The 57,315-nt window shown below is 71.3% G+C and carries 46 protein-coding genes and 7 pseudogenes (1 of these 53 only partly in view); 28 read left to right on the plus strand and 25 right to left on the minus strand.

The genetic code is table 11. The annotated features are described in order from the left end of the window. Positions 1-257 (minus strand): annotated as a pseudogene (locus ACF061_RS35620) (hydrolase); the annotation flags it as partial. Between the two features lie 401 nt (positions 258-658). Further along, positions 659-1,900 carry an extracellular solute-binding protein gene (locus ACF061_RS35625; RefSeq protein ID WP_392271156.1) on the minus strand — a complete coding sequence of 414 codons (1,242 nt, stop codon included), beginning with the start codon at positions 1,898-1,900 and terminating at the stop codon, positions 659-661. Between the two features lie 588 nt (positions 1,901-2,488). Here ACF061_RS35625 and ACF061_RS35630 point away from each other — a divergent pair. The 4 genes from ACF061_RS35630 to ACF061_RS35645 all read left to right on the plus strand — a co-directional run bounded on the left by ACF061_RS35630 (position 2,489) and on the right by ACF061_RS35645 (position 8,094). Continuing rightward, positions 2,489-3,025 carry a hypothetical protein gene (locus ACF061_RS35630; protein ID WP_392271157.1) on the plus strand — a complete coding sequence of 179 codons (537 nt, stop codon included), beginning with the start codon at positions 2,489-2,491 and terminating at the stop codon, positions 3,023-3,025. Between the two features lie 52 nt (positions 3,026-3,077). Continuing rightward, positions 3,078-5,987, plus strand: coding sequence for a M48 family metallopeptidase (locus tag ACF061_RS35635; RefSeq protein ID WP_392271158.1), 2,910 nt, complete (start codon positions 3,078-3,080; stop codon positions 5,985-5,987). 248 nt (positions 5,988-6,235) lie between these two features. Next, positions 6,236-7,819, plus strand: a complete 1,584-nt coding sequence (locus ACF061_RS35640) for a serine/threonine-protein kinase (protein WP_392271159.1) — start codon at positions 6,236-6,238, stop codon at positions 7,817-7,819. A gap of 77 nt (positions 7,820-7,896) precedes the next feature. Further along, positions 7,897-8,094, plus strand: a complete 198-nt coding sequence (locus ACF061_RS35645; protein ID WP_392271160.1) for a hypothetical protein — start codon at positions 7,897-7,899, stop codon at positions 8,092-8,094. A gap of 364 nt (positions 8,095-8,458) precedes the next feature. Here the strand turns inward: ACF061_RS35645 and ACF061_RS35650 are convergent, their stop codons facing one another. Together ACF061_RS35650 and ACF061_RS35655 are read right to left on the minus strand one after the other, a co-directional pair. After that, the gene (locus tag ACF061_RS35650; protein WP_392271161.1) at positions 8,459-9,991 is read right to left on the minus strand and encodes a carboxylesterase/lipase family protein; all 1,533 of its coding nucleotides are present in this window, start codon (positions 9,989-9,991) and stop codon (positions 8,459-8,461) included. A gap of 400 nt (positions 9,992-10,391) precedes the next feature. Further along, the gene (locus tag ACF061_RS35655) at positions 10,392-11,078 is read right to left on the minus strand and encodes a cysteine hydrolase family protein (RefSeq protein WP_392271162.1); all 687 of its coding nucleotides are present in this window, start codon (positions 11,076-11,078) and stop codon (positions 10,392-10,394) included. 55 nt (positions 11,079-11,133) lie between these two features. On the opposite strand from ACF061_RS35655, the gene ACF061_RS35660 reads away from it, so the two are divergent. Further along, positions 11,134-11,646: a PadR family transcriptional regulator gene (locus tag ACF061_RS35660; protein WP_392271163.1), complete on the plus strand. Its 513-nt coding sequence runs from the start codon at positions 11,134-11,136 to the stop codon at positions 11,644-11,646. Positions 11,647-11,951: 305 nt separating this feature from the next. Here ACF061_RS35660 and ACF061_RS35665 read toward each other — a convergent pair whose 3' ends face one another. After that, complete coding sequence (locus tag ACF061_RS35665) at positions 11,952-12,677, minus strand: alpha/beta fold hydrolase (RefSeq protein ID WP_392271164.1); 726 nt, start codon at positions 12,675-12,677, stop codon at positions 11,952-11,954. Between the two features lie 178 nt (positions 12,678-12,855). Between ACF061_RS35665 and ACF061_RS35670 the strand changes: the two genes are divergently transcribed. After that, positions 12,856-13,254, plus strand: a complete 399-nt coding sequence (locus tag ACF061_RS35670; RefSeq protein WP_392271165.1) for a winged helix-turn-helix transcriptional regulator — start codon at positions 12,856-12,858, stop codon at positions 13,252-13,254. Positions 13,255-13,736: 482 nt separating this feature from the next. Here the strand turns inward: ACF061_RS35670 and ACF061_RS35675 are convergent, their stop codons facing one another. The 5 genes and pseudogenes from ACF061_RS35675 to ACF061_RS35695 form a co-directional block, all read right to left on the minus strand. Then, positions 13,737-14,849 (minus strand): hypothetical protein, encoded by a 1,113-nt coding sequence (locus tag ACF061_RS35675; RefSeq protein ID WP_392271166.1) that lies wholly within the window; start codon positions 14,847-14,849, stop codon positions 13,737-13,739. Between the two features lie 69 nt (positions 14,850-14,918). Further along, positions 14,919-15,347: pseudogene (locus ACF061_RS35680) on the minus strand (TetR/AcrR family transcriptional regulator); the annotation flags it as partial. Between the two features lie 96 nt (positions 15,348-15,443). Continuing rightward, positions 15,444-15,863: an SRPBCC family protein gene (locus ACF061_RS35685; protein WP_392271167.1), complete on the minus strand. Its 420-nt coding sequence runs from the start codon at positions 15,861-15,863 to the stop codon at positions 15,444-15,446. Positions 15,864-15,922: 59 nt separating this feature from the next. Beyond that, entirely contained in the window at positions 15,923-16,933 is a 1,011-nt protein-coding gene (locus ACF061_RS35690) for an aldo/keto reductase (protein ID WP_392271168.1), read from the minus strand. Positions 16,934-17,248: 315 nt separating this feature from the next. After that, a complete protein-coding gene (locus ACF061_RS35695) occupies positions 17,249-18,022 on the minus strand; it encodes an SDR family NAD(P)-dependent oxidoreductase (protein ID WP_392271169.1) in 774 nt (257 codons plus the stop codon). A gap of 365 nt (positions 18,023-18,387) precedes the next feature. Here ACF061_RS35695 and ACF061_RS35700 point away from each other — a divergent pair. The 6 genes and pseudogenes from ACF061_RS35700 to ACF061_RS35725 all read left to right on the plus strand — a co-directional run. Next, positions 18,388-18,843 (plus strand): annotated as a pseudogene (locus ACF061_RS35700) (MarR family winged helix-turn-helix transcriptional regulator); the annotation flags it as partial. A gap of 301 nt (positions 18,844-19,144) precedes the next feature. Next, on the plus strand, positions 19,145-19,561 hold the full coding sequence (locus ACF061_RS35705; protein ID WP_392271213.1) for a hypothetical protein: 417 nt from the start codon (positions 19,145-19,147) through the stop codon (positions 19,559-19,561). Positions 19,562-19,725: 164 nt separating this feature from the next. Continuing rightward, a complete protein-coding gene (locus ACF061_RS35710) occupies positions 19,726-20,223 on the plus strand; it encodes a nuclear transport factor 2 family protein (RefSeq protein WP_392271170.1) in 498 nt (165 codons plus the stop codon). 644 nt (positions 20,224-20,867) lie between these two features. Continuing rightward, on the plus strand, positions 20,868-21,095 hold the full coding sequence (locus tag ACF061_RS35715) for a ferredoxin (RefSeq protein ID WP_392271171.1): 228 nt from the start codon (positions 20,868-20,870) through the stop codon (positions 21,093-21,095). After that, positions 21,085-22,479, plus strand: coding sequence for an NAD(P)/FAD-dependent oxidoreductase (locus ACF061_RS35720; RefSeq protein WP_392271172.1), 1,395 nt, complete (start codon positions 21,085-21,087; stop codon positions 22,477-22,479). The genes ACF061_RS35715 and ACF061_RS35720 overlap by 11 nt, the downstream gene beginning before the upstream one ends. Positions 22,480-22,518: 39 nt before the next feature. Beyond that, complete coding sequence (locus ACF061_RS35725) at positions 22,519-23,727, plus strand: cytochrome P450 (RefSeq protein ID WP_392271173.1); 1,209 nt, start codon at positions 22,519-22,521, stop codon at positions 23,725-23,727. A 298-nt stretch (positions 23,728-24,025) separates the two neighbouring features. On the opposite strand, the gene ACF061_RS35730 is transcribed toward ACF061_RS35725, so the two are convergent. The 4 genes from ACF061_RS35730 to ACF061_RS35745 all read right to left on the minus strand — a co-directional run bounded on the left by ACF061_RS35730 (position 24,026) and on the right by ACF061_RS35745 (position 27,553). Further along, positions 24,026-24,685 carry a response regulator gene (locus ACF061_RS35730; RefSeq protein ID WP_392271174.1) on the minus strand — a complete coding sequence of 220 codons (660 nt, stop codon included), beginning with the start codon at positions 24,683-24,685 and terminating at the stop codon, positions 24,026-24,028. Further along, complete coding sequence (locus tag ACF061_RS35735; RefSeq protein WP_392271175.1) at positions 24,682-25,857, minus strand: sensor histidine kinase; 1,176 nt, start codon at positions 25,855-25,857, stop codon at positions 24,682-24,684. The genes ACF061_RS35730 and ACF061_RS35735 overlap by 4 nt, the downstream gene beginning before the upstream one ends. Next, on the minus strand, positions 25,854-26,687 hold the full coding sequence (locus tag ACF061_RS35740; protein WP_392271176.1) for a CPBP family intramembrane glutamic endopeptidase: 834 nt from the start codon (positions 26,685-26,687) through the stop codon (positions 25,854-25,856). The genes ACF061_RS35735 and ACF061_RS35740 overlap by 4 nt, the downstream gene beginning before the upstream one ends. A gap of 359 nt (positions 26,688-27,046) precedes the next feature. Next, positions 27,047-27,553, minus strand: a complete 507-nt coding sequence (locus tag ACF061_RS35745) for a MarR family winged helix-turn-helix transcriptional regulator (protein ID WP_392271177.1) — start codon at positions 27,551-27,553, stop codon at positions 27,047-27,049. A gap of 603 nt (positions 27,554-28,156) precedes the next feature. Here ACF061_RS35745 and ACF061_RS35750 point away from each other — a divergent pair. Both ACF061_RS35750 and ACF061_RS35755 read left to right on the plus strand, forming a co-directional pair. Then, complete coding sequence (locus ACF061_RS35750) at positions 28,157-28,963, plus strand: SDR family oxidoreductase (RefSeq protein ID WP_392271178.1); 807 nt, start codon at positions 28,157-28,159, stop codon at positions 28,961-28,963. A 381-nt stretch (positions 28,964-29,344) separates the two neighbouring features. Continuing rightward, the gene (locus ACF061_RS35755; protein WP_392271179.1) at positions 29,345-30,112 is read left to right on the plus strand and encodes an SDR family NAD(P)-dependent oxidoreductase; all 768 of its coding nucleotides are present in this window, start codon (positions 29,345-29,347) and stop codon (positions 30,110-30,112) included. 375 nt (positions 30,113-30,487) lie between these two features. Here ACF061_RS35755 and ACF061_RS35760 read toward each other — a convergent pair whose 3' ends face one another. Beyond that, positions 30,488-30,619 (minus strand): hypothetical protein, encoded by a 132-nt coding sequence (locus tag ACF061_RS35760; protein WP_392271180.1) that lies wholly within the window; start codon positions 30,617-30,619, stop codon positions 30,488-30,490. Positions 30,620-30,806: 187 nt separating this feature from the next. Here ACF061_RS35760 and ACF061_RS35765 point away from each other — a divergent pair, with 187 nt between their 5' ends. Together ACF061_RS35765 and ACF061_RS35770 are read left to right on the plus strand one after the other, a co-directional pair. After that, positions 30,807-32,849, plus strand: coding sequence for a hypothetical protein (locus ACF061_RS35765; protein ID WP_392271181.1), 2,043 nt, complete (start codon positions 30,807-30,809; stop codon positions 32,847-32,849). A 373-nt stretch (positions 32,850-33,222) separates the two neighbouring features. Next, a pseudogene (locus ACF061_RS35770) lies at positions 33,223-33,486 on the plus strand (cupin domain-containing protein); the annotation flags it as partial. Positions 33,487-33,534: 48 nt separating this feature from the next. Here ACF061_RS35770 and ACF061_RS35775 read toward each other — a convergent pair. Continuing rightward, positions 33,535-34,545, minus strand: a complete 1,011-nt coding sequence (locus tag ACF061_RS35775; RefSeq protein ID WP_392271182.1) for a methyltransferase — start codon at positions 34,543-34,545, stop codon at positions 33,535-33,537. 383 nt (positions 34,546-34,928) lie between these two features. On the opposite strand from ACF061_RS35775, the gene ACF061_RS35780 reads away from it, so the two are divergent. Continuing rightward, positions 34,929-35,315, plus strand: coding sequence for a LysR substrate-binding domain-containing protein (locus ACF061_RS35780; protein ID WP_392271183.1), 387 nt, complete (start codon positions 34,929-34,931; stop codon positions 35,313-35,315). Between the two features lie 144 nt (positions 35,316-35,459). Here the strand turns inward: ACF061_RS35780 and ACF061_RS35785 are convergent, their stop codons facing one another. Continuing rightward, positions 35,460-37,799, minus strand: coding sequence for a M4 family metallopeptidase (locus tag ACF061_RS35785; RefSeq protein ID WP_392271214.1), 2,340 nt, complete (start codon positions 37,797-37,799; stop codon positions 35,460-35,462). 220 nt (positions 37,800-38,019) lie between these two features. Here ACF061_RS35785 and ACF061_RS35790 point away from each other — a divergent pair, with 220 nt between their 5' ends. From ACF061_RS35790 to ACF061_RS35805, 4 genes and pseudogenes are all read left to right on the plus strand, one after another. Next, a complete protein-coding gene (locus tag ACF061_RS35790; RefSeq protein WP_392271184.1) occupies positions 38,020-38,979 on the plus strand; it encodes a LysR family transcriptional regulator in 960 nt (319 codons plus the stop codon). A gap of 31 nt (positions 38,980-39,010) precedes the next feature. Beyond that, a pseudogene (locus tag ACF061_RS35795) lies at positions 39,011-39,133 on the plus strand (SDR family oxidoreductase); the annotation flags it as partial. A 167-nt stretch (positions 39,134-39,300) separates the two neighbouring features. Next, on the plus strand, positions 39,301-40,107 hold the full coding sequence (locus ACF061_RS35800; RefSeq protein WP_392271185.1) for a GyrI-like domain-containing protein: 807 nt from the start codon (positions 39,301-39,303) through the stop codon (positions 40,105-40,107). Next, on the plus strand, positions 40,104-41,117 hold the full coding sequence (locus tag ACF061_RS35805; RefSeq protein ID WP_392271186.1) for a BtrH N-terminal domain-containing protein: 1,014 nt from the start codon (positions 40,104-40,106) through the stop codon (positions 41,115-41,117). Before ACF061_RS35800 ends, ACF061_RS35805 begins: the two co-directional genes overlap by 4 nt. A 239-nt stretch (positions 41,118-41,356) precedes the next feature. Here ACF061_RS35805 and ACF061_RS35810 read toward each other — a convergent pair whose 3' ends face one another. After that, a complete protein-coding gene (locus tag ACF061_RS35810) occupies positions 41,357-42,826 on the minus strand; it encodes an MFS transporter (protein ID WP_392271187.1) in 1,470 nt (489 codons plus the stop codon). 81 nt (positions 42,827-42,907) lie between these two features. On the opposite strand from ACF061_RS35810, the gene ACF061_RS35815 reads away from it, so the two are divergent. After that, positions 42,908-43,330 (plus strand): winged helix-turn-helix transcriptional regulator, encoded by a 423-nt coding sequence (locus ACF061_RS35815; protein WP_392271188.1) that lies wholly within the window; start codon positions 42,908-42,910, stop codon positions 43,328-43,330. Positions 43,331-43,667: 337 nt separating this feature from the next. On the opposite strand, the gene ACF061_RS35820 is transcribed toward ACF061_RS35815, so the two are convergent. Continuing rightward, entirely contained in the window at positions 43,668-44,891 is a 1,224-nt protein-coding gene (locus tag ACF061_RS35820; protein ID WP_392271189.1) for an MFS transporter, read from the minus strand. 72 nt (positions 44,892-44,963) lie between these two features. On the opposite strand from ACF061_RS35820, the gene ACF061_RS35825 reads away from it, so the two are divergent. Continuing rightward, on the plus strand, positions 44,964-45,806 hold the full coding sequence (locus ACF061_RS35825) for a LysR family transcriptional regulator (protein WP_392271190.1): 843 nt from the start codon (positions 44,964-44,966) through the stop codon (positions 45,804-45,806). Positions 45,807-46,073: 267 nt separating this feature from the next. Here the strand turns inward: ACF061_RS35825 and ACF061_RS35830 are convergent, their stop codons facing one another. The 3 genes from ACF061_RS35830 to ACF061_RS35840 form a co-directional block, all read right to left on the minus strand. Beyond that, entirely contained in the window at positions 46,074-46,418 is a 345-nt protein-coding gene (locus ACF061_RS35830) for a hypothetical protein (RefSeq protein WP_392271191.1), read from the minus strand. Further along, positions 46,357-46,803 (minus strand): MFS transporter, encoded by a 447-nt coding sequence (locus ACF061_RS35835; RefSeq protein ID WP_392271192.1) that lies wholly within the window; start codon positions 46,801-46,803, stop codon positions 46,357-46,359. Before ACF061_RS35835 ends, ACF061_RS35830 begins: the two co-directional genes overlap by 62 nt. A gap of 105 nt (positions 46,804-46,908) precedes the next feature. Further along, on the minus strand, positions 46,909-48,003 hold the full coding sequence (locus ACF061_RS35840; RefSeq protein WP_392271193.1) for a hypothetical protein: 1,095 nt from the start codon (positions 48,001-48,003) through the stop codon (positions 46,909-46,911). 598 nt (positions 48,004-48,601) lie between these two features. Between ACF061_RS35840 and ACF061_RS35845 the strand changes: the two genes are divergently transcribed. Continuing rightward, on the plus strand, positions 48,602-49,075 hold the full coding sequence (locus ACF061_RS35845; protein ID WP_392271194.1) for a hypothetical protein: 474 nt from the start codon (positions 48,602-48,604) through the stop codon (positions 49,073-49,075). 51 nt (positions 49,076-49,126) lie between these two features. Here the strand turns inward: ACF061_RS35845 and ACF061_RS35850 are convergent, their stop codons facing one another. After that, positions 49,127-50,158 carry a hypothetical protein gene (locus tag ACF061_RS35850; protein ID WP_392271195.1) on the minus strand — a complete coding sequence of 344 codons (1,032 nt, stop codon included), beginning with the start codon at positions 50,156-50,158 and terminating at the stop codon, positions 49,127-49,129. A 278-nt stretch (positions 50,159-50,436) separates the two neighbouring features. Here ACF061_RS35850 and ACF061_RS35855 point away from each other — a divergent pair. After that, positions 50,437-50,663 (plus strand): annotated as a pseudogene (locus tag ACF061_RS35855) (Tn3 family transposase); the annotation flags it as partial. A gap of 95 nt (positions 50,664-50,758) precedes the next feature. On the opposite strand, the pseudogene ACF061_RS35860 reads toward ACF061_RS35855, so the two are convergent. Continuing rightward, a pseudogene (locus ACF061_RS35860) lies at positions 50,759-51,144 on the minus strand (TetR family transcriptional regulator); the annotation flags it as partial. A 277-nt stretch (positions 51,145-51,421) separates the two neighbouring features. Continuing rightward, on the minus strand, positions 51,422-54,205 hold the full coding sequence (locus ACF061_RS35865; protein WP_392271196.1) for an AAA family ATPase: 2,784 nt from the start codon (positions 54,203-54,205) through the stop codon (positions 51,422-51,424). Between the two features lie 426 nt (positions 54,206-54,631). Between ACF061_RS35865 and ACF061_RS35870 the strand changes: the two genes are divergently transcribed. The 3 genes from ACF061_RS35870 to ACF061_RS35880 form a co-directional block, all read left to right on the plus strand. Next, on the plus strand, positions 54,632-55,546 hold the full coding sequence (locus ACF061_RS35870; RefSeq protein WP_392271197.1) for an MBL fold metallo-hydrolase: 915 nt from the start codon (positions 54,632-54,634) through the stop codon (positions 55,544-55,546). 22 nt (positions 55,547-55,568) lie between these two features. Continuing rightward, entirely contained in the window at positions 55,569-57,062 is a 1,494-nt protein-coding gene (locus ACF061_RS35875; RefSeq protein WP_392271198.1) for a carboxylesterase/lipase family protein, read from the plus strand. A 62-nt stretch (positions 57,063-57,124) separates the two neighbouring features. Beyond that, on the plus strand, positions 57,125-57,315 hold the start of the coding sequence (locus ACF061_RS35880; RefSeq protein WP_392271199.1) for a RidA family protein. It continues 193 nt past the right edge of the window; the window shows 191 of its 384 coding nt (coding positions 1-191); it begins with the start codon at positions 57,125-57,127; its stop codon lies off the right edge, out of view.

The following is a 57,315-nucleotide window of genomic DNA, read 5'->3' on the forward strand; positions in this document are numbered from 1 at the left end:
ACCGCGTACGTATTCGGCCCCGCCGTCGCGTCCGGCGTACGCGGCGGAGCGAACGTCAGATCCACCGAGCCCGTCGTCCCCGGATACAACCGCAGCGACTGCGGCTCCACGACGGCCCAGGGCGCGAGAGGGCCCACCGCCTCGAAACGGTACTCGTCCACCACGTCACCGGTGTTCCGCAGGCGCAGCCGCACAGTCGTACTACCACCCGGGTCCACGGTCGTGGAGGCGGGTTCGAGGGAAGTCCAGAGGCTCACTCCCGGACTTTAAACGTGACGATGGCGCCGAGTCAGGAAGCCATGGGACACGATGAATGCCTGAAGAGGCGGGGCCGGTTGCCCCTGAAGCCTCCCCGCCGCCCGCCCCGACAGAGCTGACCCGGGACACCGGCGATGTCTCCCGGGCCTCATCGCGCCAGGACCGCGCCGCCGGCCGGGTCCGGGTCCGCCCACACCGGCGAGGACCCGCCGCCGCCCCGCGCGCCTTGTGGGCGCTTCGCGAGCGACGACGCGGGCGTCGGGTTGACACCGCATGGTCCGGTTGCCGCGTCCGAGCAGGACGGCGACGGGAAGCGAAGAAGGCCGGAGAAAGGGGAGAGCCGGCGGTAGGGAGAAGGCTGCCGTCGCCGCGGTCGCGGGAGGCCGCCGTCTTCGTCGTACTACGACCCGGCCTGCTGGGCGATGTCCTCCAGCACGGTCTTCGGGTCGGCGGACGGTGCGACGGCCTTGCCGATGTTCTGCTTGATGGTGTTGCTGACCTTCAGCCACGACGGTTCGTTGACCGGGTAGAGCCGGGACGTGCGCAGTGCGGTCAGGAACTGCTCGGTGCTGGGGTCCGCCGCCGTCCGCTGGGTGGCCCGGGCGGCGGTCACGGTCGAGGGCAGCAGGTGGTAGCGCTCGGCGAACTCGCTGAGGTTCTTGTCCTGGTAGACGAAGTCCAGGAAGGAACTGACCAGTTCACGATTGCCGTCGTGCTTGAAGGCCATCATCCAGTCGGCGACGCCCACCGAGGGCGGGGTCTGCTCTTTGCTCAGCGCGTCCGACACCGGCATGGTCAGCGTGCCGACCCGCATGCCCTTCTCCCTCGCCTCGTGGAGGAGTGAGGGGTAGCCGTTGACCATACCGACGTCGCCGTGCAGGAAGGCGGTGAAGGCGTCCTGCCGGTTGAGCTCGGCCGGCGGTGTCGGGCCGGTCAGGCCGGGTGTGACCAGGTTGTCCTTGATCCAGCGGAACGTCTGCGTGTTCTGCTGCGATGCGATGCTGTATCCGCCGCCGCTGTCGGTGTACCCGCCGCCGTTGCTCAGTTCCCAGATCAGGGCTTCGGCGTGCGCCTCCTCGGGACCGAGTGGCAGGGCGTACGGGTAGAGCACGCCGGCCGTCTTCAGCGCCTGGGCCGCGTCCTTCAGGTCCGACCAGGTCTTCGGCGGCTTGGCCCCGGCCTTGTTGAACAGTTCCTCGTTGTAGAAGAGCAGCCGACTGCTGGCCACGAAGGGCAAGCCGTAAAGGGTGTCGTCGACCGAGCCCGCCTCCGCGAGCGGCGGCAGGAAGTTGGCCTCCGCCCTGATCGGCAGCAGGTCCCGGGCGGCGTAAAGGCGGTGCTGTGCGGCGAAGTCGGAGTACGCGCCCATGAGAGCCACGTCCGGGGCCTTGTTCTCCTGGACCATGCGGGTGACCTTGCGGTCGACGTCGGCCCACGGGTAGAGCGTCACCTCCACCTTCTTGCCGGGGTGGGCGGCGGTGAAGGCAGCGGTCAGCTTGTCCCAGTAGGCCTTGGAGCTGTTCGCCTGGTTGTTGCCGTACTCGGGGGCTACCAGGCGCAGTGTCGTCCCGCTGCTTTCGGACGAGCCGCAGGCGGTGGTGAGGCAGCCCAGTAGTCCGAATGCGGCCACGGAAGCGGTCATGCCGGAGAGTCTTGGTGGCACGGATCTTTCCTTTTGATTCTTTCCAACGGTGCATCCGGAATCCTCTCTTGTCCCGGGACGATATGCGCCCCCTGCCGGACAGTTGTGGCGATAGCTCCAACCGGGCCGGTGCGGATTGGTGTCTTTCGATATGCCGAAGCCGACGCTGATACCGGCACGCGCCGAACGCTGCACGAGGCATTGCATCGGCACCGCCGTCGTCGGCGGCTGTGCCGTCGGGCAGGCCGTCGTGGCCTCGGGGACGGGCCGGCCGTCTGCTCGGTCCCCGTGCCGACGGGAGGCCCGTCACTCGCGGCGACGAGCGCACCTCGGGCGTAGCCCCGTGCCTCACCGCATTCATGCTGAAATGATCAGTCGGTAGGACTCCGTTGGTTGTCGCGGGTCGGATCCGACCGGGCCAGAGCCGGAGCACGTCCGCACGCGACTGCCACAGCACCTGTGATCGTGAATGTCTCATTCGTGCTGGTAGCGATCGTGTGAATCAGTGTTGGCCCTTCGCATTTCATGTCAGAGTTTGCATTCGCGCGCCGGCTTGGCCGGCGTGATGGGCGGCGAGCTTTCGGGGGGATGGACATGGGTTCCGGGATGGGTACGCCTGTCGGCAGGCGTGTGCGCGACGTCGTCCGCGAGGTGGTGGGCGATGTGGCGTCGGACGAACTTCCGCTCGTGGACGGGTTGTTCAGATTCGACGATGTCACGGTCGTGCGGCGGCTGAGCGGACGGAGCCGTCGACGGGAACCGCTGGGGTTCGGCTGGGGTGAGGTCGCGGTCCTGGTGACACCAGTCGTCTGGCTGACAGTGGACCAAACGGCCAAGCGCGTCAGCGATGTGATCGCGGAGGGCACGGTGCGGCGAACGATGGATGCTCTGCGCGGTGTTCTCCGCCGTCGCCCGGCTCCCGTCACCGTCCCGCCGCTCACCCGCGAGCAAATGTGGCAGGTGCGCGAGCAGGTGTTGCAGGCCGCCGACGAACGGGGGCTCTCCGAAAGGCGCGCGAGGGAGATCGCCGACGCTGTGGTGGCCCGGCTGGTGCTGGCAGAGGCAGGTGACCCTCCGCGGGGGCCGGACGCCTCGGACGACGGCAGCGCCCCGGGCGAGGGCTGAGCCGATGGGTGTGCCTGATCCGCGGGCTGAGCTCGCCGAGCGGGCAATTGGCGTGGGCACGACCGCTCGCTTCGCGATGTTGATGATCCTGCTGCTGGCGGCCAGCGGGGCGATGATCCTGCCCGTGCTCCAGGCGCTGCGCGACCCGGATTTCCTGCACTGCAATCTCGCTGCCGGGGTGGATCCCGAGAACGTCGGTAACGCGCCCGCTCTGGTCAGCGCCCTCAGTCAGGCCGTCCCCTATATGGCCTGTATGGCCAAGTACGCTCCGCCGCCGCCGTGGTGGGGGCTCGCCGGGTGGCCGGCCCTGCTGTCCGGCGCGGCCGGACTGCTCTTTCTCGTTCTCCCGGCCTGGAAGGCCAGAGGCGGCCGGGTCGTGCCGCTGGCGTCAGTCGACCATGACGGCGACCTCCGCGGCTTGTTCGATGACTTGGCGGCCACGGCCGGCCTGACCCGGACACCACGGGTGGTCATCGACCCGGCGGCGGCTTCGAACGGTGCGGTGGTGTTCGGGCGCAACGGCCGCCCGACCGTGTGTCTGCATGGCGGTCTCCTCGCCGAAAGGAGCAGCAAGCCCGAGCGCTTCCGGGCGGTGCTGCTGCACGAACTCGCGCACATCGCCAACCGGGACGTGACCACCACCTACGTCACCATCGCGCTGTGGCGGGTGTTCCTCGCCACGGTGCTCGTGCCCTACCTGATCTGGGAGGGCACCGTGATCTACGGGAATTACATCGAGCACGGGTTGTCGAACTGGCAGAGCAACCTGCCGACGACGACGCGTGGCGTGCTGCTGCCCATCGTCATGGTCGCGCTGGTGTACCTCGCGCGATCGGACGTGCTGCACAGCCGGGAGGTCTACGCCGACCTGACGGCGGTGCGCTGGGGCGCGGACCCCCGCGGCTGGGTCGTGACGGGACCGGCTCCGGACGGCAGTGCCTTGCGGCGGGCCTTCGCGCCGTTCTGGGACGTGTGGCGCACCCACCCGCGACGGGAAGTGCGCCGGGACGTCTTGGCCGATCCCACGCCGCTGTTCGGCATCCGCGCGCTGTCGATGCTCCTGACCGGGGCCGCGGCGACATTGATCCACTCCTCTGTGCTCAGCTACCTCGCGCCGTACTACCTGGCCGGCGGGTGGCTGAACCAGGCGGTCTTCCTGGCGTCGGCGGTCCTGGTCACCGGGGTGGCCGGGATCGCCCTGTGGCGGGCGACGGCGCACGCCGTCCTCACGTCGGGCCGGGTGCCCTCGGGGGTGCGGACGGGGCTGTGGCTCGGCGTCGGGATGGCTGCCGGCAACCTGATCACCGGCTTCGGCTCGGGTGCCGAGTGGTTTCCGAGCCGGCCACAGTTGCTGCTGCTCGTCGTGTGCGCCGGCGTGGGATACGCCTGGTGGGTCGCCCAGTGCGCCCGCCTGTGGACCAGGACGTGGCGGGGACGGAGCCTACGCCCGGTGCTGCTGTTCAACCTGGCGGCCGCCGCCGTGGTGATGTCCTGCTGGCTCCTCTGGTGGGGTCAGGCAGGGGCGCCGTACGCGGACGGTTTCTGGTTCTCCACTGCCGGGGTGCACAGGGCCCTGCTGATCGACTTCCCCGGTCCGATCACAGGCCACCCGGACATGTTGTCCGCGATCACCGCGCTGCTGCCGCCGGTAGTGAACACGCTCAACCTGCCCCTGGCCCCTGTCACGGTCGCGGTGCTCTGGGCGGTGCCACTGCTGGCCTGGGCGATCGGCCCGCCTGCGGCCACGCCCCGCTGGGCCGGCGGCGCCCCGCGCGACACCAGGACTCTCGTCGAGCCACGAAGAGATGAGATTCCGCCACTGGGCCGTGTGCTGCTGCCGGGACTGCTGGGCGGGGCCGTGGGCTGGATCGCCGTCGCGGGTGTGCAGGCATACATGCACACCTGGCAGCCCGACCCACAGCAGCGCGGGGGCATTTTCGCGTGGAGCTATGTGGCGTGGCTGTACGTGGCCCTGGTGTCCGCGACGGCGGTCGCGGCCATCATGGCCGTCGCGAGGAGCGGCCCCTACCGACTGCTCGGCACTCTGATCGCAGCCCAGACGGCGGCGCTGGTGGGCCTTGCGGGGATGCTCCTGCTCGTGTCTTCGGACGGATGTATTCCGCCGCTGAGCACCCTTGAGTCGAGTTGCACCTGGACACCTCCCTGGCAGTCGCTGCGAGCGGCGTTCCGGAACCTGGTGAACGGCACTCTGGTACTCGGTGCCGTCACGGCCGTCGGCGTCGCCGCGGGCGAGGCGATCTTCCGGCGCGCCTGGCCGTCCGGGGCACGGCGGTCGACCCGGACGACTTCTCCCTCTGAGAGTCCGCGGGCGATTCGGGCCCGGCGTATCAGCGGGAGCGTGCTCTGTCTGGTCGCTGTTGGGATCGCCGCGACGGAAACAGCCGGCCAGATGGGCAAGATGGTCCGGATCACCACCCCGCTGGCCGCCCAGAACGCCATGCGGCAGTGGGGCGGCGGCGCCGACGCGCCGGTATCCGCCGATACGAAGGCCTGGCAGGTGCACGCCTGGTACCGCCTCGGCGGCCACTACCTGATCTGGCACGCCAATGCCCAATCCGCTCATTTCGTCACCCAGCTGCGCGCGATCGTGGCTGCCAAGGACTTGAGTATTCGCTCCCTGAGCCGGACCCGCCCCGACTGCACCAACCTGAGCAACGTGGCGCGGTGGGCGAACGGCGCCTACTTCCGGATCCCCGATCCGCAGGCCCGGCTGCTCTGGCAGCAGTTCGGCGCCCAGGCGTGGAAGGGCAGCCAGGACTGTCTGAGGGCCCTGGACCAGCAGAACCGTGATCTCTTCGTCACCGCCGCACACGAACTCGCCGACGCGGGGAAGAGTGCCACGGCGGTCAAGAACAGGGTCGACAAGGTGCTGCTGGACGCCGGCTACTCCGCTCCCAAGCACCCCAACCGGTATTTCACGGTCCCGCCCGGCGCTCGATGACACCCGCTCGGCGCGATGGCCCAGCCGGTGACAGCAGGCCTGCCCATGTGACAAGTGATGCGCCTCGGCTCGATCATCCACCACCGTGAAACGCGGAACGGGACACGCTGCGGGTCGAATACCGAATAATCGATGTCGGTGAATTCCATCGGGTATCCATGACATTGCGTGTGACGCTCTGCGCCGAGTGCCATGATCGAGGGGCTCGGGGCGCAGACGCACCGGATGAGTCCACGACGGGGGGCGCGGTGGAGGACCAACTTCTGGGAAGCCGGTACCGCCTGGTCCGGCAGCTCGGCGAGGGCGGCATGGGCGAGGTCTGGGAGGCGCGGGACGAGACGCTGGACCGGCAGGTGGCTGTGAAAGTCATCTCCCTGCTCGCCGGCGGCGGAAGCCGGGGGGATGAGGCTCGCGCGCGCTTCCTGCGCGAAGCGCGGATCACGGCCCGGCTGCAGCATGCGCACGTCGTGACCGTCCACGATCTCGGCGAGAGCAGTACGCACAGAGGCACGGCGCCCTTCCTGGTCATGGAGTTGGTGCGCGGCGAAGGACTCGACGCCAAGATCCGCGAAGGGTCCGTCGATCTGACTGAGGCAGCCCGTTGGGGTGCTCAGATCTGTGACGCTTTGGGTGACGCGCACGCCCACGGCATCATGCACCGGGACATCAAGCCGTCCAACATCCTCGTCACACCTGCCGGAACGGTTAAAGTGCTCGACTTCGGTGTCGCACGCGCCGCCGATCCCCACGCGACCGCGGACCGGGTCACCCAGACCGGGTTCATCGTGGGCACGCCCCCTTACATGGCGCCGGAGCAGGCGCGCGGCTACCCGGAACCGAGGAGCGATCTGTACGCGCTGGGCTGCCTGCTCTTCGAACTGGTCACCGGCAGGCTGCCGTTCCAGGCCCCGGACAGCCTCGGCTATCTGACGGCGCACCTGATCCAACAGCCGCCCGTGCCCAGTTCCGTGGCCGCGGGTGTGCCGGAGGCATGGGATGCTCTCCTGCTCAAGCTGTTGCGCAAGGATCCCGCAGAGCGGTACTCGGACGCCGCCGACGCCGCCCGGGCCCTGCGCAGGCTCGCGGACGCGCCCGATCCCGTGCCGGCGGCCACCGCGCCGCTGCCGGAGGCCCTGCCGTCGCCGCCTCCAGCCGGCTCGACTCCCGGGAAGGCCGCCGTGGCGCGCTCCTGGATCGCGGTTGCGGTCTGGTTCCTCATCACGCTGGTGGCCGCCACGGTGACCGCGGTCAACATCAACGGAGTGGACGACAGTCGCGACGTAGCCAGCGGCGTCGGTACGGTCGCCGTCGCCACCGGGGGGCTGATCGCGTGGTCCGCCGTGCGGGCACGACCCCATTGGCAGGCACACGTGGCCCTGCCGCTCCGGTTCCTCCCTCCGATGCTCCTCTTCTGCGTCTACGCCGTGGTGGTCGCGGTCGCCCTCGCCGACGACGCATCCATCGGCGGGATCGGCTGGGGTCACTGGCTGCGCGTCGGCGGGATGTCCACGCTCGCGTTGACGGGCCTCCTGGCCACGACCGCGGCCCTCGCCCCCCGGGCGAAGCGCCTGACGCGTGGAATCGGCTACGGCCTCGTCGGCGTCAACGCCGTCGCGGTACTCGGCACGTTCACCGAGATGGTGTCAGGTCGTCGATCCTGGTTCCAGTACGTCTGGTTCGTCTCACCGTCATGGGTCCCCCTCGCCGTGGGCATGTCGGCCATCGCGCTGTACTGCACGCGCGAGATCACGACGCGACGGGCGGGTTCGGCATCGGCGCCCGCCCGGACCGTGACTCACACACCGGGCGACGACCGCCCACGCCACCCCTGACGGGAACGTCCCAGCACACCGACCGACCACGATGCCGGGATCATCGCCCCGCTCAGGCACGACCGTCCATCCACCCCGTGATCGGCTACGCCTGCGGTGACGCCATCATGCACAACCCCGACTTCACGGGATACGGCACTACCGCGAGCGCCGATCGCGCCGTCCTGGACGGCGGGCTCGCCATGGCGTGGACGGCGGTGGGCCTCGCGACCGACGAGGAGCAGCGGGGCCGGCTGCTCACGCGGCTGGCGGAGCGCGGGAGCCTGGACGGATGAACGGCGATGAGCCGTTGCCGTCCGGCCGGGTCCGCGGCCGCTGCCCCTGCCCCTGCCCCTGCCCCTGCCGCGACGAGCCCGAGGGATCCGGAGCGGCACGAACGCCGTGACCCGGCCGGCGGAGATGCACCACCCGGGAGGGCGAGGATGCCATCGTCGCCGCGTTCACCGGCTCTCCGGCGGCCCCCCGCACGCTCCTGGGCCGGTACGACCCCGGCAGACGTCCGCGGTACACCGGGCGCGGAACGACGCTCCCGCAGACCGTGGGCCGGACGGTCGCCGGGCTCCTCACCCCGGCCGGACTGGGCGACGGGCACGGGCTGCTCCCAGCCCGACCGGAGTCGTCGGCAGCGGACGGCGTCGGTCAGGCGCCACCTGGCACGGCCTCGCGCAGGCCGTGCCACAGCCTGCGTCCGTCCGCGGCAGGGTCTTCGAGCACGATGGGTGCGGCACCGCCGTCCAGACGCATGACGGACCGCCGTCCGGCGTAGGCCGGCCAGTGCGGCAGCCCGCCGCCAGGAGTGCCGGTGCCGGTGGGACGGCCGGTGCGGGCGAAGGAAGTCCAGGCCGCCCGTATGCGATCGGAGAGTTCTCGCGGTGCGTCGGGACCGGCGAGCGGGTTGGCGAGAGTGCCGAAGACGAAGCCGATCTCCGCCGTGTGGCAGGCGCCGAGAGCACCGCCGAGAGCCGGCGAGGGCCAGGCGAACTCGTACACGAAGGTCTCCGTACCGTGCGCGGCGCGCGCCTCGGCCACCCGAAGAGCGGGGATCCGGTAAGCATGATCGCTCATGGCCGCGGACAGCAGGTCGCCCGGCGTGGCCCCGGGGTGTGCGTAGACCTTGCGAGCCTCGGCGGGGTCGAGGCCGAGGCCGGCGAGGAAACTCCGCAGCACCTCGTCCGTGATGCGCGGGCCGATCCCCAACGGGACGAGGAAGAGGCGGAACTCGTCGCTCGTCGTCCCGGTGAGCAGATCGATGTCCCGGCCCGCTCCGCCGGCGATCGCGTCGATCGGCCGCTGTGGCAAGGTGGCTCCGTCCACGACGGGCAGCACGGTGGTGCCCCCGCCTGCCGACTCGCCCCACTGCTCGGGATCGGCCGCTCGCGCGATCTCCTGGCCCAGGGCGGCGTCGGCGGCGATGAGCCGCTCGGGCGGCACCGCGGCCAGACCCTCACGAGTCGGCTCGGCGCCGGCGAGGGCGGCCAGCCGCTCGGTGACGCGGCGGGCGATGTGCTCGGGGTGGCTGTGGTGGCCGGCGCCGCTCTGCGTGATCGCCCGGCGGAACAGGCCCCGCGCCCGCGGCATGGTCATGAGCGCGGTGATGCTCATGGCGCCCGCGGACTGGCCGAAGACGGTGACGTTGTCCGGGTCGCCGCCGAAGTCGGCGATGTTGTCGCGGACCCATCCCAGCGCGGCGATCTGGTCGAGAAGGCCGAGGTTGGAGGTGCCGTCGGGCAGCAGGAGGAAACCTTCCGCGCCGAGCCGGTAGTTCAGGGTGACGCAGACGACGCCGTCGGCGGCGAGCCGCGCGCCGTCGTAGGAGGGCAGGGAACCGGACCCGTTGCGGAACGCGCCGCCGTGGATCCACACCATGACCGGAAGCCGTCCTCCGGAGCGACCCGGGGCCGGCGTCCACACGTTGAGGTTCAGACAGTCCTCGCCCGGCGCCGCCGCCTCTTCCAGCAGTCCGGCCATCGCGGGGAGATAACCGGGTTGGGGCGCGGTGGGTCCCGGGACGAACGCGTCGCGCACCCCGGTCCACGGCTGCGGCGGCTCGGGAGGCCGCAGGCGCCGCGGACCGAACGGCGGTGCCGCGTAGGAGACGCCCATGAACGCCGCCACTTCCCCCTTCCACTGTCCGCGTATCCGGCCTGCCGAGGTGGGGACGGTGACGTGCATGGTGCCTCTCGATGTCGCGCGCTGTCCCGGACATCCTCACCAGGTCTTCGGAGAGCGGACAACTCAATTTACGAGCCGCCCCTCACAGTCGGCGGTGTACGGAACGGCCCCCTTCACAGCCCACGGCCGACGGATGACGTGTGCTTCGATCCCCGCAGCTTGGTCTCCTGCGCGGCCCCTCCCCCAGCGCCTGGTCATCGGGGCATGCGGGGTGCGCCGTACCAGCGGGAGCCGCCGCTCGCCCTCCGGGTGCGGCGCGCGCTTCGGGGCGACGCGGGCCGGGGCCCAGCACTCCGCGGGCGCGCAGCGCGTCGAGGGTGGGGAGGGTGTCGAGGAGGTCGGTCCGGGCGGGGGCGGATGCCGTGCGCGGGGGTCTCTGGGCCGGCGCCCAGTGCCCGTATCAGCCGACGCTCGCCCCTTCCTCGTCCGACGACGGGGCGGCTGCGGTGAGTCGATCGGCGATCTCCTCGGCGGTCAGTACGAGCGCGAAACCCTTACGCAGAACGGCGAGTTCTGGTTCCTGCCGGGACTCGTCGTCGGTGGCCGTGACATCGGATCCGAAGACGACCTTGTAGCCGCGTTCATAGGCCTGCCTGGCCGTGGTGCCACAACAGTAGTTGGTGAGCGTTCCCGTGACGATGACTGTGTCGCGGTCGAGGTTGCGCAAGATCGTGTCGAGCGGGGTGTCGTAGAACGCCCCGTAGGAGGGCTTGCGGATCAGGACTTCGTCGGGACGGCGGCCCATCCGGCCCCATACCTCGGCGGGCCCCGGACGGCGCCAGTCGCTGTCGGCGTGCGGGAGGAAACGCAGGGCGTGCGGCCGGTCCAGTCCGAGATGGGTGTCGTCGAAGATGGTCCAGATAACCGGGACCGACGCGCTTCGGCAGTCTTCGACCAGTCGCTGCAGCCGGGGCGCCATCCGGGTCGCCGCAGGGACCCAGTAGGGACTCCAGCCGGGCTCCACGAACTCGTCCTGCATGTCGATGACCAGCAGCGCCGCCTCTTCGGGCCGTATGTCGAACGATGCCCGGCCGCTCTCGTAGGCGTCGCGCGCCCGCGTGGTCACCCATTCCTCGGTGTACGCCATCCCAGCCCCTTACATCGATTCGAGATACCTCGTTTCGATGTGCGAGGGTAGCAGCATGCTCGAACTCGCGATCCTGGGATTCCTGGCCGAGGGACCACTGCACGGCTATCAACTGCGTCGCCGTATAGCGCACTTGTCCGGCCATGCCCGGCCGGTCAGCGACGGCAGCCTCTATCCGGCGATCAATCGGCTGGTCCACGCCGGGCTGCTGGACCGGACGGCCGAGCCAGGCGCCTCGGCCGCTCAGCGGCACACCTTGAACCTGACCGACGCCGGCCGCTGCGAGCTGCTGCGCCGACTGCGCGATGCCAACGGTCTGGACATCAGCGACAGCACCCGGTTCTTCACGGTCCTGGCCTTTCTCTCCCACCTGCCCGACACCGCTGACCAGCACGCGGTGCTGCGCCGCCGGCTGGAGTTCCTGGAAGAGCCCGCGAGCTTCTTCCACGACGGTGACCGCCCCCTGGGCGCCGACGACACCGACGATCCCTACCGACGCGGCATGCTCACCATCGCCCGTGCCACCAGCCGCGCGGAAAGGTCCTGGCTGCGGGACGTGTTGACCTGATACGGCGCCGGCGGGCATCCCGTCGGTGCGGTCCGTGCCGGCCGCGCGAGTGGACGCCCTGCGCCCTGGCGGGCGACCGGTCACCACCCTCACCGGCACCGGGCCGCTCCGCATCGCCGACAGGACCGAGAACGGCGGCGCACACGGCCACTTCACCTACGACGGCGCCTCGTTCACGACCGCCCGCCCGCCACAGCCTCGACCAGGAGGACACGGCGCCGGCGGCCGCCGTGCGGGAGGCGGCGGACGGCGACGGCGGGGCCGTGTCCACCAGCCGCTGTCCGCTGCTGTACCGGCAGCCCCCGTCAGGAGAGCTTGAGAAGCAGTTCGCTGAGTTCGCTCGGCATGGTGATCATGCAGTCGTGGCCGGTGGGCAGCTCCCACACTTGCGCAGCGGTGCCATTGGGCTGGATCGGGGGGACGGGGCGACGGGTGATGCCCGCCGGCGTGGCGCCGACATTGTGAATGTGCGTGCGCGGGATCGCGTCGGCGGCTGGGTTGCCCAGTCGCACCGGCTGCTGCAGACAGCGCACCGGCTGGTCCGAGAGCATCCCGCGCAGCCAGGCGACGTCGGCCGGGTCTGTGACGCCGAACAGGCCGAAGGGCGCGGGCTGCTCAGGCATCGGCGGCACGCGCCAGCCGTTCTCGGACCTCTCAGCGAGCTCGATCAGTTGCCGTGTCACAGGTAGGACGTCGACCGCGGACTCGCCGTCCTCCGGGACCATCGCGTCGAGGTAGACCAGGTGCGCGATGCGCTCCGGAATCCGGTCGGCCACGGAGGAGATCACCAGTCCCGCGTAGCTGTGGCCGACGAGTACGACGTCGCTGAGGTCCTCCTCGGTGATCAGCCCGACCATGTCGTCGACGTGCGTGTCGAGGCCCACCTCCGGACCGAGCAGGTGCGCCTTGTCGCCATAGCCGGTCAGGGACGGCGCGAACACCCGTTGCCCAGCGGCCTCCAGCAGCGGCGCCACCCGCTCCCAGCACCGTCCGCTGTGCCAAGCACCGTGTACCAGCAGGAATGTGGACATGAGTGAATCGACCTTCCTTCGCAGGAGCGGAAGGGCACGGCCAGGCGCATGCCGCCGGCTCGCGGCGTGGTTACCTTTCGTGCCTCAGTACTGTTTGAGTACCATGAGCATGCTGGTGCGCACGGCACGCCGAAGGCAATAAGGCACTTTTCGGTGACCCGGTTCTCTGGAGGTAACCATGGACGCGGTGGAAGGCGCTCGGCAGCCGGCGGCGCGGCCCGGCGACGAGTGCCGGACCCGGGTGGTGCTCGACATCGTCGGTGACAAATGGTCGCTGCTGGTCGTGCGCAATCTCAGGGACGGACCGCGCCGTTTCACCGAGCTCAAGAGGGCCATCGACGGCATCAGCCAGCGCATGCTCACCGTGACGCTGCGCAGCCTGGAGCGGGACGGAATCCTGACCCGCACCGTCCACGATGTGATGCCGCCGCATGTCAGCTATGAACTCACCGAGATGGGCGTCACCCTGCGCGAGGCCACCGCACCCCTGCTCGAATGGAGCGTCGCGCACCTCGTCCGGATCGACGACGCCCGCGCCGCCTACGACGCCCGCACGGCCCCACCTATGACCTCATAGCGGGAAGACAGGTCGATCGCCTCCCGGCAAGCCCGCTTCGAAGACACGGCCAGGTGTTCCCATGGCCTGGCCGCCGGCCCGTCCCCGCTTCCTCCCGCACTTCACACCCACCGGGTCGACCCGACTCCACCTGGTGGAACGCTGTCCGGGGGTGCGGGCCCGCGTCCTCACATGCGTCGAGGTCCTCCAGCCGTCGTGCGAGCAGGCCGAGGACCTGCGGCGCCAACAGGCGCAACAGGTCCGCCCCTGGTCCGCTTCATCTGGATCGGCGGCCGCAGCAGCAAGGACGCAAGGGCAGCCTCGACGCCTCCCGTACGGCCGCCGGGGCCCCGCCCGTAACTGTGGTCGCGACCGCGGAGCAGGTCAGGACCGCGGCACACCACCTCCTCGGCACGGGTGGCTACGGCAACCACTTCATCGGCGCGCCGGCACACCGCGACGATCACATGTCGCCGGCTCCCAGCGACATCACGCCGGCGAGCTCACTGGAAGAGGCGGGCGCGTACGTCCTGCGTGAGGTTGTCGAGGATGTCGCGCAGCCACTGGCTGCGGACGGCAGGCAGCCGGACCACGGTGTGCCGGAAAACTCCCGGATCGGGTCGGAAGAGGCTGTAGGGGTTCGGTGCGGGCGGATCGTCGCGCAGGACGCCGTCGGGCATGACGCCCGACGCGGGGGCGGGCAGGTGCGGCTCGGGGAAGGCCAGCCACAGCCACACATCGAACGGCAGCGGCACCCGATACGCCGAGGCGGCTGGGTCGGGCGGGCTCCAGGTGTCCCCCGTCTGCGGATGGACCGGCACGAGGAGGATGCCGGCGTCCGCGTCGGAGGCGGGCAGCCCAGGTCCGCCCAGGACGGCGCGCCACGCCGACGGACCTGTGGGCAGCAGGGTGTCGAGGGCGCGTTGGAACACCTTCTCGCTCAGGCCGTCCGGGACGGTGACCGGCCGGCCCTCCGAGGCCGCCAGTAGATGGGCGAGCGCCCGGCCGGCTGCCGCCTCCCATCGCGGGCTCCAGGACCACCAGTGATGCGACCCCAGTCGCGGCCCTCCCCACCCGGTGATCGGTTCGAACGGCGGTGTGCTCCTCCCCTCCGCCATCAGCTCCGCCCAGGACAGCGGCACGGCGTCGGTGTCATCGACGGGTATGCGGTGCACGGCGTCCGGGGCGAGCCAGACCGCCTGCCAGAGTGAGCAGTCGTCGATCCTGCTCGCCACGGGCAGGCCGCACGCCTCGCAGGCCAGGTTGGGGCCTTCGGCTCCGTCGAGGCCGCAGCAGTAGCCGCCGCACTTCTCCGGGATCAGCACGGTGGCGCGGATGTCCCCGGGCGCGATGACCACCGCGCCGGGCGCGCCGTCGGACAGCGCGTGGACCGGCCCGTAGACGCCGCGAGCGGCCGCCTCGTCCGGATCGATCTCCTCCCACCTCCGCCACGGCGGTCCCGAGGGCTCCGGCTCCACGGCGAATGTGCCCGACTCCATGAGAACCGGGAGCTGAATCCCGTTCCCGTACTTCTGATGGGCGTGGACCGGCAGGGCGACCTGGGACAGCGGGGCGGTCAGCTCGGCGCCGCAGCCCGCACACACGAAGACGAACAAGTGCCCTCCACTTGGGAGACAGCATTGTCGCAGCTCGCCGGCGGCCAAGCCATGCAGTTGATGCCGAGGTCAGCGTGGTTGGCGCAGTCCCGCGACGAGAGGTGCGGCCAGTGCGCGCGCGTCGTAGCGGGGGTCGCTGTCGGCGCCTATGCCGAGGTTTCCGACCCCGCGCATGAGTCGGTAGGCGTCGAGGCCGGAGCGGATCTCACCGGAGGCGGCAGCGACGTCGAGGAGCTGGGTGCACCCCGGCGGGAGGCGGTCGAGGAAGTAGGCGTGCAGCGTCTCGAAGCCGGCGTTGTCGCTCTGCAGTGCAGCCGCGAGGCCGTGTTCGGTGGCCAGGAAGTCGACGAAGAGGTCGCCCCATCGTTCGAGGGCGGCGTGCGGGGTCGGGCTGGTCGTGAGCAACGTCGGCCCGGCTTCGGCGCAGGCGTCGACCTGGTGGCGGTGGACGGCGACGATGAGGTCCGCCCTGGTGGGGAAGTGATGGTAGATCGTGCCCGGGGAAGCTGCAGAGCCGGGCGCACCGCGGCCCGGGTACGCGGGGTGCGCACCCGAGCCGTGCGGTCCGGCGCCCTGGGCGGGCCGGTGCCGGTGTCAGGCCGCGAGGGTCGGGTGGAGGGCGTCGAGGCCGTCGCGGTAGATGCCGGTGAACAGGTCGACGACTTCGTCCTCGGTGGCGCCGTTCGGATTGAAGCGGCCGGACCACTGGACCTCGGCGGTGTTCTCCTGTCCGGGGACCGCGTGGACGCGGATGGTGGAGACGTAGCCGTTGACGGGGAAGGGGGCCTGGAGGATGGCGTAGCTGTAGTGGCGTTCGGTCTCGTTGAAGTCGACGAGGCGCTCGATGATGACCTCGCCCTCGGGGTTCTTCAGCCGGCGGACCCGGCCGCCTTCGAGCGGAGTGCTCTCGGGGATGTAGGGGAGCCAGTCGGGCAGGGCGTCGAAGCCGCCGATGAGGCTCCAGACCTTGTCGGGCGAGGCGGGGACGATACGGCTGACGGACGTCGAGGCCATGGCGTTTCTCCGGATGGTGGTGCCGGCGTGGGGGGTTTCGGGGGTGGGGGTGGTGGGGGTCAGGCGCCGTTGGGCAGCGGGGCGGCCGGGCTGACCAGGCCCGCGGCACGCAGTTCCGTCCAGAACGCGGCCGGGATGCTCTCGTCGAGGGCGGCGATGTCCTCGGCGATCCGGCTGGGGCGGGTGGCGCCGGGGACGACCGCGGCGGACACCGGGTGGGCGAGGGAGAACTGCAGGGCGGCGGCCTTGATGCTGATGCCGTGCTTGTCGGCCAGGCCCTTGAGGTGCTTGACCTTCTCGATGATCTCCGGCGGGGCCTGCTGGTACTCGAAGTGGGTGCCGCCGGCGAGGATGCCGGAGCTGTAGGGGCCGCCGACGACCATGCTGACGTCTCGCTCCTGGGCCATCGGCAGCAGCCGCTGGAGGGCGTGCTCGTGGTCGAGGAGGGTGTAGCGGCCGGCGAGGAGGAACCCGTCGGGCTGCGGCTCGTCCAGTGCCAGGGTCAGCTCGATGGGCTCGGTCTTGTTGACGCCCAGGCCCCAGGCCTTGATGACGCCCTCCTCCCGCAGGCGGGACAGGACGCGGAAGGCGCCGGTGCGGGCCTCCTCGAACTTCTGGATCCAGGCGTCGCCGTGGAAGTCCTGGGCGATGTCGTGGACCCAGACGATGTCGAGCCGGTCGACGCCGAGGCGCTTCAGGCTGCCCTCGATCGAGCGCTCGGTGGCGTCGGCGGTCCACTCGTGGAGGACCTTGTTGGGGTTGCCGTGCTCGAACAGTCCGCCCTTCTCGCCGAAGTCCGGGACGTCGGTCTCCATCTCGTCGAGGATGACCCGGCCGACCTTGGTGGACAGTACGTAGGAGTCGCGGGGCTTGGTGGAGAGCACCTGGCCCAGTCGCTGCTCGGCGAGGCCGGCGCCGTAGAAGGGGGCGGTGTCGTAATAGCGGATGCCCTGGTCCCAGGCCGCCTCGACGGTGGCGCGGGCGTCCTCGTCGGGGATCGCGCGGAACATGTTGCCCAGCGGGGCGGTGCCGAAACCGAGCCGGCCGGGGAGACTTTCCTTCAGTGACATGGATGGTGCCTTTTCGATCGATGCCTCGGTGTGTGTGGGGCGAGGCCGGGGGTAGCGGATCCCTCTTGGTGCGCGGCTCGTCCGAAGGAGCCGGGCACGGGAGTGAGAGGACACCCGCCGGGGCGGTTGCAGGCGATCCCCGCTTAATTGCAGAAGCGCCTTACGAGTGAATACAATAATTGCAGACGCGGGCTAATGCAAGTGCGGGTGGTCCGTCGCGCCGAAGAGGGCGGACACCGCTCGGCGGACAGACCGTGGAAACCACCCCATGGACGCGACGGGCCCGAGCCGCCGTGCACGACTGCCGGGCATCCGTCAGGGGACGATCGTGGTGACGAGGCCGCCGTCGGCGCCGAGTGCCCTGCCGGTGGTCGCCGAAGCCTGCTCCGAGGCCACATAAGTGATCATGCCGGCCACCTCGTGGGGCCGGATCAGGCGTTTGAGCAGGGATGCGGCCGCACGGTTCTCGGCCAGACAGCGCCGCTCCTGCTCGACCGGGTCGAGCCCCGGATAGAGCTCGTCCAACATGGCCAGCGCACCGTCACTCATCGTCGGCCCGGGCAGCACACAGTTCACCGTGGCCCCGGCGCCGGCGACCTCCTGGGCCATCCCGCGCGACACCGCCAACTGCGCCGTCTTCGTCACCCCGTAGTGGACCATGTCCGCCGGCGTCTGGACGCCCGCCTCGCTGCTGACGAAGATCACGCGGCCCCACCCGCGCCGGGCCATCCGCGGTGCGTAATGGCGCGCCAGGCGCACCCCGGAGAGCACGTTGATCTCGAAGAACCGCAGCCAGTCGCCGTCGGGGATCTCGAAGACGGGTCCGGTGGCGAAGATGCCGGCGTTGTTGACCAGGATGTCGACGTCGGGCAGTCGCCGGATCAGGTCGGCCGTCCCTTCGGCCGTCCCGACGTCGGCCGTGACGCCGCGCGCTCCTATCCGCTCCGCCGCCTCGGCGCCACGGTCGGCGTTGCGGCCGTTGACCACGACGTCGGCGCCGGCGGAGGCCAGAGCCCGCGCGGTCGCCTCGCCGATTCCCGCCGTCGACCCGGTGACCAGCGCGGTACGTCCACTGAGATCGATCTGCATCGGGCGAGCACCTTTCCATAAGTGGTGGCGGCCCACCCGGCAGCGCGCTGCGTCCATTCGCGCCTCCGCCCTCCCGGCGTCCGGCCGGACCCGGGACGGCCCCGAGCGCAGGGAAGCCGCCCGCGGCGGCGGAAGCGGCCATGACGCACCACCGCTTCGGGCGGCCCGTCACACCGGCGACACCCTCGCGGACGCAAGGCGCCCCATGAGGAACCACGACGGAACAGATTCTTCGGCAGGGCGGCGGAACCCGCACCTCGGCGACGGTCGCATTTACTTGCACAAGCCTGATGTATGTCTTAGCGGGTATTTTCAGAGAGGGCTTATCCTGGACCCAAGTGTCATCCGGAAGGAGACCCGGACCCATGACCGCCACGGATCCCGCGTTGACCGCCCTCGCCAACGGATGGGCAGCCCTCTACCTCCTGTACGGCAGGATCGAGCACCACGTCGAGCGCGCCCTGCAGACCGAGCACGACCTGAGCGTGCGGGAGTACTCGCTGCTCGACGTGCTCAGCCGCCAGCACCACGGCGAGGGCGGACACCTGCAGATGAAGCAGGTCGCCGACGCGGTGGTGCTCAGCCAGAGCGCCACCACCCGCCTGGTCGCCCGCCTCGAGGACCGCGGCCTGCTCTCCCGCTACCTGTGCCCGACCGACCGCCGCGGCATCTACACCGATGTCAGCGAAGCGGGCCTGAAGCTCCTGGAGGAGGCCAGGCCGACCAACGACGCCGCCCTCAGACAGGCGCTGGACGAGGCCGCCATCAACCCCGACCTCGCCCCCCTGGTCACGGCGGTCGAGGCGATGAACCCGACGCCCCGGTCCCCCGCCCCCCCTCCGGGCACGGTGAGACGAAGCGGGAGCGGCCTGATCGCGGCGGCGCAGCGGGCCACCGCGGTGAGGGCGAAGATCTCGCGGGCGCCGCGTCGGAGAGGGGCCGCACCCGGCGGTCGCGTCGGGAAAGCGACTGAGGTTCATCCTCCGCCCAGGGCGGCCGCTCCTGGCGGTGAGCCGCTGTCCCGTCGGAGTGGAGCTTCCCTAGGATCACGTCATGACTGACGATGCCCCGCTCACCCGAGAGTCGTTCCGGCGCCTCCATCCGATCAACACGCCCCGGCCGGTGTCTCCGTTGCCGGATCGAGTCTGGACCGACGAGGACTGGGACCGGATCCGGCGCGGCTATCGAGCCCGGGACATGGATGAGAAGTGGAACGTCTTCGTTGAAGGCGATGTCCTCTTCATGCACCGGAGTTGGACCGGTCACGGCGTCTATGAGGCGTCCTTCGCCCCTGTGCCTGGTGGTGGGAGGAAGATCACCTCTGCTGTTGTGGAGGCCGATCGCGAGCGCTACCGGAGCAGGGGGGACGAGTACGACTGCCTGATGGTGGAGCTGGTCGTCAGCGCGATCGTCCTTGGTGAGCCTGCCACCGAACTTCGTTCGCATCTTGTGGAGTTGACTGCTCGAGCTACGGGAAGGAGCGATCTTCCCTCCGGTGTGGTGCAGCACAGTGTGCTGGGACTGCGCTCTGGATCGTGAACCCTGGGGCCCAGCGAGTGCCGTCATGATGTCGGGCCAGGTGACCGGATCACCCGTTGCGAGCGCGGGATCTCGCCGTGTGCGGCGGCCAGTCGTCGTCCCGGGGACAGGCGGCCCGGGGACGGGCGACCCGGGGACGGGGGGCTTGACCTCAAGTGCGCTTGATGAACGAGTCTTCCGGCATGGACACCGAAGAGACGCGACGACAGTTGCGGGCCCTGACCGACCGCGCCGAGATCACCGACCTGCTGGACCGCTACCTGCGTTCCCTGGACGACGGGGTCTTCGACGAGGAGTGGGCCCGCGCCTTCCACACCGAGGACGTCACCGCGGACATGCCCATCGGCACCGCTCACGGCCGTGCCGCCCTGCTGGCCCATGTCCGGCGGGGAATGGCCCTGTTCGACCGAACCGTGCACCTGGGCACCAACGCCGTCATCGAGGTCGACGGCGACCGGGCCACCACCCGTGGCGCCCAGTTGAGCACCCATGTACTGGCGGACGGTTCGGGCGGTGTCTTCGTCTCCGCCGGCCACGCCGACACGGAACTGGTCAGAACGGCTGACGGCTGGCGGATCGCCGCCTTCGCACTGCGAGTGGTGTGGACCCAGGGCCCCGCCCCACGCTCGCCGGCCTCCAGCTCCGCGGCCCAGATGCGGTGACCCGGGACGCCGGTGACAGGCGTGCGGGCTCCGTCCACGGGACGGCGGGGGGAGACAGCGCTGCAACGGCCCTCCACCTGCGGCTGGGTGAAGTGGGCCACGGCCTCACGCCAATTCGTGGCGGCTTCCGTCGGCCCCGCACCCGTCCGCGAGTCGACGCGCATCGAAGCAGACTTCCACGCCCGCCACCTCCGTCTTTCCGATCGCCCGCCCCGACGCCGTCGCCGGCCTGATCTTCCGGGCCGCGACCGCACCCGCGCCGACCGCCGCGGCAGACCCCGCGGTCGCGGCCGGTCAGGTCGCCCAGCCGGGCCGCGCCCGGCTGCCGCGTCCCGGTGGCCGTGTCCCGGTGGCCGTGTCCCGGTGGCCGTGTCCCGGTGGAAGGCGTCGGGCAGGGCATGGGCGGTGCGGCCCGGCCGTGGTGGAGCGGAAGCGTGTCCGGCCGGCAGGAACACACCGTTCCGGTCTTCCGCGAGACGGCCTCCCTGGCCCGCGCTCCCGGTTTGCGGGCCGCTACGAAGGAGTCGATCCTGGGAAGAGGCATGCCGACCGGTCGTGTGGACCGAGCGCAAGGGCTGCGGAGCCAGCGGCGTGGCCGCCGACGCGCCGGGGGGACCGCGGCCTGATCAGGGAACGGGTTCCAGATGAGGCTTGTCGTCGATCTCAACCGGTGCCAGGGATTCGCGCAGTGCGTGTTCCTCGCCCCGGACGTCTTCTCCCTGCACGGGGACGAGGCCCTGCTGTTCTCCCCGCGCTTCGACGAGGCACAGCGTGACCGGGTGGAGAAGGCCGCCGCCGCCTGCCCGGTCCAGGCCATCCTCGTCGACTATTGCGACGAGCCGACGAAGGGTGTGAAGCCCCATGTCGGCTGACACGGATGTCGAACTCCTGCGGCGCCAGGGCCGGATCGCCGTCGTCGGCGCCTCGCTGGCCGGTCTGCGCGCGGCGGAGACCTTGCGCGACCAGGGCTTCACCGGATCGCTGACCATGATCGGTGATGAGCCCTACGAACCCTACGACCGGCCGCCGCTGTCGAAACAGGCGCTGCTCGGACGTGCCCGGGCCGAGGACACGGCGCTGCCGCGGCGGCGCGAGATCGATGCCGAATGGCGTCTGGGCGTCGCGGCCGAAGGCCTGGACCGGGATGCCAAGCGGGTGCGCCTGGCGGACGGCGACACCGTGGCCTACGACCGGCTGCTGATCACCACCGGGACCAGAGCACGGCCCTGGATCCACCCGGAGGAGGCCGCGCTGGACGGGGTGTTCGTGCTGCGGACCCGCGACGACTCCGCACGCCTGCACCGGAAGCTGACCGGGGGTGTGTCCCGGGTGCTGGTGATCGGCGCCGGTTTCACGGGCTCCGAGGTCGCCTCGGCCTGCCGGGAGTCGGGCCTTGAGGTCACGGTCGCCGAACGCGGCCCGGCACCGCTGGTGGGCGCCCTCGGCGGGGTGATCGGCGCGGTCGCGGACCGGCTGCAGCGCCGGCACGGCGTCGACCTGCGCTGCGGCATCAGCGTCACCGCCCTGGAGGGCGACTACGTCGGACGGCTCAGGCGCGCGCATCTGTCGGACGGTTCGGCGATCGACGCGGAGGTGGCGGTCGTCTCGCTCGGTGCCGTGCGGAACACCGAATGGCTCGCCGGCTCGGGGCTGGCCGCGGGCCCCCGGGGGATCGCCTGCGACGCCGGGTGCCGGGTGTTCGACGTCAACGGCATCGTCACCGACGACATCTACGCCGCCGGTGACGTCGCACGCAGCCCCCATCCGCTGTTCGACTACCAGTTCCTGTCGCTGGAGCACTGGGGCAACGCGGTCGAGCAGGCCGGGATCGCCGCGCACAACATGATCTGTGCGGGTCCCGAGCGCCGTCCGCACCTGTGGCTGCCGATGTTCTGGTCCTCCCAGTTCGGCGTCAACATCAAGTCGGTGGGCGTGCCGTCGCTGGGCGACCGGATGGTCGTGGCCCAGGGGGCGCTCGACGAGGAGAAGTTCGTCGCGGTGTACGGCTACCGCGGCCGGGTCATCGCCGCGGCCTCCTTCGACGGAGCCAAGTGGCTGGGGTTCTACGAGCAGCAGATCGCGGGCGGCGCGCCGTTCCCGCCGGAGTACCGCACGGTCGACCGCCGCACCGAAACGCTGCAGCCGGTCGACCCGGCCTTCCCGGACCCCCACCTGCCCACCCATGGGGCCACGGTCACGCTGACGGGCCACTCACCGAGCGAACGGCGCGTCGAGTTCGTTCCGTCGCACGCCTGATCAACGGCCCCGCACCGCCAGGAGCCCCCAGGAGGCACCATGACGCCCGGCAGCATCACCGCGCGGATCACCGACTACGCCAATCGGGCCGACCCGTACCCGCTCTACGCGGAACTGCGCAAGACACCGGTGCTGCGGGAGGACGACGGCACCTATCTGGTCAGCACCTACTACGAGGTGCGGGGCCTGGCCAACGACCCGCGGCTGAGCAACGACACGCGCAACCGTCCCCCCGGCTACGCCCGCGTCGGGCAACCGGCGGAGGAGTCCGGCCTGCCCCCGGGCTTCATCTTCACCGACCCACCCGTGCACGACCGGCTGCGCGACACCATCAACCGGCCGTTCGGCCCCCCGCACAGCCCCAGGTTCCTCGACGGACTGCGTGGAGAACTGGCCAAGGTCGTCACCGAGTTGCTCGACGCCTTCGAAGGCAAGGACCAGGTCGACATCGTCGAGGACTTCTCCTACCCCCTCCCCGTCACCGCCATCTGCAAGGTCCTCGGCGTGCCGCGCGAGGACGAGCCGCGCTTCCACGGCTGGGCCGACGCCCTGGCGTCCGCGATCGATCCCCAAGCCGACGGCGACGACGGCCGGGAGAAGGCGCAGCGGGCGCGCCAGGACCTTGGCGCCTACCTGTCCGACCTGATCGAGACCAGACGCCGCCGCCCCGGCCCCGGGATGCTCAGCGCGCTCGCCCCCGACATGACGCCGGCGGACCTGGAGGCCACCGCGGTGCTGCTCCTGGTCGCCGGCCACGAGACCACCGTCAACGCGATCACCAACACGACCCTCATCCTGCTGCGCCACCCCGACCTTCTCGACCGGTTCCGGGAGGAGCCGGGCCTGGCCGTCCCGCTCATCGAGGAGGTGCTGCGGTACGAGCCCCCGGTCCAGTTCGTCCCGTGGACCACCGCCCTGGCCGACATCGACATCGCCGGCACCACCATCCCCAAGGGCTCGCCGGTCTGGCTCATGCTGGCCGCCGCCAACCGCGACCCCAAACGCTTCGACGACCCCGACCGGTTCGATCCCGGCCGCGAGGACAACGAGCACCTGGGTTTCCACACCGGCATCCACTACTGCTTCGGCGCCCCTCTCGCCCGTATGGAACTGCATGTGGCCGTGCCCGAGCTGTTCCGCCGGGTCACGTTCTCCGGACTGCTCGAGGACCCTCCGCCGTACCGTGCCAACGCCGTGCTGCGCGGCCCGCGCCACCTTCCCGTGGCGCTGGAGGGCCTCACGGCCTGAGCGCCGCGGAAGCCGCCGACGACAGGTGTGGCGGTGCCGGCGTCCAGCGGCTGCCGAGAGGCGCGGGCCCGGTCAGGGCGCCCGCCCGTCCGGCAGCCGGCATCGAGCCGAGGGGTACGGCCGCCGTGTGCGTACGTGAGGGCGTGCAGCCGGAGCCGGCCGTCCACGGCGGCGGCCGGGAGCGCGGCCTTCGCGCGGACGCCGGGAAAGGCCGCCCGGGGTGAGTGATCGGCGCTCCGGCCGAGGGGCACGCGCCGGACGTGGCGACCCCGCAGTGCCGCCGCCCGCACGGCGGTGGTCAGGCCGCCAGGCCGTGGCGGTAGGCGTAGACGACGGCCTGGACGCGGTCGCGCAGCTGGAGTTTGGCGAGGATGCGGGAGACGAAGGTCTTGACGGTCTCCTGGCTGATGACGAGGGCCGCGGCTATCTCGCTGTTGGAGAGGCCGTCCGCGATGAGGCGCAGGACTTCCAGCTCACGTGGGGTGAGAGGGGTGTCGCGGACCGTGTCCGCGGCGGGGCGGATGCGGGCTGCGTACCGGCCGACGAGTCGGCGTGTCACGTCCGGGTCGAGGAGGGCCGCGCCGGTCGCCACGGTCCGGATGCCGTGGAGCAGCCGGTCCGGGGGCGCGTCCTTGAGGAGGAAGCCGCTGGCTCCGGCGCGCAGTGCCTCGTAGACGTACTCGTCCAGGTTGAACGTGGTCACCACGAGGATCTTCACCGGATGGGGTACTCCGGCTCCGGCCAGCAGGCGGGTGGCTTCGAGGCCGTCGAGGACCGGCATCCGGATGTCCATCACGACGACGTCGGGCTCCAGCTCGTGGGCGAGTTCGACCCCGGTTCGCCCGTCACCGCATTCGCCCGCCACTTCCATGTCGGGCTGGGCGTCGATGATGGTGACCAGGCCGGTGCGGACGAGCATCTGGTCGTCGCAGACCAGGACCCGGATCGGTGCGCTCACGAGGTGCTGCCGGCGGGGATGCGGGCCCGTACGGTGAAGCCGCCGTCGGTGCCGCTGGCGACGCTGAAGTCGCCGCCCAGGACGTCGACGCGGTCGCGCAGCCCGGCCAGGCCCCGTCCGCCGCTGACGGCGGCGGCGGTGCGCGAGCCCGTCCCGTCCGTGCTGACCTCCACGGTGATCTCCCTTTCGCCGTGCCGTACCTGGACGGAAGTCCGGCTGCCGTGAGCGTACTTGAGGGCGTTGGTCAGTGCTTCCTGCACCACCCGGTAGGCGACGAGGTCGGCGCTGCCGGTCGATGCCGACGGTGTGCCCTGTTCGGTGAAGTCCACCGGCTGTCCGGCCCGGCGGGTCTGCTCGACGAGGGTGAGGACCTCGCCGATGACCGGTGTCCCCCGCTCCCCGGCCTGAGCCGTCCTGGTGCCGTGGTCGGGGGTGAGCAGGTCGAGCAGATGGCGCAGGTCGTTGATGGCGCGGCGGCCGGTGTCGCTGACGGCGGTCAGGGACTGCTCGAGACGCTCGGGTGCGGCGGTCAGGTAGCGGGCGGCTTCGGCCTGCACGACCATCGCGGTCACGTGGTGGGTCACCACGTCGTGCAGTTCGCGGGCGATCCGGGTGCGTTCAGCGGTACGGATCAGCGCGGCGGCGTGCTCGCGGCGTTCGGCCTCCGCGAGCCGGGTGGAACGCAGCCACCCGCCGGCCCCCCAGGCCAGGGCCAGCACCAGGTAGAACGTCACGAACCCCGCGAGCGTCTCGCCGCCGGAACCGAGCCGGGAGAGCGCGATCGCCAGCGGCACGTACGCCACGGAGAGGCAGACCACGGTGGTGCGCCGGCGGTGTTCCAGATGGGACCCCGCACTGATCAGCACGATGGGCAGTGTGGTGCCGGCGGTCGAGTGGTAGCCGCGCAGTTGGTCGAGGGCGAAGCCGCACGTCACCAGGGCGAGACAGACGGCCGGCCACCGTCGGCGCACCGAGAGGGGAAGGCATTCGAGGCCGAGGGCGACAGCGGCGAGCACGTCGAAAGGGCGGGTCGGCAGGTCTCCGATCTCTGTCCCGTGGCCGCGCATTCCCGGCAGGAACGACCCGGCCAGGAACAGTACCGCGAGCGGAAGGTCGCGGACGGTGACGTCGAGTCGGCGCCACATCCGGGCCGCCCCCTGAGGGTTGATCACCGGGCGAGTGTAGCCAGGGTGTTGACGCGCTCCGCACGCCGCCGGGGGACGATGTTGCCGCGCCGGCCGGCCGGCCACAGGAAGGCGACCGTCAGCAGCGCGCCGAACAGCATCGAGTACACGCTGGCCTCCGGGCCGAACTCGCCGCCCGTGATGAGCGTGGCGCCCGACGTCGAGGCGTCCAGCAGTCCGTGGGTGTCGCCGTTGCCCGAGACCTCGGTGCCGAAGATGCCGGACTCCGCGAAGTTCCAGCCGAAGTGCAGGCCGATCGGCAGCCACAGGGAGCGGGTGGCGGCGTACGCGGCGGCGAGCATGCCGCCCGCTTCGATCGCGATGGCGACGGCGCCCAGCACGGTGGCGTCCTCGTTGAGCAGATGCGCCGCGCCGAACAGCACACCGGACAGCGCCGGCGCGATGTACGTGCCCAGACCTCGCTCCACGAGCCGGAAGAGCAGGCCGCGGAACATCAGTTCCTCGGTGACGGCGGCGCCGGCCATGAAGCCGGCCAGCCCGATCGCTCCGGTCGGCGCGTCGAAGCCGTGCACCTCGTAGTCCCCGAGGGCGTAGATGTTCGCGATGACGCACCCGAACATCACGAGCCCGATGACCAGGCCCCGCAGGAGCGACCCCCGCGCTCCCTCCCACGCCAGCTCCGTGACCTGGCGCCGCTCGGTGCGCCCCACGACCCACCGGTAGACGAGCACCGAGAGCACGACCGTCAGGCCGCCCAGGGCGAGCGACAGCCACGGGTCGTCCCGCACCGCGGTGACACCCTGACCGCCGACCGCGCCGACCGCGACCACGGCCAGGACCTGCCACACCAGCTTCATGACGACTCTTCTCCCAAGTTCCGTTACCGGTTCGCGGCCGGGCGCCGCGGTGAACCGAACGCTGTGGAAACGGGGATCGGGAATCGTCACCTCGCAGTGGACACCTGCGCGTAGCTCTCACGGGGGACGGGCCCTCACGTCCCCGGAAGACGCCCCCGCCTCCCGGGGACGTGAGGGCCCGTCCACCCGGCCGGCGGGCGACGTCGGTGGTCCGACGCATGCCACGGGCGCCGCGCGCTCCGCTCCGGCACGGCTGTCCCGGCCGCGGCGCGCAGACGGCTGCCGGGGAGGGCGCGGGCCGGGTGCCGGCGCGCCGGTGGCCGGGACCGGTGGCCGTGGCCGGTGGCCGTGGCCGCGCGCTACCGCTTGCGCGAGGGCGGGGTGTCCGCCCGGCCGGAGTCCGCCCGGGCGAGCCCTTCGAGCCGCTCGATGCCATGGTTGAACTCGATCATCAGGGTGAGGAACTGCTGGGTCCGTTCGGCGCTCCATCCCGCCGCCTCGATCAGCCGGGCGGCCCCGGCTCGGCTGATGGCCCTGTCCGCCTCCAGCCGTTCCAGGCCGAGCGGGGTGGGTCGGAACGTTCGCGCGCCCCCTCTGGTGGCGGCCTCCAGACGCTCGACGAGGCCCTGCCGGAGCATGGCGCTGACCTGCCGGTTGATGGTGGATACGTCGGCGTGGAAGGTCTGTGCCAGTTCCTTGAGCGTGAGCGGCTCGCCGGTTTCGAGTCGTGTGAGCAGAACGTAGGCCGAGCGGTCGAGGCTCTGCCCGATGCGCGGGCCGCGCGAGGCGATGAAATGCCGGGACAGCAGGGTCAGCTCTCGTTCCAGGTCGCCCAGCCGGACTTCCTGCTCGTTCGGCTCCGTCATGTGTGCCGTTCCCTTCCTCTGGTTCCGCTTCACCCGTGACCATGGCCGGGCTCCGCCCCAACGGTCTCGTCAAGGGATCATTGCATCCGCCACCTTGTGTATGTAACATACACAACGCTGTGAGGCTCTTCGAGTGCCGTGGGGCACCTGAGAAGGAATACCCCGGGGCAAGGAGAGCGGGACGAGCACACAGCAGCACGAGGAGGGTGTCCCGGACGAACGTCCGGCCGCTCCGGTCCGCTGTGCCACGGGCACCTGCGGGGCCGGTCCGGCTCCGGGACCGACGACGTCCACCGCGCGTCCGGCAGCCGCCGGACCATCCGTCGGGCGGTCCGGGTCAACGCAGCGCCCGTGCGCGTACACACGGGCGGTGCGGCGGACTGTTCGCACGTCCGACCGGGGGCCGGTCGCCCGGCCACACGGTTCGTCGAGGGCCATGCCGCCGGGGGGGCCCACGCGCGGCGCCTTGACGGCAACCTCGGCACGCCGACCGACGGCTCGGCACGCCGCAGGCCGTCGTATCAGGAACCGCCGTGGACTCCCGGCCGACGAGCCCCGTGGACCCGCACCCCCGACACACCGAACCACCAGGAGAAGACCATCGTGGGAACCATCGCTGTCACCGGAGCCGCATCGGGTATGGGCGCCTCCATCGCCGCCCGGCTCACCGAGCAAGGACACCGGGTCATCGGCGTCGATCTGCGCGACGCCGAGGTGGAAGCCGACCTCGGCACCCCGGAGGGGCGGACCGCCGCGGCGGCCGAGGTCACCCGCCTCGCTGACGGACGGCTCGACGGCCTCGTACCGTTCGCCGGCATCTCCGGCGGTGCCGGCCGACCCGCGGGCCTGCTGGTCTCCGTCAACTACTTCGGCGCCATCGGGCTGTTGGAGGAGCTGCGCCCGGCTCTGGCCGCAGCGGGCGAGTCCTCCGTCGTGCTGGCCTCCTCCAACTCCATGACGACCCAGCCCGGCTGGAGCCCCGAGCTCGCCGCGGCGTGCCTGGCGGGGGACGAGGCCGCCGCCCGGGCGGTGGCCGAATCGTCGGCCGACGACGGCGGCGTCCTCACCTACCCGGCCACCAAGGCGGCCATCGCCTACTACACGCGCACCCGCGCCGCCGACTACATCGCGGACGGCATCCGTCTCAACGCCATCGCACCGGGCTTCATCGACACTCCGATGACGCAGGCGGGCCGGAAGGACCCGCGGATCGCGGCCGGTATCGAGGCCTTCCTCGCGTCCGTCCCGGCGGGCCGGGCGGGCCGCCCGGAAGAGGTCGCGGAGCTGGTGCTCTTCCTGCTGTCCGCCAAGTCGGGCTACTGCGTGGGTACGTTGATGTACTGCGACGGCGGCCTGGACGCCAAGGTGCGGGGCCTGGACTGGCCGAAGGTCTGGACTCCGGAAGCCTGACCGGACGGCGGCACGGAAACGGACGGACCGGGCCCGCCAGGGCCGGCCCGGACACCTCCATCGCGCCGCGGCCGGTGCGCGCGGCGGCCGCCGAGGCGCCCGGGGCCGGCGAGCGCACACCCGCCGCCCGGGCCGCGGGAGGCGTGCCGCCCGGCCTCGTCCAAGACCTCGGCCGCCACGCCGCTCACCTGCCGCTCCGGGAAGAACAACCCCGGCTGCCCCTCCGGACCACGGGCCCGCCGGGACCGCCTGGCCCCCGGCCGGGTCGTCGCGTACGGGGCGGTGACCGGCATGGACGTTCCCGCCCAATGGGACGCGGCCCCGACCGGACCGGCCGCCGGGGGTTGGATGAGGCCCCTGACCTGAACGAGAGGGGAGAGGATGCGGCTCGAAGGACGCACCGCGATCGTCACCGGCGCGGGTGACGGAATCGGTGCCGCGGTGGCCCGCCGGTTCGCCGCCGAGGGGGCCAGGGTGCTGGTCGCGGAGCTGAACGAGGAGACCGGCCGCGCCACCGCCGACGAGATCGGTGGCCGCTTCGTACGCACCGATGTCAGTGACAAGGCGCAGGTGCTGGCGATGGTCGACACCGCGGTGCGTGAGTGGGGAGGCGTCGACATCCTGGTCAACAACGCCTGGGCGGCCGGTGACGTGGGACGGGTGGAGAACAAGACCGACGCCATGCTGGCCCGTGGGCTGGGCATCGGCTTCTACGGGCCCTTCTGGGCGATGCAGGCGGTCTTCCCGCACATGAGGCGGCGGGGATGGGGTCGGGTCGTCAACATGTGCAGCCTCAACGGCGTGAACGCCCACATGGGGACGCTGGAGTACAACGCCGCCAAGGAGGCCCTGCGCACCCTGACCCGGACCGCCGCCCGGGAGTGGGCCCCGACCGGGGTGGTGGTCAACGCCGTCTGCCCGGGCGCGAAGAGCGCCGCCTTCCGCAGGATGATGAACGAGCACCCGGAGCTTCAGGCGCAGGCCGGCGCCATGAACCCCATGGGGCGGATCGGCGACCCCGATCAGGACATCGCTCCGGTGGTGGCGTTCCTCGCGGGCGAGGGCGCGCGCTACGTCACCGGCAACACGCTCTTCGTCGACGGCGGGGCCCACATCAACGGAGTCGCATGGGCACCCGACCTCCCCTGACCGTGCCCGCGGGGCAGCCGGTCCGTGAAGCTCCCCCGTGATCGCGGACAGCCGGTGACCGCGCTGCCGGGAGCGAGGGCTTGAGCCCCCGGCGCCCTGGTTCCGACCGTGGTGACGTATCGCGGACGGGGTGCTTCCGCCTGCGAGCGCGGTCGTACTCGGGCTCCACGCGAGCTCCTGCGACGTCGCGCGGTCGACGTGGAGTTCACGCGAGCTCCTGCGACATCGCGCGGTCGACGTGGAGTTCACGCGCCGGCGGCCCGGAGGGTACGGGGCCGAAGGCGGCCGCGCTTCGCACGCCGCTCACCGACGCCGGCCGCGGGCCGGCCCCGCCCTGGGGCTCCGGCCGTCTGGCGCCCACAGGTGGCGGGGCGGTCAGGGATGAGCATGGCCGAGGAGCCATGTCAGGGCGGCCCGGGCCGCTCCGGACAGGATGCCGGTGAGCGAGGCGGCGATCAGGCGGACGCCTTCGGCGCGAGTGAGGCGAGGCGCGGGGATACGGGACATGACGTGACCTCTCGTGCGACGGGGATCCCGGTGCCGGGTGCCCCCGGTCGGGTCCGTGACGGACCGCTGTGGACCGAGCATGTCTCAACGCGTGCCCCGTGCCGACGAGTTGCGACCGGACGTCGCCGTCCGTCGAACATCGGGCAGCCGGGGACGTCCTGCGGGATCTCGGGCATGATGGTGCGCGATGAGTGGCGACGAGCGAGACGGCGGATCGGTGCGCAGACCGCGCCCTGTCGGGCGCCCGCAGTTGCCACCGGGGCCACTGCGCGACCTGAAACACCTGCTGCACGACGTGTACCTGGCGGCCGGTGCACCGAGCTTGGACACCGTCGCCGATCTGGTCGCCGATGACGACGATGCTCCGGGAGCGCCCGGGCGGGACTCCGTGCGCCGCATCCTGTGGACGTCCGCTCTGCCGCCGTCGCAGGCGGATGTGGCCTCCGTCGCCGCCGCGCTGGCGCGCGAGGCTCGGTGGGATCCGGTCGATCTGGAGGTACGGGCCCGTGATCTGTGGGTCCGGGCCTGGACCGCGAGGCCGCTGGGGACCCCCGTCGGTGATCTGAACGACCCGATCGCCCTGGAGGTGCATGCCGCGATCGACGCCGGGAGCGGCACGGACGCCGGGGACGCGCGGCTGCTGCCGCCATACGTGGTGCGCGCGCACGACGTGCGGCTGGCCGAGGCCGTCGCACGGGCCGTCGACGGACGCAGCACCCTGGTGGTGCTGGTGGGCGGGTCGTCGACCGGCAAGACCCGTGCCTGCTGGGAAGCCGTGAAGTCGCTGCCGACCGGCTGGCGGCTGTGGCATCCCGCGGAGCATCCGCGTCCCGCGGCCTTCCTGCGGGACGTCGAGCGGATCGGGCCGCGAACGGTGGTGTGGCTCAACGAGATCGAGCTGTATCTGCGCTCCGAGCGGGACGGTGAGCATGTCGCCGCCGCCCTGCGCAAGGTGCTCCACGATCCGCACCTGGCCCCTGTCCTGGTGCTGGGCACGGTCTGGCCCGAGCACTGGCAGTCGCTGTGCGCCGCGGCGTTCGCGGACGGGGCGTGTCCGCGAGCTGAGGTCTCCCGGCTGCTGACGGGGCACGGCATCGAGGTGCCCGACGCGTTCGGCGAGGACGACGTGCCGGCGCTGGCGGAAGCCGCGCGGGGCGACGCCCGGCTGGCACAGGCACTGCGCGACGCGTCGGAGCGGCGGTTCACCCAGTACCTCGCGGGGGTCCCGGTGTTGCTGGAACGCTTCCACACGGCACCGGCCCCGGGCCGGGCACTCGTCCACGCCGCTTTCGCCCTGCGCTCGTTCGGTCTCGGCCCCGTGCTGCCCGAGCGGCTGCTGACGGCCGTCGCGCCCGCGTTCCTCAGCGCGGCACAGTGGGACGAGGCGCATCAGGAGGGGGCGGTCGACTGGCCGGACGGCCACCTCGCCCGGCTGGCCCGTCCGGCCCGCGGCGTCCCTGGGCCGCTCGCCGTCGTACGTCCCCGCCCCGGAGAGGCCGAGCCCACCGAGACCCACTACCGGTTGGCGGACTACCTGTGGCAGAGGGCCTCGGAATACCGGGCGCCGCTCCCGGCCGGCGAGGACGCCCTGTTCGGCTCCGTGCTGAACCACGCCACCCTCGAGGAGCTGGCCTCGATGGCCGCGTCGACAGCCCGTCAGACCGCCTACTACGCCCGCCTGCGTCGCCGCGGTTCCCCGCACGCCGACCGGGCTCTCGTCTGGTTCACCGCGCGGCTTACCCGCTCCTGGGGATGGGTATGGGCCGGGGGGAAGCGGGCAGAGGCCGAGCGGGCCGGCTCCTTCTGGGCGGCCATGTGCTGGGCCCAGGTGCTGGCGGAGCGGGACCACGAGCCGGACACCCTGCTCGACACCCTCTCGACGGCCCGTGTCCGAGGCGAGCTGAGCCAGGCGCTGGAGTGGATCGACGACGCCGTCGCCGCAGGCCACCCCGACGGGCGGCTCTACCTGGAGGCGGGAGCCCGACAGCTCGTGTACGACGAACGTTTCGACGAGGCGGTTGTCTGCTACCGCCGACTCGGGGCCCCGCTCGACCTACCGTTCTCCATGTGGTGGCTGGTGAGCCTCCTCGCACGGCGGGGGGACACCGAGACGGCGTACGAGTTGCTGCGGCCCCACCTGACGGCCCGGGACCCCGGGTCCCTGCGGATCGCCGAGGAGCTCGAACTGCCCCGGCCGCCGGAGGCGCCCCCTGCGGACACGGAGACGTGAGCGCGCCGAGCGACCGGCCCGCTCCCCCGGCACGGCCTACCGCACCGAGTCCGGTGCGACAGGCCGGCACGTCGTCCAGCTGCCCACTGCCACGGCCCACGCCCCGAATCTTCCTGGGTGAGCGAGAACGTGGACGATGACGGAGTCCGGCACTTCGCACGGGGACGCGGCCGGTGCACTCATGACCGACGGCACCGTGCTGGGGTCGTCGCGTGGAGGCCGGCAGGCGGTCTCGCGGTGAAGCCTCCACGACGACCGGCTCCCGCACGGCCGGGTCGCCCCGACAGGCTGCCTGCCACCTACCGCCGCACCCACGGCATCGCTTGCTTCCACGGCTGCTGCTCAGCCGGCGACGACAGACTCCGGGCAATCGTCAACTGCCGTGCGGTTCACCGTCGGGGACGAGGACCACGACGCCGCCACGGGCACCCTCGTGATGGTTCCGCCCGGTACCCCGCACACCTTCGCCAACCTGACCGACCGACCCGCCGTCGTGCTCAGCACGTTCACCCCCGGCCTGTACGTGCAGTACTTCCGGGACCTCCAGGAAGTGCTCGCCGACGGCCGGCCGCTGACGCCGCAGGCCAACACCGACGCGATGAGCCGCTACGCGACCGAGCGCGTCGCAGCGTGGTGATCGACGTGCTGAACCGCCGAGGGCTCCCGCCTACCGTGCACGAGCTCGTCAGTCAGCGCTTTCCGCCTCGACGACGGACAGCACGGTCGGTGTCGGCACGATCCGTCGCAGGCGCAGCCCCGCCTCCTTGAAGAGCTGGACGAAGTCCTCTTCGGTGCGCTCCCGTCCCACCAGGGAGCACATCATCATCAGGTCGAGGGTCTTGGACTGGTGGGCCAGGTCGCCGGGTGGCACGACGGCGTCGACGACGAGGATGCGGCCGCCCGGTGACACGGCCTGCCGACAGTTGCGCAGGATCGTGGCGGACTGCTCGTCGTCCCAGTCGTGGAGGATGCGCTTGATGAGGTAGACGTCCCCCGACGGGACCGAGGAGAAGAAGTCGCCGTCGGCCGTGGTCCATCGACCGGTGATGTCGTCGTGGTCGCCCAGCCGGTGGCCGGCGAGGACGTGCGCCTGGTCGTGGAGCACTCCGTGCAGTCCGGGCTGTCGGCGCAGAACCTCGAGAAGCAGGCCGCCGTGGCCGCCGCCGACGTCCACGACGGTACCCGTGGGCGGGAAGTCGTAGGCCGCGGCGATGGGTTCGTTCTCGTGGTCCGACATGGCGGCCATGCCGACGTGGAAGACGTCGGCGGTTTCGGCGTCGCGCGCGAAGTGGTCGAAGAACGTCGTCCCGAAGATGCCGGTGAAGGCGGAGTCGCCGTCGGTCAGACAACGGTGCATCTCCCCGGCGGGGCGCCACATCGTGGCGTCGGTGAGCATCAGGATCGCGGCACGGGCGGAATGAGGGGCGTCCGAGCGCAGCGCCCGACCGATTGCGGTCAGCCGGAAACGCCCGGCGTCCGTCTCCTCGACCACGCCGCGGGTGGCGAGCAGCCGCAGGACTCGCCCGAGGTTGCGGGCGTCGGTCCCGGTCGCCTCGGCGAGCCGCTCGACGCTCTCGGCGTCGCCCGCCATGTGGTCGGCCACTCGCACGGTGGCGGCAGCGCGCAGCGCCGCGGGGAACAGGAAGCCCAGGCTTTCGTCGATCAGCCGGGCGGCGGATTGCCGTGCCGTGTTCATTACTGCGTCACCTCTTCTTGGCGGGGCCCGTCCCCGGGGGCGGCCGGGCCGCGCGTGCGGGGACGGGCGAGGGCGGGTGGTCCAGGATGACGGGAACGGCGGTTGCGGGCGGGGGTCGCACGGTCATGGTGACCGGTGTTGACGGGTGGGCGGGTTCGGTGAGGCCGCTGGTCCCAGTGCATCCTCTGGGGCACGGCGCGGACAGAGGGCTTCCGGCCGTCTTCACCCGGACGTGGGCGGGTCCTGCCCGGCTACGGACTCCAGGCCTGACCGGCGAGCTCGTTTCGGAGGAGCCGCGCCCCTCCCGGTTCCCTTCTTCCCGGCGCCGAGCGTCAGAGCTGGGAGCCGCCGCCGTCCACGGCCAGTTCGGCGCGTCACTCCTCGTGCCCGCCTCCCACCGACTCGCCGGCAGGGAGTCGGTCACCCCGGAGGACTTCGCCGACGAACCCCTCGTGGCCTGTGCCGGTATGGCCGCGCTGTGGACCGGTTTCTGGCGGCTCGATCCCCGTCCGGACGGCAGGCCGGCTCCACTCGGTCCCATGCTCGCCGACACCTTCGAGGACAAACTCGAGGTCGTCGCTGATGGGCGAACCATCGCCCTCGTGCCGTCCGACGACCGGCGCTGCACGGTCCGCGACGACCTCGCCACCGTCCCCGTCGAGGGAATCGAGCCCTGCCAGGTGGTGGTCGCCACTCGCTCCGCGGACACCAACCCGCTAGTGGCCCACTTCCGTGAATCGGCGAAGAACCTCCTCACCCGCGAGACCTGAGGCGCCCCGACCAGCAGGGCATGGCGGAGTTCTCCGTGGCTTGCGGCCCGCAACAGGCGTACCTCACGCTGGACCCGCTGGGCTGACGTGGCACGGTCCCGCACCCGGGGAGGAGGGTGCGGGACCGTGTCAGCGAGTACGTGCTCAGCCGGTCGTCAGGGCGGTGTCGTCCACGACGAAGTTGGTGGCGAGGTAGGCGTCCTCGACGCCGGTGAACTTCAGCGTCACCGTCTGGCCCGCCAGCGAGGACAGGTCGAGGGACTTCTGGCTGTAGCCGGAGGCCGCGTTGGCGTTCGAGTACGTCGCGAGGGTCTTGGAGCCGGCGGTCACCGTCAGCTTGTCGTAGGCGGTGCTGCCGATCTCAGCGGTGTCGATGTGCAGGTAGAAGGTCAGGGTGGCCTTGCAGCCCGCGGGGATCGTCACCGACTGGGACAGCGTGTCGGTGTGCGCGGAGCCCCAGCCGTTGAGCCAGGCCGTCCAGGAGCCGCCGTGGGCCGGCTCACGGGTGTCGTTGTTGATGACGCCGCTGTTGGTCCAGCCGGTGTTGCCCGACTCGAAGCCCGGGTTGGCCAGCAGCTGCGTCGAGGAGCAAGTGCCTCCGCCGCCGCCGCTGGTGCTGACGGTCCAGGAGAAGGAGGCGGTACCGGTCGTGCCGGTGGAGTCCTTCACCGTGACGGTGGTGCTGTAGGTCCCGGCCGTGGTGGGCGTACCGGAGATCACGCCGGTGGAGCTGTTGATGGACAGGCCGGTGGGCAGGCCGGAGGCGCTGTAGGTCAGCGAGCCGCTGTTGGTGCTGGACGCCTGGACCTGGAGGCTGACGGCAGTGCCCACGGCGGAGGACTGGCTGCCCGGGTTGGTGACCGTCACACCGCTGCTGGGCGGGGTGATGTGGCTGCCGACGTTGATGCCCGCGAAGGCGTTTCCGACGGCCGCGTACTGGACGGAGTTGGCGCCGTACAGCGCGGAGGCCGCGTTGAGGGCCGCGGTGCGGGCGCCGGCGTAGTTGGTGCTGGACGTCATGTACGTCGTCAGCGCCTTGTACCAGATCTGCAGGGCGGCGTCGCGGCCGATGCCGGTGACGGCGACGCCGTCGGAGGTCGGGCTGTTGTACGTGACACCGTTGATCGTCTTGCTGCCGCTGCCCTCGGAGAGCAGGTAGAACATGTGGTTCGCCGGGCCCGAGGAGTAGTGCACGTCCAGGTTGCCGAGGGAGGAGGACCAGGAGTCCGCGGAGTTGCCGTCCTTGCTGGGCTTGTCCATGTAGCGCAGCGGGGCGCCGGTGCCGTTGATGTCTATCTTCTCGCCGATGAGGTAGTCACCGACGTCCGTGCTGTTGTTGGCGTAGAACTCCACGCCGGTGCCGAAGATGTCGGAGGTCGCCTCGTTGAGACCGCCGGACTCGCCGCTGTAGTTCAGGCCCGCGGTGTTGGCGGTGACGCCGTGGCTCATCTCGTGGCCGGCCACGTCCAGCGAGGTCAGCGGGTCGTTGTTCCCGGTGCCGTCGCCGTAGGTCATGCAGAAGCAGCTGTCGTCCCAGTACGCGTTGGCGTACGCGTTGCCGTAGTGGACGCGGGAGTAGGCTGCCTGGCCGTCGTTCTTGATGCCGCTGCGGCCGAAGGTGTCCTTGTAGAAGTCCCAGGTCTCCTGCGCGCCGTAGGCGGCGTCCGCGGCGGCGGTGGCGGCGGTGGAGTTGGTGCCGTCGCCCCAGGTGTCGCTGGTCTGCGAGAACAGGGTGCCGGTGCCGGAGGTGGCGTGGTTGAGGTTGTACGTCTTGTGGCCGCCGCGCGTGGCGTCGGTCAGGGTGTACGAGGAGCCCGACTTGGTCGAGGTCAGCGAGACCTGGCCGCTGTAGTGGGTGTTGCCGACGCCGGTCTGGATGCCCTGGTACCGGTACAGCTCCTTGCCGGTGGTGGCGTCGGTGATGACGTGCAGCTCACTGGGCGTGCCGTCGTCCTGGAAGCCGCCGATCACCGTCTCCCAGGCGAGCTTCGGGGTGCCGGCGCCGGCCCAGATCACCTTACGGGCGCTGTCCGCGGCGGGCTTCGCGGCGTCCAGGGCCTCCGCGGCCTTCAGCGCCTTGGTCTCGGCCGCGGCCTTGGTGAAGGTGGCGGTGGTGGAGGACACCCGCACGGCGCGCTTGTTGTTGAAGGTGGCGCTCACGGTCCCCTTGGCCCGCGAGGCGGGCGGGGTGTGCACGACGACGTCGCCGCCCAGGACGGGCAGACCGGCGTAGGTGCGCTCGTAGCGGGTGTGCAGGGTGCCGTCGGCGTCCTTGGTGACGCCCTTGACGACCAGCTTCTCCTTGGCGCCGAGGCCGAGGGTGCGGGCGGTGTCGGCCGTCCTGCCCTGGGCGCTCCGGATCAGGGCCTGGTGCTGGGCCGGGCTGAGCCTGGCCTCCAGGGCGCCGGTGCGCAGGGGGCTGAGGTGGTGCGCTGCGGCAGGGGCGGAACCGGCCTCGGCGGCCGCGGCGGCGGTGCTCGCGATGCCCGCGAGGCCCGCCGTCAGTGCGAGTGCAGCGAGGGCCGCCGTGAGTCTGGTGGGGTGCACGTCTGCTCCAGTTCCATGAGGGGGAGTCAGTGGGATGCGCCGAGTATGAGCGTGAGCATGGCAAGAAAGGGACATCTCATCGCTCATAAGACCCGTGTTATGACCGGCCCCGCCAGAACCCCTCCACGCCGCCCCTCGCCCCGCATATGCTGGTGAAATGCAGCTGGAGTTGAGGCATCTCGAAGCTGTCCGCGCGATAGCGGAAGCGGGCAGCCTGGGGCGTGCGGCGGGCCGGCTCGGGGTGTCCCAGCCGGCCCTCTCCGCCCAACTGCGGCGTATCGAACGGGTCACCGGCGGCGAGCTGTTCGTCCGCAGCAGGAGCGGCGTCGAACCCACCCCGCTGGGCGAGTTCGTGCTGTCCGTGGCGCGCCGGGTGCTCGGCGAGATGGACGCCCTGGCGGCCGGAACGCGAGCCGCCGCACCGCATCCGGCACTGCGGCTCGGCTGCGTCATGCTCGTCCTGGTGGACCGGCTGTTCGGGCGCTTGGAGGAGGAACTGCCCGGCCACGAGATCGACATCACCACCGAGCACTCGGCGACCACGCTCACCCGCATGCTCGGTGCCGGGAAGTACGACGCGATCCTGTACGGGGAGGTCGGCGACCACGAAGTGCCGCTCCCCGACGGCGTGGCGGCCCGCACCCTCATACCGAAGGAACCGGCCTGCGTGCGCCTGTCGGCCACCCACCCCCTGGCCGGGCAGGAGGAGATCGAACTCGCCGACCTGGCGGACGAGACCTGGACGGCGCTGACCGACGACGACGACGGCGGCCCGGAGGCCATGGCCGACGCCTGCCGCCGGGCCGGCTTCACGCCGACGCTGCGCTACCGGATCGCCGACCGCAAGATGCGTTGGGAACTGATCGCCGCCGGACGGGCCGTCTCCATGTGCCAGCCCACCTCGCCGCATGTCGAGGGCACGGTCCTGCGCCCGCTGGCCGGCGACCCGCTCACCGAACGCATCCGGATCGCCTGGAACCGGGCCGCGGTCTCCGAACAGCGCGCCGCCCTGCTCTACCGGGCAGCGGCACATGCGTACCTCGACAGCATCCCCAACAACACCTTCTACCGCACATGGTGGGAAGCCCGCCCGGAACTCCACCCGGTCCTCGACTGAGCGGACCCGGGCGGGGTTCGAGACCGGCCGGCCCATCAACCGGCTCGGCACCGCCGACGAGATCGCCCAGGCCGTCCTGTGGCTGTGCAGCCCCGGCGCGAGCTTCGTCGTCGGTGTCGCCCTGCCCGTCGACGGCGGCTACGTCGCCCGCTGAACCCCGAGCACCGGGCCGCTCGGGTTCGGCGGAAGCGAGCCCGGCGTCAGCCGGACGCCTCGGTCCAGCCTCGGCCCCGGACGGGACGACGACAGCGAGCAGGGCGTCCTTGAGTCCATCGACTCGGCGCTGGACTCTCCCACCGTGGGAGAGTCCACCATGATGGCGTGCGAGACGAACTTCTCACCATCGGGCGCTTCGCCCGTCTGTGCCGCCTCAGCGTGAAGCAGCTACGGCACTACGACGACCTGGGGCTGCTGGCTCCCATCCACGTGAACGCCGCCTCCGGCTACCGCTACTACGCACCCGGACAGGCGCGTGATGCCCTGACCATCGCCCTGCTGCGCGAGATGGATCTCCCCCTGGCCGTGATCGCCCAGGCGCTGGCTGCCGGGCCTGAGCGCAGGGCGGGGATCCTGCGCGCCGAACGGGACCGGCTGGCCGAGCGGATCCGCACGGACCAGGCCCGGCTGGAGATGCTGGAGCGGCTGGCCGAGGGCGGTCTGCCCGACTATGAGGTGGCCCTGGGCAGAGAGCCGGAGCGACGACTGGCGGTGGTGCGAGCGGTCCGCTCCCCCGCGGAGATCGGAACCGGGGTCGAGGAGTGCGCGGGTCGACTGCTGCCCGTGCTCGGCACGATGGGAATCGCCTGGGAGCCACCGCTGTGGGGGCTGTACCCGCTCGACCTGGAAGAGCGGATGGAGATCGCCGTCGGAGCGCAGACCCGGCAGGGGGAAGGCATGTCCGGCCTGGAATTCGAGGTGCTGCCCGGCGGACTCGTCGCCGAGACGATGCACATCGGGCCCTACGCGCAACTGCCTCTGGCCTACAACGCGCTCTTCGCCGCCATCCACGAGCGCGGACTGCTTCCGCGAGCACCCGTACGCGAGGCGTATCTCGTCGGACCGGCAGAGGCGCCACAAGAAGAACTGATGACCCGACTGATCGTTCCCGTCCAGGAGAGCACGGCATGACCACGGTGATGGACATCGACGCCCGCGGTACGCGGCACTGCGAGACGACGACCTTGGGGGTGTTGCTGAGGCACCAAGGACTTGATCTGTCCGAGCCCATGCTGTTCGGTCTCGGCTCCGGTCTGTCCTTCATCTACTGGGACGGCAAGAACATGGGCTTCCCCTTCCTCGGGGGACGGGTCAGGCCTTTCGACCTCACCAGGAACCTGGCCACCAGGCTCGGGCTGGAACTCCTGGTCCAGGAGACCACCTCCCCGCGCAAGGCGTGGGAGAACGTGACGGCCTCCATCGACGCCGGCCACCCCGTCGGACTCCAGCTCGACAGCTACTACCTGGACTACTTCGGCTCGAAGGTCCACTTCGGCGGCCACGTCGTCGCCATGTACGGCTACGACGACGACAACGCCTACCTGGTGGACACCGACCAGCAGGGCGGAGCGGTCTCCTCCAGCCTGACCGGCCTCGCCCAGGCCAGGGCCGCGCGCGGCCCGATGGCCGCCAAGCATCGGTCCTTCACTCTCACCGCTCCGACGAACCTGCCCGCCCCGCACGGACAGATCGTCCCCGCCATCACCGCCTGCGCCGACGCCTTCCTCCACCCGCCCATCGCCAACCTCGGTCACCGCGGCATCGAGAAGGCCGGCAAGCTGGTACGCACATGGCTCCGGCGCACCGACGACCCACAGCGAGACCTGCCGCAGGCCGCCCTGTTGATGGAGCAGGCCGGCACCGGCGGCTCCCTGTTCCGCAACCTCTACCGCGACTTCCTCGCCGAATGCACCGGTCTGCTCGACAGCAGCCACCTGCGCACCGGCCACACGCTGTACGCCGAGGCGGCCGGCCTGTGGACGGAAGCAGCAGCAATGATCAAGAAGGCTGGTGAATCGGGCGATGCGCAGTGCCTCGTCCAGGCCGGCTCGATGCTCGGCGCTCTTTCGCGTATGGAGCGCGAGGCCATGCACGCACTGAGCCGCCTGGGCAGTGGGACTCCCAGCAGGATCCAGCCCTGACGATCTCCAAGAAACCGAGGTCGCCCGAAGGTCGCCGGGCGGGCCGAGGAGTCCTCGGCGTGAGCACCGAGCACCCGACCTCGCCGCCCGCCGCTGTCCGGTCAAGGCCAAGGGCGTCCGGAGCAAGGCCCGACCGTGGGCGAGTCCGTGAGGACTTCGTGCTGGAGGCCGTCTACTGGGACACCGGCGCCGCCCGCCGCTGCCGTGGCTGCCGAGGAGCCGGGGTCCGCCTCTGCCGGTCAGGAGACCGAGGCGTCCGGTTCGGAAGACGCCATGCTGTGTTGCTTCGCGCCTACGGACGGCGCGGCCTTAAGCAGGCCGGCGCCGACGATCAAGGCGGTCAGTGTGAACCCGGCGGCGGCCAGGAAGGCCACGTGGTACCCACCGACCAGCGATTCCGCCTCGTTCTTCCCCGCGGCGACCAGGCTGTCCGTGCGCGCGCTGACGAAGGCGCTCAGCACGGTCAGGCCGATCGCGCCCCCGATCTGCTGAGTGGTGTTGAACAGTCCCGAGGCGATGCCGGACTCGGCCGGCGAAACGGCAGTCATGCCGAGCCCCATGATGGCCGGCGCGGCAAGGCCGAAGCCCAGTCCCATGACGAGGCTGGCGGGGAGGAAGTCCACCAGGTAGACGCCGTCGACGCGGGCGAACGACAGCATGACGAACGCCCCGACGATCAGGGCGAGCCCCAGCAGGAGCATCGCGCGCCGGCCGAACCTGGTGACGAGTCGGGTCGAAAGACCGAGGGAGACCACGGCGATCACCACGGCGATGGGCACGAACCCGATACCGGCCTGCAGCGAGCCGTACCCCAGCACGCGCTGCAGGTAGAGCGTGCCGAAGAACAACAGGCCGAACATGCCGGCGATCACCAGGAACTGGACGACGTTGGCCGCCGCCAGACTCCTCGAGCGGAAGAGACCCAGCGGCAGCAGCGGCTCCGCGGCCGTGGCCTGGCGGACGACGAACCCGGTCAGCAACACAAGGGACAGGGGGCCGAGCAGCAGGGTCCGGGCCGCTCCCCAGCCGACCCGCTCAGCGTCCACGATGGTGTACACCAGGAGCATCATCGCGCTTGTGACCAGCAAGGCTCCCAGGAAGTCGGTGCCCTTGCCCATCCCCTCTCCACGGTCCCGGGGGAGCGCTCGCATGCCGACCAGAACGAGGATGGCACCGATCGGCGCGTTGATGAAGAAGATCCAGTGCCAGCTGAGCAGATCGGTGAGGACACCGCCGAGCAGTGGTCCGACCGCGCCGCCGCCCGCGGAGGCGAAGCTGTAGGCAGCGATGGCCTGGGCCTGCTGGCGACGATCGGAGAACACGGTCGCGACCATGCCGAGGACGCAGGCGGAGGCGATCGCTCCACCGATCCCCTGGAGGAAACGGGACGCGATCAACCAGGTCTCGCTGGTCGCGAGGCCGCACAGCACGGAGGAGGCGCTGAAGAGCACGATTCCCGTGAGGAACACGGCCTTTCGTCCGATGAGGTCACCGAGCCGCCCGGCCAGCAGCAGGAGCCCGCCGAACGGGATGACGTAGGCGTTGACCACCCAGACGAGGTTCTCGGAGGAGAGCCCGAGACCACTCTGCACAGCGGGCAGCGCCACGTTCACGATGTTCTGGTCCAGGACGATCATCATCTGGCCGACACAGAGCAGGACGACGGTCAGCCAAGGCGACGCACTCGCCCTTGTGGCAGGCAGGGGCATGTTCGAACCTCCCTTTGGGGAACTATTTGTTACAGCAGTCATCGTCTGTAACCATGAGCCGTCGGGGAAGGAGGCACTTTTATGTCACGCAGTCACACGCATGTGTCCGAGGAGGTCATCGGCGAGGCATGTCCGCTCGTCGAGGTGATCGACCATGTGGCGGGCAAGTGGAGCATCAGCATCCTGGTCGCCGCCGCGCGTGGCCCGATCAGATTCACCGAGCTGGAACGCTCCGTCGAAGGCATCAGCCGGCGGATGCTCACCTTGAACCTGCGCAGGCTCGAACGCGACGGTCTGCTGACGAGGACCGTTCATCCCACCGTGCCGCCGAAGGTCGAGTACAGCCTCACTGCCATGGCGCGAGAGCTGTACTCCTCCCTGACCGGCCTCGTGGAGTGGGCGGAGCGGCACCGCGGCGCGATCGCCCGGGCCCGAGCCGCCTACGACGCCACGGCAGCAGCGCCGCCGCGGACAGGTCAGTCCCACCCACGGCCGGAGTGCTGACGGGCGGCCGCCAACGGGACGGGCTCGTGGCCGGTCGAGCGCTTGTGGCGGTTGCCTCCTGGCGGGTCCTGTCCGTCGCCGCACGCCGCTACGGCGGGCTCATCAGGATCCCGGCGTCGGTGAGGACGCCCGGATCCGGCGTCCAGGTGGTGGCCGAACGAACCTCCCACGGCTTGGACGCCGTCTCGATGTGACGGCGCGCCTGGGCACGGCTCGTCCCGGTGACCTCGACCGGCGGTGTCCCGCACCTTTCACGCGTCGTCGCGGCACCGCGACCTGACCCGCGGCCGTTCGTTCGTGGGAGTCGCGGCCTTTCTCGGTGTTCCGCGGTGCGAGCTCACCGCACCCGAGTCGCGTCCGTTCTTCTCCCCGACTCGTGACCAGCCGGATTGGGCGGTCGAGGTGACGGACAGCGGCGGGACAGCAGGCATCCGGTCAGCGCGGCGGCGAGGCCGGCCAGCCCGGCCGCCGCGAAGCCGCCCGCCGGCACGGAGACGTCGATCGCCACCCCGATCATCGGGGATCCGAGCGCGAAACCCGCACTCTGCGCCGCGTACTGCAGACCTGTGGCCTCACCCCGCACACCGGCCGGTGCCAGTCGGCTCACCGCGTCGGCCACCGCGGAAAGGGTCGGCGCGGCGAGGAACCCGGTGCCGACGACGGCCACGCACAACCAGGGCCAGTCGTGGGCTAGCCCCGCGAGGATCGTCATGAGCCCGAGCAGGCCGAGCAGTAGCCATGTCGGCAGCGACCGGGGCAACGCCCCGTGGACCAGTCCGCCGGCGACAGAGGTCACGCCGAGCACGGCCACGACCACGGCGGCCCTGGAGACCTGAGCTGATTCCTCGAGCGTGGCGACGATGGCGAGGTCGACGCCGCTGAGCAGCGTCGTGGTGCCGAACGCCATCGTGAGTACGGCGATCATGCCGACGCCCAGCCATTCCCGCCGCGGAGGCTGCCCGGCCGCGCCGGCATCCGCCTCGTCCGCGGAACGCAACGGCGGGTTGAGCAGCGCGATCCCGGTTCCGCCGGCCGCGATCGCGGCGCCGACCGCCCACGCCACCACAGCGGGGGACGTCTTCGCGGCGCACAGGATCACGGCCGCCGGGCCCACCATGTACGACAGTTCGCCCTGCACCGACTCCAGCGCGAACGCGGCCCGGCGCTGTTCCGCCGTCGTCATCGCGGCGATGGCCTGCCTGGTCACCGGCTGGGCCGGCACCATCAGCAGACCCGCCGCGAAGGCGGCGCCCAGGAGGGCTCCGTACCGCAGGGACGGCAGGCTCGACCAGAACACGACCTGCACGACGACGGTCACCGGCAGCACCGTGCGCAGGCCCCGCCGATCGATCATGCGGCCGAGCAGCGGCCCTCCCAGCGCCAGTCCGGCCGTCAGGGCCGCCGCGACACCGCCGGCCGCCGCATAGCTCATGTCCAGACCCAGCACGACGTACATCGTCAAGGCCATCACGACAGCCGTGATCGCGGTTCGGGCGAGAAAGGAAACTCCCAGCAGCGATGCCATTCCCGGCACGGCGAGTATCTGTCGGTATCCGGTCACCGGCGTCACGCTAGATCTTCCGCCAGGCCATAGGTAGTGGTTCGTTCACTGGCGCCGACATAATGAATCGTTATGGCCAGGGATCTGGAGACCGCGTTGCTGCGGTCCTTCGTCACCGTCGTGCGGGCAGGCAGCATCAGCCGCGCCGCGACCACGCTCGGGCATACCCAGCCCGCGCTCAGCCAGCAGGTGCGCAAGCTCGAGAGGGCCGTCGGCCGTCCACTGCTGCACCGATCACCGTCCGGCGTCTCGCTGACCCGGGCGGGTGAGGAGTTGCTGCCGTACGCCGAACGCATTCTCGCGCTCTCCGCGCAGGCACTCACCGAGACCGGGCGCGTGCTCACCGGCCGCTGCGGCGTCGGGTTGCTCGAGGATCTCGCCGCCTCCCAGCTTCCGCAAGCCCTCGCCGACCTCGCCCGGCTGCACCCCGGCGCGACGCTGGAGGTGCTCAGCACGTCCAACGCCGCGATGCGGGAGGCCTACGACACGGGCCGCGTCCAACTCGTGCTCAACGAGGTGCCGGCTCTTCCCGGACCGCCGCGCTGGACGGTACGTCGCCCGCTGGTCTGGGCAATCGGCCCGGGTGCGGACTTGGCTGCCGATCCGCTTCCGGTGGTGCTCTTCTCGAACACGTGCTCCTGGCGTACATCGGTGCTCGAGACACTGGAACGTACCGGTCGGCCCTGGCGGGTGGCGTTCGAAAGCAACAGCCTGGTCGGCGTGCTCGCCGCGGTGCGGGCCGGGCTCGGCGTCGCGGCGCTCATGCCCACGAACCTCGAACCGGCCATGGCCTGCCACGACTTGGACGCTCTGCCCACCCTGCCGGACGTCGAGCTCGGCCTCGCACGGCACCCACGGTCCGAAGGGGATCCGCTGATCGACGCCGTGGAGACCGCGCTTCGACGAACGATCTGAGTTCCGCGGTCGGTTGCCGCTTCGGCCCGGGACGGTGCGGTCCCCGGCCTCCGCGAGGCGGACGCCGATGCACACCGTGCCCCGGACGCCGCTTCGCCCGGTGGACCTTCGGGCGCCCTCCGACTGGTGCATGGGACAGATCGTCCGCAGCCGCCGGGTGAGGCTGCGGACGATCGTCCGGCCGCGGGGATCGTGCGAACGCCCGGCGTGAGAACGCCGGGACGGGGCCACGCCGGAGTCGATCGGGTGCTGACTGCGGCGCCTTGGTCATCGCAGGCCCTCACGGGTGCGGGCGCTCCAGACCGCGAGTGCCGCCGCCAGAGCACGGGCGCCGCCGAGCCACAGAACGCCCTGGAGGGCGAGCGCGTCGACGATGACGCCGCCGGCCGGCGCGCCGAGGCCGATCGAGACATTGAACACCGCCACCCACAAGGAGGAAGCAGCTTCCACCGCTTGCGGAGCCGCCTTGATCATCCAGGTCTGCAGGCCGACAGACACGCCGCCGTAGGCCAGAGTCCAAACGATCAACAGCACGGCACCGCCGAGCCGGCTACGGCCCAGCAGCAGCAACAGCGGCATCGCGGCCGCCAGGGACACCGCGATGATCAGCACGGTGGTGCGTCCTGCGCGCCGGCGCCGCGCCGGCGACGAAGTCGCCGATCATGCCCGCGAGGCCGAACCCGAACAGGAGCGGGCCGACGAACCGTTCGTCGATCCCCGACGACTTCTGAAGTGCCGGGCTCACGAAGGTGTAGGCCGAGAAGTGACCGGTCACGATGAGGAAGGTCGCGATGATTCCGGCGCGTACGCCCGGGTTGCGGAACTGTCCGACCAGGAGACGCGGCCGGATTGCCTGGCCGGCGGCCAACGACGGCAGAGCGGCCAACAGAAAGATCGACGTGATGAGCGCCAGGCCGCTCAGCGACGCGAAGGCGACGCGCCAGCCGGTGAGTTCACCGATCAGGGACCCGAGCGGGACGCCGAACACGGGAACCATGCCGGGTGGCGGGTGTGCGTGACCCGCAGCGGCGGCTCCATCGACGACCTGCGCGGCACGCCGTCCGGGCCACCGCTGCTCGTGCTGGGCTCCGGGCGACGCCCGTCAGGACCGCGTCGCCCTCCAGCACTGCTCCCCGGAGGACTCGCCCCGCCCGACCGGCGTGCTGCGGTCGTACGGGTCGATCTCCTTGCCGGTCTCGTCCGCCGGGCGGTCGGTGCCGAAGGGCGGGGTGAAGTAGCCCGTGCGGGCGCCGCAACCGCCGTTGGTCACGTCGTACTTGTACGAGACGATCGAGAACGTGCCCGGCTCGGTGATCACCTTGTCAGGGTCGTCCCAGCTCAGGACCAGCTCGCGCCGGACGATCGTGCGCACGATCTCGTCATCGCCGCCCTTGCCCGCGCGGGTGACCGGGTAGACGAAGGTGACGTCGGCGGTTACCTGGAGCGCGCCGCGCTTGCCCTCCTGGTAGGTGAGCCGGCCCCGGGTCTTCACGACGTCGCCGACCAGGCGGGTGCGGGAGGGCTGGAAGCGGCTGAAGAGGAGAAGCGGGTCGTTCTTCTCGCTCGGGGTTCGGAAAGCGGCTTGTAGAAGGTCCTGGACGTCCTTCTGGTGCGGGTTGATCAGTGTGATCGCCTTCTCGGGGCGCTCACCCCGCAGCACCCCGCGGTCCAGGCCGGACGCGACCAGGAAGTCCCGGCTGCGGGCGAGGGCCAGCTCGACCTCGGCGGCGCTCATCCAGCCGACCGCCGTGGCCTTCGGCACGGTGATACCCGCCGCTCCGCTCGCCCAGCTCGCCGCCGGCGAGCCGCGGAACGGCTCGTCCATGGTGGGGCGTCGGGCTGCCTCCGCCGGGGGCGCCTGGGTCGGGCGGGAGGTCTCGGCCGCCGGCGGCGGGGAGTCGGCGCCGGTGAACAGGTCCACTGTCCGCCCCGGCGCGAGCGCCGGCACCAGCAGCACCAGCGAGGCCAGCAGCCCGACCACGTACCAGCCCGTGCGCCGCTTGGGTCGCGCGGGCGTGTGGCCGCGCCAGCCCTCCACGCCGAGGCCGGGCTCCGCACGCAGCCGCTTCGCCACGTCGCGGGCCCGCGCCGAGGGTTCCTTGGGCGCGTCGGCGACACCCGCCACCGACTCGCGCAGAAACCGCTCCCACTCCTCGTCGGACCTGGACGAGCCGTCCGGCTCCGTACCCATGCCCATCCCCAACCCCCTGGCAAACAGTCGACCGTGCCCGCTCCTCCGGGACGCGTCCGCATGATGACACACAGCGCTGACAGCGAGGCCGAATGGACGGACGGTCGAGCGCGCCGGAGCGGCCGGAGACGACGAGCAGGCCGGCGTCGAGGAACCGGTCAGCGACGAGGACGACGACGGTATCTGGCATGGGCGTGGACACCACCATGGTCCAGGGTGACCACGGGATCGGTCCCCGGCGGGCGGCGGCCGACATACCTCCGACGCCGGCTCGGACCCGCTCACCGAGGCAGGCGAGGGGGCAGGTCCCTCGGCATCGGTGGGACGGGAAGCTCCCGGGCCGGAGATTCCACTGATGCTGAACTCCGGTCCTGAGTATGGTCGTTGAGGCCTTGGCTGATCGGGCGGAGGCCTGGGAGGGGAAGGGTGGGCGATGCAGGCTTCGGAGTTGGCCGCCGCAGCGGTACAGGTGGTGACCGGAGGGACTCCGGTCACGGCCGAACAGAGGACCGCGGTTCGGGAACTGGTGTGGGGTCGCCTTGGCAGAAGCGCTCTGGGCGCCTCTGCCCTGGCCCGACTGCAGGAGCGGCCCGGCGAGGAATCAATGGGCATCGTGGCTTCCGTACTCACCGCCGAATTGCGAGCGGACCCGAAGTTCGCCGAGCTGATGGCCAGGACCCTCCATGTGCCTCACAGCCCGCCGCCGCGGACCGCCACACGCCGGCGCGCCGCGGCGGGCCCCCCGCCACCGTTTCCGCCCCCCGGGCCTGCCGCGGCTCCCGTCCGGACGCCGGATGCGGCCGACGTGCGGAAGATATTGCTTCTCGGGCTTCCGCAGATGCTCCTGGCCTACAACGTCCTCACCATCACGGCGCGAAGCGGGGCGGGGGTGGGCGTTCAGATCGTCATCCTGCTCGTCTCGGCCGGCCTGACAGCCTATGGGGTGTGGCTCGGTATCAGCCTGCTCCTGCGGCGCATACGCAGCGGCGCACTCATCGCCGCAGTGCTGTTCGACGTGCTGGTGCTGATCGAGCTGGTTTTCTGGCTGGCTCTCTGGCTGGTGAGAGCCGTGAGCTGATGTCCGTCATCTGCCTCTGGTCCATGAGCACCCCCCTCGCCGTGCCTTCCGCTATTCCCCGGCCCAGTACGCGGCCCGCACTTCCCCTTCCGCGAAGTCTCGGCGCGGCAGACACAGGCCCAAGGACTCCTCCAAGGCGTGGAAGTACAGCTGGAACGTGCTGGTCAGTTCGGGGTGGTCCAACTCGGCACGGCGCACGGCACGGTTGAGGAAGTCCAGCTCGCCGCCCCGCAGGTAGGGGGCACGACCGCGCTCGTACCAGATCAGCTCCAGCGCACCCCAGTCATCGTCGACGCGGCGACCGTCCCTCATGTAGTCGAAGGTGTAGATGGCCTTCGCGGAGGTGGCGGTCAGCCACACGCTCTCCTTGATTCCGAGCGCCTCGTACGCCTCCTTGTCGGCGAAGGACCCCGGCGGCGTCTCGTGGTACAGCAGGAACGTCCAGCCGCCTGCCTGCCCGAAACAGCAGCTTTCCCACTGACGGTCCCAGTGGGCCCGGCCGCCGTCCACGGCCTGGAGGTCCTTCAGGCGCGTGCCGGCAGCGACCTGTGCGGGATCCGCCCCGTACAGCAGGGCCAGTCGCTCGGCGTCGACGCTCAGCCCGGGCGCCGCGCGGAAGAAGGCAAGGGTGGTGTACGGCTCCTGCTGACGCCAGGAGCCCGCTATCCAGGCGAGCCCCTCCAGCGGGTCGCGCCCGCACGGCTCGACCGTCCCGGCGTCATCCAGGCCGCCACTTCGGAACCGTCCGCCCCACGCGGGGTCGATCCGCTCCAGCGCGTCGGCCACCTCCTCCAGGCTGCCGCCGCGCCGCCTCATCGCTGCCTCCGCGATCAGGTAGAGCGCCTGCTCGAGGACGGGGGTGGCGAAGACCTCCCGGTAGGGGCCGTGATAGCCGCGCACCGTGCCGTCCTCGTCCAGCAGCAGACGCAAGCCCTCGTCCTCCGCCTCCTCGGCACGCTCGGCCCACCCCTCCAGTTCGTCGTCCGAGAGGGCCACGGGCGGCAACCCGACCCCGTGGAGCAGGGGGTGTCCGGCGGCCGTCCGCTGCCACGCCTTGGCGAGTGCCCGCTTGGTGATCTCCATGGCGTCAGCATAGGAAGGGGCACTGACAATCCGCCGACCCTCGTGGCCCGCGGCGACACTCGGCCGCTGGAACCGGCCAACACGTTCCGCGAGTGGTGCCACGACCTCGTGAACCGCCTCGTACGCTTGCTCCGCCGTCCGCGCCTGGTCTCCCACGTACCCGGTCGGATCGGTTGCCGCCATGGAGCCGACCAGCCGCGCCTGCGGGCGCTCGCCCTCGCTCTCTCGCGCCGCGGTTGCCGCACAGGCCGGCGTCCGACCGCCCCGTCAAGTGGTCCGCGCCAGTGAACGACCAGGTCGCGGGCGTCGGGCAGTTGGTGGTGCCGGGCGCCTCGCGCGGCTCCCCGCACATCCTGGACGCTCTGCGGAACCCGGATGCCGGGGTGAACCCTGGGATGGTCGCGACCGACAGCGACTCGTACTCGACATGGTGCTCGGGCTGTTCACGATGCTGGGCCACGACTTCTCGCCGCGCTTCAAGGACCTTTCCGATCAGCGGCTGTGGGGAAGCGGAGACGTCCGGTGCACGGGGCGAACTCGGCGTCGAACCGCTCCTTTCCGGTCGCGCGGCCGAGTCCGCCGGTCGCGCGCTTGACGCTTTCAGCCACGGGACAGGGGGCGGCGTTCCCCCTCGATGCCGCTGCACCCCGCGGCCGTCAGGATCTCGCCGGCGACAACCTCGAGAAGGTGATCGGCGCGTGGCGCGAACGAAGGTTGATCGCCGAGCCACGCGAGCGCCGCTACCAGCGCGAACAGGTCGGTTCCATCGACGTCGGTCCGGGCTGTGCCCGCGGCCTGGGCACGGGCCAGGAGCCCCGTGCCGGCTGCGCGCATGGTGACACACGACGCGTGGAGTGCGGACTCGGTGTCCTCGAGGGCAGCCGCCATCAGTTCTGTCACGCCCCGGTACTCGCGTGCGACCGCGACGCAGTCACGGAGCCACGAAACGAGAGCACCTTTTCGGGCGAGCTCGACCTTTCGAGCTCCCGTCGCACGCCGCGTGGCCGCTTTCGCCGACCGCGCCCCGTCCCCCACCCGACGACCGAGCACGAGCGAGGCCTGACATGACGACGACCGCGGCTTTCGGCTGGGAAGCAGCCACCTCGGCGAACTGCCGGCGGATCGGGGCGGTCGGCTCCGGGCAGGCGGCCGGGGTGTGGTGCGGGCCGACGGCCGGTGAGCGGTCACACGCCTGACTGGGCGGCCCGGTGTCCGCGAGCCGCCGCCAGGCCTGTCGGACCGCCGGCTCTGTCGCCCCGGCCTTCAGGTCCGCACGCCGGTACCTGACGGGGTGTCCTCGAGCACGTCGCGGAGTTGCGAGCGGGCGGTGATGCCCAGCTTGGGGAAGACCCGGTAGAGGTGGGAGCCGACCGTGCGTGGTGAGAGGAACAGCTTCTCCCCGATCTCGCGGTTCGTCAGACCGCGGGCCGCCAGATGGACGATCTGTTGCTGCTGAGGGCTGAGTTCGGAGAAGGCACTGGGCAGGACGTCGGTCGCCTCGATGCCGGCGGCGCGCAGTTCCGCCTGTGCCCGCTCGATCCACGGCCGCGCGCTCAGCCGCTGGAAGGTTTCCAGGGCGGCGCTCAGCAGTGGCCGGGACTCGGCGACACGGCGCCGGCGGCGGAGCCACTCCCCGTAGTCGAGCCGTGTCTGAGCCCGTTCGAACGGCCACTGCTCACCCGCGGGCTCCGCGAGCGCCGCCTGGAAGAACGGCTCCGCGTGCTCGGGATCCGCCAGCAGGGCGCGACCTCGGTCGATCAGTGCGGCCACCCGTGCCGACATGCCTGTACCGAGGCTTCGCGCCGACCGCTCCAGCAGTTCCGCGGCGTGCTCCTGCTGTCCTCGGCGGACGGCCGCGGCCGCGAGTTCGGCCAGGACGGTGTAGGAGACGTGGTAGTGGACCGGATCGCCGTCGTCGGTGAACACGGAGCGGAACTGTGTGTACGCGGTGTCGTAGTCGCCCTCGGCCACGGCCGCCAGCCCCAGGGCCCGGCGTGCGAAGACCGCGACGGAGCGGCTCTCCAGGGGGTCGACGAGGGCCAGGGCCCGCTCGGCGAGCCGGCGTGCGGTGGCCGGGTCGCCCAGCAGGCCGGCCACCGTGGCGTCCAGTGCCTGAGCGCATGCCTCGGCGTGGTCGAGTCCGGCCGCCGACGCCATGGCCGCGATGTCGGCCGCCACCGCGCGGGCCTCGGCCCATCGGCCCTGCTCCAGGCGGGTCCAGCCGACCGCGCATCCCAGCCCGTCCGGGAGCGGGCCGAGGGCCCGCCACCGGTCGGACGCCTCGTCGAAGGTCCTGGCGGCGAGGGTGGTCTGGTCGAGCAGCCAGGCGACGATGGCCAGCGCGGTCAGGCGCCGGGCGTCGCCCTTGGCCTCGGCGATGAGCCCGGGCAGCGCCGGTGCGAGGGACGCTCCTGCGCCGCCGGGGTCGGAGACGGACAGTACCCAGGCGCGCAGCGCCGCTGTGGCGGCATCGTCGGGCATGCGGGCGAGCAGGTCCTGGATCTGTCGCTGCTGGGACTCCTCGCCCGAGTAGTAACGGACCACCGCCGCTGCGGCCAGCGCGTCGAGTGCAAGGGGCGACCGGGCATCCGCCGCCTCGTCGGCGACACGCATGAGCAGGGCGAAGGCCGCTGTGTGCCGGGGGCCGACAGACATGAGCCGGCCGGTGGCCAGCGCGGCTCTGCCCAGCAGTGCCGGGTCGTCGGTGCACTCGCGGACCGCGGTGGCCAGGTGTTCCACCCAGCCGAGCTGACCGGTGAAGACGGCGGTGGCGGCGGCTTCGGTCAGCAGGCGCGCCCGGTCCTCACGGCGCGGGCTGAGCTCTGCGGCGCGTTCCTGGGCCGCGGCGGCGGCCGCGAAGCCGCCCCGGCGCCGGGCCCTGTCGGCCGTCTGCTGCAAGGCGGCCGACACCTCCTGGTCGGGGCGCACCGTCGCGGCGGCGAGGTGCCAGGCGCGGCGGTCGGGTTCCTCGCGCAGCAACTCCGCGAGAGCGAGGTGCGCCCCGCGGCGTTCCGCGAACGACGCGGCATGGTAGACGGCTGAGCGGACGAGCGGGTGCCGGAAGGAGATCCCGGCTCCGTCCCGGCGTACGAGACCGGCCCGATCCGCGGGCTCCCACGCCTTGTCGTCCGCCTCGGGGAGTCCCATGGCGGCTGCCCGCGCGTCCGCCGCGTCGGCGGCCGCGAGGAGCAGCAGGACCCGGCGGGTCGGTTCCGGCAGGTCGGCCGCGTGCCCCGCGAAGATCCGCTCCAGCCGGTCGGTGACCGGCAGCGGGCCCTGCACGCCACTGCCCTCGGGGGGACGGACCGCGGTGGCGTGGGCGAGTTCCACCAGGGCCAGGGGGTTGCCGGCCGCCTCCTCGAGGATCCGCACGCGGGTCCGGCCGGTGGGCGGCGTGGGCTGCCGGTCGAGCAGCCGGTTGGCCGCCTCACTGTCCAGCGGGCCGAGGTCGAGGCGGTCGTAACCCTTGTCGAAGCCGGGCAGCGCGGCCGCGGTGCGGACACCGACCAGCAGCGTCACGGGCTCGCTGTCCATACGTCGCGCCACGAAGGAGAGGACGTCCAGTGATCCGCGATCGATCCACTGGGCGTCGTCGACCACCACCAGCAGCGGTGCCGTTTCCGCCACGTCCGACAGCAGGGTCAGAACCGCCAGCCCGACGACCATCGCGTCGGGGGCCTCGGCACACTCGTCGAGCCCCAGGACGGCACCGAGCGCGGCGCGCTGCCGCGACGGCAGGCCCTCCGCCGCACCGAGCACCGGGCGGAGCATCTGATGAAGACCGGCATACCCGAGGTGCGCCTCGGACTCGCTCCCCACCGCTCGCAGCAGTCGGCCGCCCGCCCTTCGTGCGTGATCGGACGCGAGGTCGAGCAGCGTGCTCTTTCCGGCACCGGGGTCACCCGTGACGATCAACACGTCACCGCGGGACCGATCAGCGCCGACATGCCGGATGATTTCCGCGGTCTCGGTTTCGCGGCCCACCAGCGTCGGACCGGGATTCCGCGTCGCGCGCCGGCCCCCACGAGCCCTTCCATCGTTTTCCACGGATGCTCCAGGGAATTGAGATACCCCCGGATACTAGCGCGGGAGAACCGCGGCGCAGCCCCGCGGGAGCGGAGTCGAAGCCGCTCGGAGCACATCGGACGCGGTCGTCGTCCGGGACATTCCGGCCAGGGCATCCATGGAGTTCTTCCAAAGAGCGGGTTCCGGCCGCGGAGTCCCGCGCCGCACGGACGTCGCGACGAGGCGACTGCCGACCTCCGCACGCCTCCAGCCGTACGTTCTCCGCACCGTCACGGCATCGGGATCGCCACGCCGGGACAACCGGCCGGCGGGCACGAACGCTGCGTCCCGTGCCGGAAACGCCCCGCACTCGAAGCTGTGCCCACAGGTGCAGTCACGTGACTGATACCGCGCCCGCCGGGGCCGCTCGTACGGTTGGGTGAATCCTCCGAATTCCAAGGACACTTCATGGAACAGATCACCCTCGGCGATGTCTCCGTCACCCGGGTACGGGAATACTTCGGTTCCGTCGAAATGACACCCGAGACCTTCTTCCCGGAAAGCTCGAAGGAAGTCTGGGAAGCCGGCTCCGACTGGCTGGCACCGCATTTCCTGGATCACGGGGCCAATATCGTGAATTCCGCGATCCAGACCTGGCTGCTGCGCAGCGAGGGCAAGACGATCCTGGTCGACACCGGCGTGGGCAACCACAAGGACCGTCCCTACGCCCCGGTCTGGAACCGCCTGGAAACGGACTTCCTGGCCAACCTCGCCCGGGCCGGCGTCCAGCCCGAGGACGTGGACATCGTGATCAACACGCATCTCCACATCGACCACGTCGGCTGGAACACCTACCTGGACGGGCGGCAGTGGGTGCCGACGTTCCCCAACGCCACCTACCTGATGCCGAAGGCCGACTTCGACTTCTGGAACCCCGAGAACGGCCACCAGCCGCTGCTCGGCCGCGGCAACCAGAACGTCTTCGAGGACAGCGTGGCCCCGGTGCACCAGGCCGGCCAGACGCGGCTGTGGGAGCACGGTCACCAGATCGACGCGAACCTGCGCCTGGACACCGCTCCCGGGCACACCCCCGGCTCCTCCGTCCTGACCCTCACCTCCGGCACGGACCGCGCGGTGTTCGTCGGCGACATGCTGCACAGCCCGGTACAGATCCTCGAACCGGACGCCAACAGCTGCTTCTGCGAGAACCCCGCCGAAGCCCGCGCCACCCGCCGCAAGGTGCTGGGCTGGGCGGCCGACAACAACGCCCTCGTGATCCCGGCCCACCTGGGCGGCCACGGCGCGGCCGAAGTCGTACGCGAGGGAAGCGCCTTCGCCGTCAAGGGCTGGGCGCCCTTCACCCCGTACACCGAGCAGGGCTGAGGCCCGCGGAAAGGCACCAGAAGTGAGCCACCACTCAGAGCCCGTCGTGATCACCGCACAGGGCGCCATCCGCGGTCTTCGCCAGGACGACGGCACCGCCGCCTTCCTGAACGTCCCCTACGCCGCCCCTCCCCTGGGCGCCGGCCGGTTCGCGCCGCCCGAGCCGCACGAGCCGTGGGACGGCGTACGGGACGCCACCGTCCCCGGCCCCAACGCGCCGCAGTCCGAGCGCAAGCTCGGCGGCATCGACATGGCCCCCTACTTCGGCACCGGCTGGAGCCGCGGCGAGGACTACCTCACCGTCAACGTGTGGGCGCCCGCCGCCGCGCAGGGTGACCTGCCCGTGATGGTGTTCGTCCACGGCGGCGGATTCGTCGCCGGATCCACGCGGTCCGCGATGTACGACGGTTCCGCCTTCGCCCGCGACGGCGTCGTCCTGGTCACCCTCAACTACCGGCTCGGCATCGCCGGCTTCCTCGACCTCCCCGGGGCGCCCGCCAACCGCGGCCTGCTCGACGTCGTCGCCGCGCTGCGCTGGGTGCGGGAGAACATCGCCGCGTTCGGCGGTGACCCGGACAGCGTCACGCTCTTCGGCCAGTCCGCCGGGGCCACCGTCGTCGGCGGCGTCCTCGCCACCGCGGAGGCCGCGGGCCTGTTCCGCCGGGCGATCGTGCAGAGCGGCAGCGGACTGGGCGCGTTCAGCACCGAGCAGGCCGCCCGCGTCACCGCCGCGGCCGCCGAGGTCCTGGGCGTCAAGGCGCACGTGGACGCCTTCGCGGAGATCTCCGACGAGCGTCTGGTGGAGGCCGCCTCCAAGCTCGCGGGCATCGACCTGCGGACCGCCACCCACCACGACCCCCTGATCGGCCTCAGCCCCTTCAGCCTGGTCCTGGACACTCAGCCCGCCGAGTCCGTCGGGGACGGACACGGCTCCGGCGTCGACCTGCTCGTCGGGACCAACACGGAGGAGGGCCTCCTCTACCTGGTCCCCGTGGGCAAGTACGCCTCCTCGACCGCCGAGGACGTGGACGACACGGCGGCGCGCTCGCATCCGGACCCGGCGCGGCTCGTGGAGACGTACCGCAATACACGTCCTGAGGCGTCCTACGGCGAACTGCGCTCCGCCATCATGGGCGACGCGCTGTTCGGCGCGGGCAGCAGGGCCCTGGCCGGCGCCCATGCCGCCCACCCCGGGTCCGCGACCTTCGCCTACGAGTTCGCCTGGCGCTCGCACGCCCTGGACGGAGAACTCGGCGCCACGCACGCGGTCGAGCTGCCCTTCGTCTTCGATCTCACACACCTGCCGCGACTGCGGGGCCCCGCCGCCCTGCTCGGCCCCGACAAGCCCCCCGCCGATCTCGCGGCCCGCATGCACGAGACCTGGATACGGTTCGCCACCACCGGCGACCCCGGCTGGGACCCGTACGACACCGAACGCCGGGCCACGATGCGCATCGACGCCGAGTGGACCGAGGTCGACGACCCCCGCAGCGAGGAACGACGGGCCTGGGGCTGACACCCGCACGGATTCCGCCTGCTCGCCCTCTTTCGAGGACCACCGCCGCTTGGAGGAACACCATGACCAGAACCGTCATCACCACCGAGAACGCCCCCGCCCTGCCGGCCCCGCTGTCCCAGGGCATCCGCAAGGGCCCCGTCCTTCAGGTGTCCGGTCAGCTCCCGTTCGACCCGGACACCGGCGAGGTCGTCGGTACCACCGTCGCCGAGCAGACCGCACGGACCCTGCGCAATGTCATCGCGGTCCTGGA

Source organism: Streptomyces sp. NPDC015220 (assembly GCF_043079345.1).
In the GTDB taxonomy this organism is placed as follows: domain Bacteria; phylum Actinomycetota; class Actinomycetes; order Streptomycetales; family Streptomycetaceae; genus Streptomyces.

Excerpts from the sequence above, each read along its gene's own strand:
- ACF061_RS35625 (WP_392271156.1), bottom strand. The coding sequence starts at position 1,900 with ATGACCGCTTCCGTGGCCGCATTCGGACTACTGGGCTGCCTCACCACC.
- ACF061_RS35630 (WP_392271157.1), top strand. The coding sequence starts at position 2,489 with ATGGACATGGGTTCCGGGATGGGTACGCCTGTCGGCAGGCGTGTGCGC.
- ACF061_RS35650 (WP_392271161.1), bottom strand. The coding sequence starts at position 9,991 with ATGCACGTCACCGTCCCCACCTCGGCAGGCCGGATACGCGGACAGTGG.
- ACF061_RS35655 (WP_392271162.1), bottom strand. The coding sequence starts at position 11,078 with ATGGCGTACACCGAGGAATGGGTGACCACGCGGGCGCGCGACGCCTAC.
- ACF061_RS35660 (WP_392271163.1), top strand. The coding sequence starts at position 11,134 with ATGCTCGAACTCGCGATCCTGGGATTCCTGGCCGAGGGACCACTGCAC.
- ACF061_RS35665 (WP_392271164.1), bottom strand. The coding sequence starts at position 12,677 with ATGTCCACATTCCTGCTGGTACACGGTGCTTGGCACAGCGGACGGTGC.
- ACF061_RS35670 (WP_392271165.1), top strand. The coding sequence starts at position 12,856 with ATGGACGCGGTGGAAGGCGCTCGGCAGCCGGCGGCGCGGCCCGGCGAC.
- ACF061_RS35685 (WP_392271167.1), bottom strand. The coding sequence starts at position 15,863 with ATGGCCTCGACGTCCGTCAGCCGTATCGTCCCCGCCTCGCCCGACAAG.
- ACF061_RS35690 (WP_392271168.1), bottom strand. The coding sequence starts at position 16,933 with ATGTCACTGAAGGAAAGTCTCCCCGGCCGGCTCGGTTTCGGCACCGCC.
- ACF061_RS35695 (WP_392271169.1), bottom strand. The coding sequence starts at position 18,022 with ATGCAGATCGATCTCAGTGGACGTACCGCGCTGGTCACCGGGTCGACG.
- ACF061_RS35710 (WP_392271170.1), top strand. The coding sequence starts at position 19,726 with ATGAACGAGTCTTCCGGCATGGACACCGAAGAGACGCGACGACAGTTG.
- ACF061_RS35715 (WP_392271171.1), top strand. The coding sequence starts at position 20,868 with ATGAGGCTTGTCGTCGATCTCAACCGGTGCCAGGGATTCGCGCAGTGC.
- ACF061_RS35720 (WP_392271172.1), top strand. The coding sequence starts at position 21,085 with ATGTCGGCTGACACGGATGTCGAACTCCTGCGGCGCCAGGGCCGGATC.
- ACF061_RS35725 (WP_392271173.1), top strand. The coding sequence starts at position 22,519 with ATGACGCCCGGCAGCATCACCGCGCGGATCACCGACTACGCCAATCGG.
- ACF061_RS35740 (WP_392271176.1), bottom strand. The coding sequence starts at position 26,687 with ATGAAGCTGGTGTGGCAGGTCCTGGCCGTGGTCGCGGTCGGCGCGGTC.
- ACF061_RS35745 (WP_392271177.1), bottom strand. The coding sequence starts at position 27,553 with ATGACGGAGCCGAACGAGCAGGAAGTCCGGCTGGGCGACCTGGAACGA.
- ACF061_RS35755 (WP_392271179.1), top strand. The coding sequence starts at position 29,345 with ATGCGGCTCGAAGGACGCACCGCGATCGTCACCGGCGCGGGTGACGGA.
- ACF061_RS35760 (WP_392271180.1), bottom strand. The coding sequence starts at position 30,619 with ATGTCCCGTATCCCCGCGCCTCGCCTCACTCGCGCCGAAGGCGTCCGC.
- ACF061_RS35765 (WP_392271181.1), top strand. The coding sequence starts at position 30,807 with ATGAGTGGCGACGAGCGAGACGGCGGATCGGTGCGCAGACCGCGCCCT.
- ACF061_RS35775 (WP_392271182.1), bottom strand. The coding sequence starts at position 34,545 with ATGAACACGGCACGGCAATCCGCCGCCCGGCTGATCGACGAAAGCCTG.
- ACF061_RS35790 (WP_392271184.1), top strand. The coding sequence starts at position 38,020 with ATGCAGCTGGAGTTGAGGCATCTCGAAGCTGTCCGCGCGATAGCGGAA.
- ACF061_RS35805 (WP_392271186.1), top strand. The coding sequence starts at position 40,104 with ATGACCACGGTGATGGACATCGACGCCCGCGGTACGCGGCACTGCGAG.
- ACF061_RS35810 (WP_392271187.1), bottom strand. The coding sequence starts at position 42,826 with ATGCCCCTGCCTGCCACAAGGGCGAGTGCGTCGCCTTGGCTGACCGTC.
- ACF061_RS35815 (WP_392271188.1), top strand. The coding sequence starts at position 42,908 with ATGTCACGCAGTCACACGCATGTGTCCGAGGAGGTCATCGGCGAGGCA.
- ACF061_RS35825 (WP_392271190.1), top strand. The coding sequence starts at position 44,964 with ATGGCCAGGGATCTGGAGACCGCGTTGCTGCGGTCCTTCGTCACCGTC.
- ACF061_RS35835 (WP_392271192.1), bottom strand. The coding sequence starts at position 46,803 with ATGGTTCCCGTGTTCGGCGTCCCGCTCGGGTCCCTGATCGGTGAACTC.
- ACF061_RS35840 (WP_392271193.1), bottom strand. The coding sequence starts at position 48,003 with ATGGGCATGGGTACGGAGCCGGACGGCTCGTCCAGGTCCGACGAGGAG.
- ACF061_RS35845 (WP_392271194.1), top strand. The coding sequence starts at position 48,602 with ATGGGCATCGTGGCTTCCGTACTCACCGCCGAATTGCGAGCGGACCCG.
- ACF061_RS35850 (WP_392271195.1), bottom strand. The coding sequence starts at position 50,158 with ATGGAGATCACCAAGCGGGCACTCGCCAAGGCGTGGCAGCGGACGGCC.
- ACF061_RS35870 (WP_392271197.1), top strand. The coding sequence starts at position 54,632 with ATGGAACAGATCACCCTCGGCGATGTCTCCGTCACCCGGGTACGGGAA.